This is a genomic window from Caballeronia sp. ATUFL_F1_KS39 (genome assembly GCF_023630985.1).
In the GTDB taxonomy this organism is placed as follows: Bacteria; Pseudomonadota; Gammaproteobacteria; order Burkholderiales; family Burkholderiaceae; genus Caballeronia; species Caballeronia zhejiangensis.
This window is the reverse complement of the sequence record NZ_JALQDZ010000022.1, coordinates 55,786-101,809: the sequence shown is the minus strand read 5'-3', so window position 1 is coordinate 101,809 and position 46,024 is coordinate 55,786. Positions and strand designations below refer to the sequence as shown.

Sequence of the window (46,024 nt, the reverse complement as noted above, 5' to 3'; positions counted from 1 at the left end):
AAAGGTAAATTCGAGCGGACCAAGCCGCACGTGAACGTGGGCACGATCGGTCACGTTGACCACGGCAAGACCACGCTGACGGCAGCGATCACGACGGTTCTCACGCAGAAGTTCGGCGGCGAAGCGAAGGCGTACGACCAGATCGACGCAGCGCCGGAAGAAAAGGCACGCGGTATTACCATCAACACCGCGCACGTCGAGTACGAAACGGCTAACCGCCACTACGCACACGTCGACTGCCCGGGCCACGCCGACTACGTGAAGAACATGATCACGGGCGCCGCGCAGATGGACGGCGCAATCCTGGTGTGTTCGGCTGCTGACGGCCCGATGCCGCAAACGCGTGAGCACATCCTGCTGGCCCGTCAGGTTGGCGTGCCGTACATCATCGTGTTCCTGAACAAGTGCGACATGGTGGACGACGCCGAGCTGCTCGAGCTCGTCGAAATGGAAGTGCGCGAACTGCTGTCGAAGTACGACTTCCCGGGCGACGACACCCCGATCATCAAGGGTTCGGCCAAGCTGGCGCTGGAAGGCGACAAGGGCGAGCTGGGCGAAGTGGCGATCATGAACCTGGCCGACGCGCTGGATTCGTACATCCCGACGCCGGAGCGTGCAGTTGACGGCGCGTTCCTGATGCCGGTGGAAGACGTGTTCTCGATCTCGGGTCGCGGCACGGTGGTGACGGGTCGCGTCGAGCGCGGCATCGTCAAGGTCGGCGAGGAAATCGAAATCGTCGGTATCAAGCCGACGGTGAAGACGACCTGCACGGGCGTGGAAATGTTCCGCAAGCTGCTCGACCAAGGTCAGGCAGGCGACAACGTCGGTATCCTGCTGCGCGGCACGAAGCGTGAAGACGTGGAGCGCGGCCAGGTTCTGGCCAAGCCGGGTTCGATCACGCCGCACACGCACTTCACGGCTGAAGTGTACGTGCTGAGCAAGGACGAAGGCGGCCGTCACACGCCGTTCTTCAACAACTACCGTCCGCAGTTCTACTTCCGTACGACGGACGTGACGGGCTCGATCGAGCTGCCGAAGGACAAGGAAATGGTGATGCCGGGCGACAACGTGTCGATCACGGTCAAGCTGATCGCTCCGATCGCCATGGAAGAAGGTCTGCGCTTCGCAATCCGCGAAGGCGGCCGTACCGTCGGCGCCGGTGTCGTGGCGAAGATTATCGAGTAAGAGCCAGAAATCTTCTCGGTAGTTAGTGGTTTCGGGGTCGGCAATGTCCGTCGACCCCAAATGGTTTAGGGGTATAGCTCAACTGGCAGAGCGTCGGTCTCCAAAACCGAAGGTTGGGGGTTCGATTCCCTCTGCCCCTGCCAAAATTCTCGCGCCAAGTGGCGCTGTTTAAGGTGTTATGGCGAATCCTTCCGTCGAAACTGTAAATACTTCCGGCGACAAGTTGATGTTGGTGGCGGGCGTATTGTTGGTCTTGGCCGGGTTCGTTGGATTCTTCTGGCTCTCGGGCCAAGAATGGTACGTCCGCGGCGCAGCGCTTGCTGTTGGTGTCATCGCGGGTGTCGCAGTCGGTCTGCTCTCTGCGCCGGGCAAGGGTTTCATCGCTTTTGCCAAAGACTCGTACAAGGAAGTCCGCAAGGTTGTCTGGCCGACTCGCAAAGAGGCCACGCAAACGACCCTGGTGGTCTTCGCGTTTGTTCTGATCATGGCCATCTTCCTTTGGCTTAGCGATAAGTCGATCGAATGGGTGATTTTCTCGGCGATTCTGGGTTGGAAATGATATGAGCGATACTCCGACATCCCCGAGTGGAAAGCGTTGGTATGTGGTGCACGCCTACTCCGGCATGGAGAAGAGCGTGCAACGTGCGCTTCAGGAGCGCATCGAGCGCGCAGGCATGCAAGATCAATTCGGTCAGATTCTTGTCCCGACCGAAGAAGTTGTTGAAGTAAAAGGCGGCCACAAATCGGTCACCGAGCGTCGTTTCTTCCCGGGCTACGTCCTGGTCGAAATGGAAATGACGGACGAAACGTGGCATCTGGTCAAGAACACGGCCAAAGTAACCGGTTTCGTTGGTGGTGCGCGCAATCGCCCGAGTCCCATCTCGCCACGTGAAGTCGAAAAGATCATGTCGCAGATGCAGGAAGGCGTCGAGAAGCCGCGGCCGAAGACGCTCTTCGAAGTCGGCGAGATGGTCCGCGTGAAGGAAGGTCCGTTCACCGACTTCAATGGCAACGTCGAAGAAGTGAATTACGAAAAGTCCCGAGTGCGTGTTTCTGTCACGATTTTCGGGCGTTCGACGCCGGTCGAACTCGAGTTCGGTCAGGTCGAGAAGCTTTAATCGAATACATCGCGCGTGGCTTTCGGGCCATCGCGCGATTCGCGCTTACGGTCCGCGTCATGACCGTTGAGGAGCGTCAGTAGTCGGCAACGTCGAACGCGCGCTATCACTCACCGAACGCTCACGCGTTCAGCAGAGGTTTTCAACATGGCAAAGAAAATCATCGGCTTTATCAAGCTGCAGATTCCTGCAGGTAAAGCCAACCCGTCGCCGCCGGTCGGTCCGGCACTGGGCCAGCGTGGCCTGAACATCATGGAGTTCTGCAAGGCGTTCAACGCGCAGACTCAGGGTATGGAGCCGGGTCTGCCGGTGCCGGTCGTCATTACGGCATTCGCGGACAAGAGCTTCACCTTCATCATGAAGACGCCGCCGGCTACCGTTCTGATCAAGAAGGCGGCCGCAGTGCAGAAGGGTTCGAGCAAGCCGCACACCGACAAGGTCGGCAACATCACCCGCGCTCAAGCGGAAGAAATCGCGAAGACCAAGATGCCGGATCTTACGGCAGCTGATCTGGATGCAGCCGTGCGTACGATCGCCGGCAGCGCGCGTTCGATGGGCATCACTGTGGAGGGCGTGTAAATGGCTAAGCTTTCTAAGCGCCTTCAGGCATTTGCGAACAAGGTTGATCGTCAGAAGCTGTACGCGATCGACGACGCGCTGGCTCTCGTGAAGGAATGCGCGAGCGCCAAGTTCGACGAGTCGATCGACGTTGCAGTGCAGCTCGGCATCGACGCGAAGAAGTCGGATCAGGTGGTTCGCGGCTCCGTGGTTCTGCCGGCTGGTACCGGCAAGTCGGTTCGCGTCGCAGTGTTCGCGCAAGGCGACAAGGCTGAACAGGCTCGCGCAGCTGGCGCAGACGTGGTCGGCATGGAAGACCTGGCCGAGCAAGTCAAGGCCGGCAATCTGAATTTCGACGTCGTGATCGCTTCGCCGGACACGATGCGTGTCGTCGGTACGCTGGGTCAGATCCTCGGTCCGCGTGGTCTGATGCCGAACCCGAAGGTCGGTACGGTTACGCCGGACGTCGCTCAAGCGGTCAAGAACGCGAAGGCGGGTCAGGTTCAGTTCCGCGTCGACAAGGCCGGTATCATCCACGGCACGATCGGTCGCGCATCGTTCGAGCCGGCATCGCTGCGTCAGAACCTGTCGGCGCTGATCGAAGCGCTGCAAAAGGCGAAGCCGGCGACCAGCAAGGGCGTGTACCTGCGCAAGATCGCTGTGTCGAGCACGATGGGTGTCGGCGTTCGCGTGGATCAAGCCACGCTGGCGCAACAGTAAGAATTTCGAGCGCGGTCAGATGACCGCGCTTCATATGGGCTTTGGGCGGTTGCAAGATTGCAGTTTCGATTGAGCAACCGGTTGTCAAAGACCGTTGGTGGCGGTGCAGCAGGCAGGCATTGCCTTAATTCAAGCCAACGCAGATGGCGAACCCGAAACAGTTTTGCAGTGGTTGAAGTCGGTTATCGAGCGTCGTGAGACGTCTCACCAATCGATCGAAATACTCCTAACAGTCGGACGCCGTTGTTGAACGTGGTGCATGAGGGTAGTTCGCCCGAGTGCATCGAATCTGGAGGTTTAACCGTGCCACTGAACAAAGAAGATAAGCAGGCAGTCGTCGCTGAAGTCGCCGCGCAAGTCGCGAAGGCTCAGACGATGGTGCTCGCTGAGTATCGTGGGATCACGGTTGGCGATCTGACCAAGCTGCGCGCGAAAGCGCGTGAGCAACAGGTGTATCTGCGCGTGTTGAAGAACACGCTGGCGCGTCGCGCCGTCGAAGGTACGCCGTTCGCTCCGCTGGCTGAGCAGATGACCGGTCCTCTGATCTACGGCATCTCGGAAGATGCCATTGCCGCTGCGAAGGTCGTCAACGACTTCGGCAAGAGCAATGACAAGTTGATCATCAAGGCTGGTTCCTACGAAGGCAACGTGATGGACAAGGCAGGCGTGCAAGCGCTGGCCAACATCCCGAGCCGCGAAGAACTGCTCTCCAAGTTGCTGTTCGTCATGCAGGCACCTGTTTCCGGCTTTGCGCGCGCTCTGGCCGCGCTGGCTGAAAAGAAGCAGGGCGAAGCTGCGTAACGACCGCGCTTGGGCGCTAGTCGCTTAAGTTAGGCAAAGCTAGATCGCTAGCTCGATCCGAATTCAATCTAGGAGTATTTCACATGGCAATCGCAAAAGAAGACATCCTCGAAGCCGTTGGCTCGATGTCGGTGCTGGAACTGAACGAGCTGGTCAAGGCGTTCGAAGAGAAGTTTGGCGTGTCGGCTGCTGCTGTCGCAGTTGCTGGCCCCGCAGGTGCCGGTGGCGCCGCTGCTGCTGCTGAAGAGCAGACGGAGTTCACCGTGAACCTGCTCGAAGCAGGCGCGAACAAGGTTTCCGTCATTAAGGCTGTTCGTGAACTGACGGGTCTCGGCCTGAAGGAAGCGAAGGATCTGGTTGACGGCGCACCGAAGCCCATCAAGGAAGCGGTGCCCAAGGCTGCTGCTGAAGAAGCCAAGAAGAAGCTGGAAGACGCTGGCGCGAAGGCTGAAATCAAGTAAGTTTCATTGCGCTATGCGAAGGCTGGCGGTTTTTCACCGCCGGCCTTTTTGTGCTTTGTGGGGACGCAGTTTGTATGCTGGTCAGCAAGCATAAACGTCTCCACAGAAGCCAAAGATAACGGTCGGGGCGGCAGAATTTTCCGATTGTTCTCTTTGTCTTCTGAAGCGACTGCAGAAGGCAAGTTTGGTCGGGTAGCGGGAAACACAGGCATCCGCTGCCGTCAGCCAGCGGTTGGTAGCGGCCAACCACCAAGCTTCTAGATTCGCGCGTCCTCCCCGGACAGTTGCGCGGGTCTCAGTCGGTGAACACCGGGCTGTGGCATCGAGGTATCCCGCCTCGGTAACGCCCGCCGTGATTCGGAGATCGTATGCAATATTCCTTCACCGAGAAGAAGCGTATTCGCAAGAGTTTCGCGAAGCGCCCCATCGTTCACCAAGTTCCCTTTTTGCTGGCGACCCAGCTTGAATCATTCCAGACGTTTCTGCAAGCGGACACGTCTTCCTCGCAGCGCAAGTCCGAAGGCTTGCAGGCTGCGTTCAGCTCTGTTTTCCCGATCGTCTCGCACAACGGTTTCGCGCGTCTCGAGTTCGTCAGCTACATGCTGTCGCCGCCCGCGTTCAACATCAAGGAATGCCAGCAGCGCGGTCTGACGTACTGCTCGGCGCTGCGCGCGAAAGTGCGCCTGGTTCTGCTCGACAAGGAATCGCCGAGCAAGCCGGTCGTCAAGGAAGTGAAGGAGCAGGAAGTGTACATGGGCGAAATTCCGCTCATGACGCCGACGGGTTCGTTCGTCATCAACGGTACCGAGCGCGTGATCGTGTCGCAGCTCCACCGTTCGCCTGGCGTGTTCTTCGAGCACGACAAGGGCAAGACGCACAGCTCCGGCAAGCTGCTGTTCTCGGCTCGTATCATTCCCTATCGTGGCTCGTGGCTCGACTTCGAATTCGATCCGAAGGACGTGCTGTACTTCCGCGTCGACCGTCGCCGCAAGATGCCGGTCACGATCCTGCTGAAGGCTATCGGCATGTCGCCGGAGCAGATCCTCGCGAACTTCTTCGTGTTCGACAACTTCGCGCTGATGAGCGAAGGCGCGCAAATGGAATTCGTGCCTGAGCGTCTGCGCGGCGAAGTCGCGCGCTTCGACATCCAGGATCGCGATGGCAACGTCATCGTCACGAAGGACAAGCGGATCAACGCGAAGCACATTCGCGACCTCGAAAACGCCAAGACGAAGTTCATCTCGGTGCCGGAGGAATACCTGCTCGGCCGCGTACTGGCGAAGAACGTGATTGACCCCGAAACGGGCGAAGTGATCGCGAACGCCAACGAAGAAATCACGGAAACGGTTCTCGAGAAGCTGCGCGAAGCGAAGGTCAAGGACATCCAGACGCTCTACACGAACGATCTGGATCAGGGTCCGTACATTTCGTCGACGCTGCGTATCGACGAAACCGCCGACAAGATGGCCGCGCGCATCGCGATCTACCGCATGATGCGCCCGGGCGAGCCGCCGACCGAAGAAGCGGTCGAGGCGCTGTTCAACCGTCTGTTCTACAGCGAAGACGCGTACGACCTGTCGAAGGTCGGCCGCATGAAGTTCAACCGCCGCGTCGGCCGTGACGAAATCATCGGACCGATGACGCTGCAGGACGACGACATCCTCGCGACCATCAAGATCCTCGTCGAGCTGCGTAACGGCAAGGGCGAAGTGGACGATATCGACCACCTCGGCAATCGTCGCGTGCGTTGCGTCGGCGAGCTCGCGGAGAACCAGTTCCGCGCGGGTCTCGTGCGCGTCGAACGGGCTGTGAAGGAACGCCTCGGCCAGGCCGAAAGCGAAAACCTGATGCCGCACGACCTGATCAACTCGAAGCCGATTTCGTCGGCGATTCGCGAGTTCTTCGGTTCGTCGCAGCTCTCGCAGTTCATGGACCAGACCAACCCGCTGTCGGAAATCACGCACAAGCGTCGCGTTTCCGCACTGGGCCCGGGCGGTCTGACGCGCGAGCGCGCGGGCTTCGAAGTCCGCGACGTGCATCCGACGCACTATGGCCGTGTGTGCCCGATCGAAACGCCGGAAGGTCCGAACATCGGTCTGATCAACTCGCTCGCTCTGTACGCGCACCTCAACGAGTACGGATTCCTCGAAACGCCGTACCGCAAGGTCGTGGACAGCAAGGTGACGGATCAGATCGACTATCTGTCGGCGATCGAAGAAGGCCGCTACGTGATCGCGCAGGCGAATGCCGCCGTGAGCGAAGACGGCACGCTGACCGACGAACTCGTGTCGTCGCGTGAAGCGGGCGAAACGCTGATGGTCACGCCGGACCGCATCCAGTACATGGACGTCGCGCCGTCGCAGATCGTGTCGGTGGCTGCATCGCTGATCCCGTTCCTCGAGCACGACGACGCGAACCGCGCGTTGATGGGTTCGAACATGCAGCGTCAGGCCGTGCCTTGCCTGCGTCCGGAAAAGCCGGTCGTCGGTACGGGCATCGAGCGCACGGTCGCGGTCGACTCGGGCACGACGGTTCAGGCGCTGCGCGGTGGCGTGGTGGATTACGTCGACGCGGGCCGTATCGTGATTCGCGTGAACGACGATGAAGCCGTCGCCGGCGACGTCGGCGTGGACATCTACAACCTGATCAAGTACACGCGTTCGAACCAGAACACGAACATCAACCAGCGTCCGATCGCGAAGGTCGGCGACAAGGTTGCGCGCGGCGACGTGCTGGCTGACGGTGCATCGACGGATTTGGGCGAGCTCGCGCTCGGCCAGAACATGCTGGTCGCGTTCATGCCGTGGAACGGCTACAACTTCGAAGACTCGATTCTGATCTCGGAGAAGGTCGTTGCGGACGATCGCTATACGTCGATCCACATCGAAGAACTGAATGTCGTTGCGCGCGACACGAAGCTCGGACCGGAAGAAATCACGCGCGATATCTCGAACCTCGCGGAAGTGCAGCTTGGCCGTCTCGATGAGTCGGGCATCGTGTACATCGGCGCGGAAGTCGAGGCGGGCGACGTGCTGGTCGGCAAGGTCACGCCGAAGGGCGAAACCCAACTGACGCCGGAAGAAAAGCTGCTGCGCGCGATCTTCGGCGAGAAGGCATCGGACGTGAAGGATACGTCGCTGCGCGTGCCCTCGGGCATGAGCGGTACGGTCATCGACGTGCAAGTGTTCACGCGCGAAGGCATCACGCGTGACAAGCGCGCGCAACAGATCATCGACGACGAACTGAAGCGTTATCGCCTCGATTTGAACGACCAGCTGCGCATCGTGGAAGGCGACGCGTTCTCGCGTCTCGCCCGCATGCTGAACGGCAAGGTCGCGAATGGCGGTCCGAAGAAGCTCGCGAAGGGCACGAAGATCGACCTCGCGTACCTCGAAGATCTCGATCACTACCACTGGTTCGACATCCGCCTCGCGGACGAAGAAGCCGCGGCACAGCTGGAAGCGATCAAGGACTCGATCGAGCAGAAGCGTCACCAGTTCGATCTCGCGTTCGAAGAGAAGCGCAAGAAGCTCACGCAAGGCGACGAACTGCCGCCGGGCGTGCTGAAGATGGTCAAGGTGTATCTCGCCGTGAAGCGTCGCCTGCAGCCTGGCGACAAGATGGCGGGTCGTCACGGTAACAAGGGTGTCGTGTCGAAGATCGTGCCGATCGAAGACATGCCGTACATGGCCGATGGCCGTCCGGCCGACGTCGTGCTGAACCCGCTCGGCGTGCCGTCGCGGATGAACGTGGGTCAGATTCTCGAAGTGCACCTCGGCTGGGCCGCGAAGGGTCTCGGCTGGCGCATCGGCGAGATGATGCAGCGTCAGGCGAAGATCGAAGAAATGCGTCAGTTCCTCACGCAGATCTATAACGAGTCGGGCCGTCAGGAAGAGCTGGACAAGTTCTCCGACGACGAGATCCTCGAACTCGCTAAGAACCTGCGCGAAGGTGTGCCGTTCGCGACGCCGGTGTTCGACGGCGCGACGGAACACGAAATGACGCGTGCGCTCGATCTGGCGTTCCCGGACGACATCGCCACGAATCTCGGCATGACGCCGTCGAAGAACCAGGTCACGCTGTACGACGGCCGCACCGGCGAAGCATTCGAGCGCACGGTCACGGTCGGCTACATGCACTACCTGAAGCTGCACCACTTGGTCGACGACAAGATGCACGCACGTTCGACCGGTCCGTACTCGCTCGTCACGCAGCAGCCGCTGGGTGGTAAGGCGCAGTTCGGTGGTCAGCGCTTCGGTGAGATGGAAGTGTGGGCACTCGAGGCGTATGGCGCGTCGTATGTGCTGCAAGAAATGCTGACGGTCAAGTCGGACGACGTGACGGGCCGGACGAAGGTTTATGAGAACCTCGTCAAGGGCGATCACGTCATCGACGCGGGCATGCCGGAATCCTTCAACGTGTTGGTGAAGGAAATCCGCTCGCTCGGTATTGATATCGATCTGGACCGCAACTAATCGGACTACGGAGAGAAAGCAATGAAAGCTCTGCTCGATCTATTCAAGCAAGTCCAACAAGAAGAAGTTTTTGATGCGATCAAGATCGGCCTCGCGTCGCCCGACAAGATTCGTTCTTGGTCGTTCGGCGAAGTGAAGAAGCCGGAGACCATCAATTACCGCACGTTCAAGCCGGAGCGGGATGGTCTGTTCTGCGCGAAGATTTTTGGTCCGATCAAGGACTACGAATGCCTGTGCGGCAAGTACAAGCGCCTGAAGCATCGCGGCGTGATCTGCGAGAAGTGCGGCGTCGAAGTGACGCTGGCCAAGGTGCGCCGCGAACGGATGGGCCACATCGAACTGGCCTCGCCGGTCGCGCACATCTGGTTCCTGAAGTCGCTGCCGTCGCGTCTGGGCATGGTGCTCGACATGACGCTGCGCGACATCGAGCGCGTGCTGTACTTCGAAGCATATGTGGTGATCGATCCGGGCATGACGCCGCTGAAAGCGCGGCAGATCATGACCGAAGAGGATTACTACAACAAGGTCGAAGAGTACGGTGACGAGTTCCGTGCCGAAATGGGCGCGGAAGGCGTGCGCGAACTGCTGCGCGCGATCAACATCGACGAACAGGTCGAGACGCTGCGCACGGAACTGAAGAACACCGGTTCCGAAGCGAAGATCAAGAAGTACGCGAAGCGCCTGAAAGTGCTCGAGGCTTTCCAGCGTTCGGGCATCAAGCCTGACTGGATGGTGCTCGACGTGCTGCCGGTGCTGCCGCCGGAACTGCGTCCGCTCGTGCCGCTGGACGGCGGCCGTTTCGCGACGTCGGACCTGAACGACCTGTATCGCCGCGTCATCAACCGTAACAACCGGTTGAAGCGTCTGCTCGAACTGAAGGCGCCTGAAATCATCGTCCGCAACGAAAAGCGGATGCTGCAGGAAGCCGTCGATTCGCTGCTCGACAACGGCCGTCGCGGCAAGGCGATGACCGGCGCGAACAAGCGTCCGCTGAAGTCGCTCGCTGACATGATCAAGGGTAAGGGCGGTCGTTTCCGTCAGAACCTGCTCGGTAAGCGTGTGGACTATTCGGGCCGTTCGGTGATCGTGGTCGGCCCGACGCTCAAGCTGCATCAGTGCGGTCTGCCGAAGCTGATGGCGCTCGAACTGTTCAAGCCGTTCATCTTCAACAAGCTGGAAGTGATGGGCGTCGCGACGACCATCAAGGCCGCGAAGAAGGAAGTCGAGAACCAGACGCCGGTCGTGTGGGACATTCTCGAAGAAGTCATTCGCGAGCATCCGGTGATGCTGAACCGCGCGCCTACTCTTCACCGTCTCGGCATTCAGGCTTTCGAGCCGGTGCTGATCGAAGGGAAGGCGATCCAGCTGCATCCGCTCGTTTGCGCGGCGTTCAACGCCGACTTCGACGGCGACCAGATGGCCGTGCACGTTCCGCTGTCGCTCGAAGCGCAGATGGAAGCGCGCACGCTGATGCTGGCGTCGAACAACGTCCTGTTCCCGGCCAACGGCGATCCGTCGATCGTGCCGTCGCAGGATATCGTGCTGGGCCTGTACTACGCGTCGCGCGAAGCGATCAACGGCAAGGGCGAAGGCATGACGTTCACGGGCGTGTCGGAAGTGATCCGCGCGTACGAGAACAAGGAAGTCGAACTGGCATCGCGCGTCAACGTGCGTATCACCGAAATGGTGGCGAACGAAGACCAGAGTGAAGGTGCGCCGAAGTTCGTGCCGAAGATCTCGCTGTACGCGACGACCGTCGGCCGTTCGATCCTGTCGGAGATTCTGCCGCCGGGCCTGCCGTTCACGGTGCTGAACAAGCCGCTGAAGAAGAAGCAGATTTCGCAGCTGATCAACACGGCGTTCCGCAAGTGCGGTCTGCGCGAAACGGTGATCTTCGCCGACCAGCTGATGCAAATGGGCTTCCGTCTCGCAACGCGCGCCGGTATCTCGATTTGCGTCGACGACATGCTCGTGCCGCCGCAGAAGGAAACCATCGTCGGCGACGCCGCGAAGAAGGTGAAGGAATACGACCGTCAGTACATGTCGGGTCTCGTCACCGCGCAGGAACGCTACAACAACGTGGTCGACATCTGGTCGGCAACGTCGGAAGCGGTCGGCAAGGCGATGATGGAGCAGCTCGCAACGGAGCCGGTGGTCGATCGCGACGGCAACGAAACGAAGCAGGAGTCGTTCAACTCCATCTACATGATGGCCGACTCGGGCGCGCGTGGTTCCGCGGTGCAGATTCGTCAGCTCGCCGGTATGCGCGGCCTGATGGCGAAGCCGGACGGCTCGATCATCGAGACGCCGATTACCGCGAACTTCCGCGAAGGCCTGAACGTGTTGCAGTACTTCATCTCGACGCACGGCGCTCGTAAGGGTCTGGCGGACACGGCGTTGAAGACCGCGAACTCGGGTTACCTGACGCGTCGTCTCGTCGACGTGACGCAGGATCTGGTCGTCGTCGAAGACGATTGCGGCACGTCGAACGGCGTGGCGATGAAGGCGTTGGTGGAAGGCGGTGAAGTCGTCGAAGCGCTGCGTGACCGTATTCTCGGTCGCGTCGCGGTGGCGGACGTCGTCAATCCGGAAACGCAGGAAACGATCTACGCTTCGGGCGATCTGCTCGACGAAGATGCCGTGGAGGAAATCGAGCGCCTCGGCATCGACGAAGTGCGCGTGCGCACGCCGCTCACCTGCGAGACGCGTTATGGCCTGTGCGCCGCATGCTACGGCCGCGACCTGGGCCGCGGTTCGCGCGTGAACGTCGGTGAGGCAGTCGGTGTGATCGCTGCTCAGTCGATCGGCGAGCCGGGCACGCAGCTGACGATGCGTACGTTCCACATCGGTGGTGCGGCATCGCGTGCGGCGGTGGCTTCGACGGTGGAAGCGAAGAGCAACGGTACGCTGCGCTTCACGGCCACGATGCGTTACGTCACCAACGCGAAGGGCGAGCAGGTCGTCATTTCGCGTTCCGGCGAGGCGATCATTGCGGACGACTTCGGTCGCGAGCGTGAGCGTCACAAGATTCCGTACGGCGCAACGCTGCTGCAACTCGACGGCGCTGCGATCAAGGCCGGTACGCAACTGGCTCAATGGGATCCGCTGACGCGTCCGATCATCACCGAGTGGGGCGGTACGGTGAAGTTCGAGAACGTCGAGGAAGGCGTGACGGTCGCGAAGCAGATCGACGACGTGACCGGTCTTTCGACCCTGGTCGTGATCGACGCGAAGCGCCGTGGCTCGCAGGCTGGCAAGAGCGTGCGTCCGCAGGTGAAGCTGCTCGACGCGAACGGCGAGGAAGTGAAGATCCCGAACACCGAGCATTCGGTGCAGATCGGCTTCCAGGTCGGCGCACTGATCACCGTGAAGGATGGTCAGCAGGTGCAGGTCGGTGAAGTGCTGGCGCGTATCCCGGTTGAAGCGCAGAAGACGCGTGACATTACCGGTGGTCTGCCGCGCGTGGCCGAACTGTTCGAAGCGCGCTCGCCGAAGGACGCCGGCATTCTGGCGGAAGTCACGGGCACGACGTCGTTCGGCAAGGACACGAAGGGCAAGCAGCGTCTCGTCATCACGGACCTCGAGGGCAATCAGCACGAGTTCCTGATCGCGAAGGAAAAGCAGGTGCTGGTGCACGACGGTCAGGTCGTCAACAAGGGCGAAATGATCGTCGACGGTCCTGCCGATCCGCACGACATCCTGCGTCTGCAGGGTATCGAGGCGTTGTCGCGCTACATCGTGGACGAAGTGCAGGACGTGTACCGTCTGCAGGGCGTGAAGATCAACGACAAGCACATCGAAGTGATCGTGCGTCAGATGCTGCGCCGCGTGCAGATCGTCGACAACGGCGATACGCGTTTCATTCCTGGCGAACAAGTCGAGCGTTCGGACATGCTCGACGAGAACGACAAGATGATCGCGGAAGACAAGCGTCCGGCGACGTACGACAACGTGCTGCTCGGTATCACGAAGGCATCGCTGTCGACCGATTCGTTCATCTCGGCGGCGTCGTTCCAGGAAACGACCCGCGTGCTGACCGAAGCGGCGATCATGGGCAAGCGCGACGATCTGCGTGGCCTGAAGGAAAACGTGATCGTCGGCCGTCTGATTCCGGCCGGTACGGGTCTCGCGTTCCACAAGGCGCGCAAGGCGAAGGAATCGTCGGATCGCGAGCGTTTCGACCAGATCGCGGCCGAAGAGGCTTTCGACTTCGGTACGCCGGAAACGCCGGCGGCGGAGCAGCAGCCGCACACCAACGAGTAAGCGTCTCTCGCTAGTAGCATCGATGAACCGCTCAGCTTCGGCTGGGCGGTTTTTTTTCGTCTGCACGTTTCGCTGCCGGCATCGTCCGAATGGCTAACGCCGGTTTCACGCGCTAATGCGTTGGTAGAATTCGTTATCTCCCACGTCGCAGTGCGCGCTTTTCCACATGTCCCGGTCGCTCGAAATACTCAACGAAATCTTCGGCTATCCCGCATTTCGCGGACAACAGGCGGAGATCGTCGAGCATGTCGCGAACGGCGGCGATTCCCTCGTGCTGATGCCCACCGGCGGCGGCAAGTCGCTGTGCTATCAGATACCGTCGCTGGTACGGCGCGAGGCGGGTTTCGGGGCGGGCATCGTCGTGTCGCCTCTCATCGCGTTGATGCAGGATCAGGTCGCCGCGCTGACCGAGGTGGGCGTGCGCGCCGCGTATCTCAATTCCACGTTGTCCGGCGCCGAAGCAGCCGCGACCGAGCGCGCCCTGCGCAACGGCGAGATCGACTTGCTGTATGTCGCGCCTGAACGCCTGATGACACCGCGCTTTCTCGATCTCCTCGACAGCGCGCCGGTCGGTCTTTTCGCGATCGACGAGGCACATTGCGTTTCGCAATGGGGGCACGATTTCCGCCCTGAATACATTCAGCTTTCCGTGCTGCACGAGCGGTTTCCCGATGTGCCGCGCATCGCGCTCACCGCGACCGCCGATGCGATCACGCGCGACGAAATCGTGCATCGCCTCGCGCTCGACGACGCGCGCATCTTCGTTTCGAGCTTCGATCGGCCGAACATTCGTTATCGGATCGTCGAGAAGGACAATGCGCGCTCGCAGCTGCTCGATTTCATCCGCGCGGAGCATACGAACAAGGACGGCACCACCGATGCGGGCGTCGTCTATTGCCTGTCGCGCCGCAAAGTCGAGGAAACCGCGGACTGGCTGAAGGGCCAGGGCATCCGCGCGTTGCCGTATCACGCGGGCATGGAGTTCGCGACGCGCCAGAAGCATCAGGAGATGTTCCAGCGCGAGGAAGGCATCGTCATGTGCGCGACCATCGCGTTCGGCATGGGCATCGACAAGCCGGACGTGCGCTTCGTCGCGCATCTGGATTTGCCGAAGAGCGTCGAGGGCTACTACCAGGAAACCGGACGCGCGGGCCGCGACGGCTTGCCGGCGAACGCGTGGATGGCTTACGGATTGGGCGACGTCGTGCAGCAGCGGAAGATGATCGACGAATCCGACGCCGACGACGCCCACAAGCGGGTGCAGACCGGCAAGCTCGATGCACTGCTTGGACTTTGCGAGGCGGCCACGTGCCGCCGCGTGCGTTTGCTCGCGTACTTCGGCGAGACGAGCACGCCGTGCGGCAATTGCGATACGTGCATCGAGCCGCCCGCGTCCTTCGATGCCACTCGCGAGGCGCAGATGGCGCTGTCGTGCGTGTATCGCGCACAGCGGGCGAGCGGATTCCATTTCGGTGCCGGGCACCTGATCGACATTCTGCGCGGCACGCGCAGCGAAAAGGTCCTGCAACGCGGCCACGAGAAAATTTCGACGTTTGGCGTCGGCGCGGCGCTGTCCGAGCCCGAGTGGCGCGCAGTGTTCCGGCAATTGGTGGCGTTCGGCTATCTCGCAGTCGATCACGACGGCTTCGGCGCGCTCGTTCTGACGGATGCCAGCAAGCCGGTACTCAAGGGCGAAGAGCGCGTCACGCTGCGCAAATACGTGAAGCCGACGCGCGCGCGGCAGTCGTCGAGCCGCACGGGCGAACGCGCGGATCCGACCGCTGGCATGTCACCGCGCGAGAAGTCGCGCTGGGAGCGCTTGCGGACCTGGCGCGCGGAAACCGCAAAGAGCGACGGCGTGCCCGCCTACGTCATCTTCCACGACGCGACGCTCGCCGAAATCGCGCGCAGCGACCCCGATACGATCGACGACTTGCGCCATATTCCCGGCATCGGCGTGCGCAAACTGGAGCGTTTCGGCGACGAACTGCTCGACGTCGTCGGTTCGGATTGAGATTCGTCGCTCGAAAATCCATCGAAATCGTCGCAACGTATTGACCCAATTGCGATTTTCAGAATATCATGCTTGGTTCTCGTCATCGGTCCGTCTTCGGATCTGGCCTAGTGCCGGATGCGAAGCGCGGGAATCGTCGGCGAGATTGCTAAACACGCAATTCTTTTCGCTTTGCCCGATCGAATTGCGTGGATTTTGTTCATTTTTAGGATTAGACAATGCCAACCATCAATCAACTGGTTCGCAAAGGCCGCGCGTCGGAAACGACGAAGAGCAAGTCGCCGGCCCTGCAGGACTGCCCGCAGCGTCGCGGCGTGTGCACCCGCGTGTACACGACGACGCCGAAGAAGCCGAACTCGGCACTCCGTAAGGTCGCCAAGGTTCGCCTGACCAATGGCTTCGAAGTCATTTCGTACATCGGCGGTGAAGGCCACAACCTGCAAGAGCACTCGGTCGTGCTGATCCGCGGCGGCCGTGTGAAGGACTTGCCGGGCGTGCGTTACCACATGGTTCGCGGCTCGCTGGATACCCAGGGCGTCAAGGACCGTAAGCAAGCTCGCTCGAAGTACGGTGCGAAGCGCGCTAAGGCTGGCAAGTAAGTCGCCGGTCGGAAGTAACGAATCAAGGTCGCCGCAAGGCGGTAAAGGCGGTGGTGCCGGAAGTGCCGGTGCTATCGAGTAAGTGGTCACCCGGCCAAGCTGGTTTAGTCGAATAGATGGATCGGGTTAGTTGGTGGCCGCGGAGCGGGGAATCGCTCCAACTGAAAAAGTAAAGGAAGAATCATGCCGCGTCGTCGCGAAGTCCCCAAGCGGGAAGTGTTGCCGGATCCGAAGTTCGGCAACGTAGATGTAGCCAAGTTCATGAACGTGCTGATGCTCTCCGGCAAGAAGTCGGTTGCCGAGCGTATCGTGTACGGCGCTTTTGAACAGATCCAGACCAAGGGTGGCAAGGACCCGCTGGAAGTGTTCACGGTTGCGCTCAACAACGTGAAGCCGGTGGTCGAAGTGAAGAGCCGTCGCGTTGGTGGTGCGAACTATCAGGTTCCGGTCGAAGTGCGTCCCTCGCGTCGTATGGCATTGGCGATGCGTTGGTTGCGTGAAGCCGCGAAGAAGCGCAGCGAAAAGTCGATGGCCCTGCGTCTCGCAGGTGAACTGCAGGAAGCGGCTGAAGGCCGTGGTGGCGCAATGAAGAAGCGCGACGAAGTTCACCGCATGGCAGAAGCCAACAAGGCATTCTCGCACTTCCGTTTCTAAGCTCCCGCTCACCGGGCAAACGGAAAATCAGGGCGGGTGCGCTAGTTTTGGCGCCTCGCCCGTTTGTGTTAGGACGCGGCCGGTATTTCGCCGGCGCGTCGACCGAAAAAGGATCCAAAGTGGCTCGCAAGACACCTATCGAGCGCTACCGCAATATCGGTATTAGCGCTCACATCGACGCCGGCAAGACGACGACGACCGAGCGCATCCTGTTCTACACGGGCGTGAACCACAAGATCGGTGAAGTTCACGACGGCGCAGCAACGATGGACTGGATGGAGCAGGAGCAGGAGCGCGGCATCACCATCACGTCGGCTGCTACCACGGCCTTCTGGAAGGGCATGGGCGGCAACTACCCCGAGCACCGCATCAACATCATCGACACGCCGGGACACGTCGACTTCACGATCGAAGTGGAACGCTCGATGCGCGTTCTCGACGGCGCGTGCATGGTCTACTGCGCAGTGGGCGGCGTGCAGCCGCAGTCGGAAACCGTGTGGCGCCAGGCGAACAAGTACAAGGTTCCCCGTCTCGCGTTCGTCAACAAGATGGACCGTACCGGCGCGAACTTCTTCAAGGTCTATGACCAACTGAAGAACCGCCTGAAGGCGAACCCGGTTCCCGTCGTCGTGCCGATCGGCGCTGAAGAAAACTTCAAGGGCGTCGTCGACCTCCTGAAGATGAAAGCGATCATTTGGGACGAAGCATCGCAAGGCACGAAGTTCGACTACGTCGACATCCCGGCCGAACTCGTTGACACGTGCAACGAGTGGCGCGAGAAGATGATCGAGTCGGCTGCGGAAGCCAGCGAAGAGCTGATGGAAAAGTACCTCGGCGGCGAAGAGCTGAGCGAAGCGGAGATCGTCAAGGCGATCCGCGACCGGACCATCGCGTGCGAAATCCAGCCGATGCTGTGCGGCACCGCGTTCAAGAACAAGGGCGTGCAGCGCATGCTCGACGCCGTGATCGACTTCCTGCCGTCGCCGGTCGACATTCCCCCGGTTACGGGCGAACTCGAAAGCGGTGAAAAGGCCGAGCGTCGCGCAGCCGACGACGAGAAGTTCTCGTCGCTGGCGTTCAAGATCATGACGGACCCGTTCGTCGGTCAGCTGATCTTCTTCCGCGTGTACTCGGGCGTCGTGAATTCGGGTGACACCGTGCTGAACGCGACCAAGGACAAGAAGGAACGTCTGGGCCGTATTCTGCAGATGCACGCGAACCAGCGCGAAGAAATCAAGGAAGTTCGCGCGGGCGACATCGCCGCGGCCGTCGGCCTGAAGGAAGCGACCACGGGCGACACGCTGTGCGATCCGCAGCACCCGATCGTTCTGGAACGCATGATTTTCCCGGAACCGGTGATTTCGCAGGCAGTCGAGCCGAAGACGAAGGCTGACCAGGAAAAGATGGGCCTGGCGCTGAACCGTCTCGCGCAGGAAGACCCGTCGTTCCGCGTCCAGACGGACGAAGAATCGGGCCAGACCATCATTTCGGGCATGGGCGAGCTCCACCTCGAAATTCTGGTCGACCGCATGAAGCGCGAATTCAACGTGGAAGCGACCGTCGGCAAGCCGCAGGTTGCATACCGCGAAACGATCCGCACGACGGCGGCAGACGTCGACGGCAAGTTCGTCAAGCAGTCGGGTGGTCGCGGCCAGTACGGTCACGCGGTCATCACGCTCGAGCCGAACGAGCAGGGCAAGGGCTACGAGTTCCTGGACGAGATCAAGGGCGGTGTGATTCCGCGCGAATACATCCCGGCAGTGGACAAGGGCATCCAGGAAACGCTGAAGTCGGGCGTGCTGGCTGGCTTCCCGGTTGTGGACGTGAAGGTTCACCTGACGTTCGGTTCGTACCACGACGTCGACTCGAACGAAAACGCGTTCCGCATGGCCGGTTCGATGGCCTTCAAGGAAGCAATGCGCAAGGCAAGCCCGGTCATCCTCGAACCGATGATGGCTGTGGAAGTCGAAACGCCTGAAGACTACATGGGCAACGTGATGGGCGATTTGTCGGGCCGTCGCGGTATCGTCCAGGGCATGGAAGACATGGTTGGCGGCGGCAAGATCGTCCGCGCCGAAGTGCCGCTGTCGGAAATGTTCGGCTACTCGACCTCGCTGCGTTCGCTGACGCAAGGCCGTGCAACGTACACGATGGAATTCAAGCACTATGCTGAAGCTCCGCGTAACGTCGCCGACGCGATCATCAACGCCAAGGGTAAGTAATTCCCGCAAGTAATTCGGCGCAAGCCACAAGCTTTAAACCGATAACCAAACTTTTGAACGAAGGTAATCATGGCAAAAGGTAAATTCGAGCGGACCAAGCCGCACGTGAACGTGGGCACGATCGGTCACGTTGACCACGGCAAGACCACGCTGACGGCAGCGATCACGACGGTTCTCACGCAGAAGTTCGGCGGCGAAGCGAAGGCGTACGACCAGATCGACGCAGCGCCGGAAGAAAAGGCGCGCGGTATTACCATCAACACCGCGCACGTCGAGTACGAAACGGCTAACCGCCACTACGCACACGTCGACTGCCCGGGCCACGCCGACTACGTGAAGAACATGATCACGGGCGCCGCGCAGATGGACGGCGCAATCCTGGTGTGTTCGGCTGCTGACGGCCCGATGCCGCAAACGCGTGAGCACATCCTGCTGGCCCGTCAGGTTGGCGTGCCGTACATCATCGTGTTCCTGAACAAGTGCGACATGGTGGACGACGCCGAGCTGCTCGAGCTCGTCGAAATGGAAGTGCGCGAACTGCTGTCGAAGTACGACTTCCCGGGCGACGACACCCCGATCATCAAGGGTTCGGCCAAGCTGGCGCTGGAAGGCGACAAGGGCGAGCTGGGCGAAGTGGCGATCATGAACCTGGCCGACGCGCTGGATTCGTACATCCCGACGCCGGAGCGTGCAGTTGACGGCGCGTTCCTGATGCCGGTGGAAGACGTGTTCTCGATCTCGGGTCGCGGCACGGTGGTGACGGGTCGCGTCGAGCGCGGCATCGTCAAGGTCGGCGAGGAAATCGAAATCGTCGGTATCAAGCCGACGGTGAAGACGACCTGCACGGGCGTGGAAATGTTCCGCAAGCTGCTCGACCAAGGTCAGGCAGGCGACAACGTCGGTATCCTGCTGCGCGGCACGAAGCGTGAAGACGTGGAGCGCGGCCAGGTTCTGGCCAAGCCGGGTTCGATCACGCCGCACACGCACTTCACGGCTGAAGTGTACGTGCTGAGCAAGGACGAAGGCGGCCGTCACACGCCGTTCTTCAACAACTACCGTCCGCAGTTCTACTTCCGTACGACGGACGTGACGGGCTCAATCGAGCTGCCGAAGGACAAGGAAATGGTGATGCCGGGCGACAACGTGTCGATCACGGTCAAGCTGATCGCTCCGATCGCCATGGAAGAAGGTCTGCGCTTCGCAATCCGCGAAGGCGGCCGTACCGTCGGCGCCGGTGTCGTGGCGAAGATTATCGAGTAAGATATCGGGCTAGCTCGATTGAACTCGAAGTAAAGCAGTAGCAGTATCGACCGGGACCGGGCGTTCGCTCTCCGCGAGCGCTCGGTCCCACGCTCTTTTGCCAATGTGCGGTGCAATACCGCCTCGCTCTTTTCAAGGAATCGTCATGCAGAACCAGAAAATCCGCATTCGTCTGAAGGCTTTCGACTATCGCCTGATCGATCAATCGGCAGCCGAGATCGTCGACACGGCGAAGCGGACTGGCGCGATCGTTCGTGGCCCGGTGCCGCTGCCGACGCGTATTCAGCGTTTTGACATCCTGCGTTCGCCGCACGTCAACAAGACGTCGCGCGACCAGCTCGAAATCCGTACCCACCAGCGCCTGATGGACATCGTCGATCCGACGGACAAGACCGTCGACGCGCTGATGAAGCTCGACCTGCCGGCAGGCGTCGACGTCGAAATCAAGCTGCAGTAAGTCCAAAAGCTCCGCTGGCGTGCCAGACTGAGCTAAGTCTTTGATTGCTTGCAGGATTCGAAAAGCCTTGTTATACTCCAAGGCTTTTCGCGCCTATGCGCATGCAAAGGCGCAAGAAAGTGGTGCAAGAATAGCCGACCCAGTTTCTCGTAACGAAGCCGGCATTTGTAAATCAGCCCCGACCAATCGCAGTTGGGAATGGAGAAAACGATGAGCCTTGGACTCGTAGGTCGCAAGGTTGGCATGACCCGTATCTTCACGCCTGAGGGGGATTCGATCCCCGTCACCGTGCTGGACGTGTCGGACAACCGCGTGACGCAGATCAAGACCGTTGAAACGGATGGTTATACCGCCGTTCAGGTTGCATTCGGTACTCGCCGCGCATCGCGCGTGACGAAGCCGTTGGCGGGCCACCTCGCCAAAGCCGGCGTTCAAGCCGGTGAAATCCTCAAGGAATTCCATATCGATGCGGCCAAGGCAGGTGAACTGTCGAATGGTGCCGTCGTCGGTACGGATATTTTCGAAGTCGGCCAGAAAGTTGACGTGCAAGGCACGTCGATCGGTAAGGGCTACGCCGGTACGATCAAGCGCTACAACTTCGCTTCGGGCCGCGCATCGCACGGTAACTCGCGTTCGCACAACGTTCCGGGTTCGATCGGTATGGCGCAGGATCCGGGCCGCGTGTTCCCGGGCAAGCGCATGACCGGTCACCTCGGTGACGAGACCGTCACGGTCCAGAATCTCGAAATCGCCCGCATCGACGCTGAGCGCAATCTGCTGCTCGTCCGCGGTGCTGTTCCGGGTGCGAAGGGCGGCAAGGTCTTCGTGACCCCGGCCGTCAAGACGCGTGCTGTGAAAGGAGCGAAATAATGGAACTTAAGCTCCTGAATGCCAATGGTCAGGAAGGCGCTGGCGTGAACGCATCGGACGTCGTGTTCGGTCGCGATTACAACGAAGCCCTGATTCACCAGGTCGTCGTCGCTTATCAGGCGAACGCACGTAGCGGCAACCGCGCGCAGAAGGACCGCGAGCAGGTCAAGCACACCACCAAGAAGCCGTGGCGTCAGAAAGGTACGGGCCGCGCTCGTGCCGGTATGTCGTCGAGCCCGTTGTGGCGCGGCGGTGGTCGTATCTTCCCGAATTCGCCGGAAGAAAACTTCTCGCACAAGGTCAACAAGAAGATGCATCGCGCGGGTCTCCGCTCGATTTTCTCGCAGTTGGCTCGCGAAGGTCGTATCGCCGTGGTCGAAGACTTCGTGCTCGAAGCCCCGAAGACCAAGCTGCTGGCCGAAAAATTCAAGGCAATGGGTCTCGACTCCGTGTTGGTCATCACCGATACGGTCGACGAAAACCTGTACCTCGCGTCGCGCAACCTGGCCCACGTGGCGGTTGTCGAGCCGCGTTACGCCGACCCGCTCTCGCTGATCTACTTCAAGAAGGTTCTGATCACGAAGGCTGCGGTCGCTCAGATCGAGGAGTTGCTGTCATGAGCGAGATTCGCAAAAACGATCATCGTTTGATGCAAGTTCTGCTCGCGCCGGTGATCTCCGAAAAGGCGACGCTGGTTGCCGACAAGAACGAACAAGTCGTGTTCGAAGTCGCGCCGGACGCCACGAAGCAGGAAGTCAAGGCTGCTGTCGAGCTGCTGTTCAAGGTCGAAGTCAATTCCGTCAACGTGCTCGTCACGAAGGGCAAGGCAAAGCGCTTTGGCCGCTTCAATGGCAAGCGCAAGGACGTGAAGAAGGCGTACGTCTGCCTGAAGCCCGGCCAGGAAATCAACTTTGAAGCGGAGGCCAAGTAATCATGGCAATCGTGAAAGTTAAGCCGACCTCGCCGGGTCGCCGCGCGATGGTCAAGATCGTCAACAAGGATCTGCACAAGGGCAAGCCGCACGCAGCGCTGCTCGACACGCAATCCAAGTCGGCGGGCCGTAACAACAACGGCCGTATCACCACGCGTCACCAAGGTGGTGGTCACAAGCAGCACTACCGTATCGTCGATTTCCGTCGCAACAAGGACGGCATTCCGGCAAAGGTCGAACGTCTCGAGTACGACCCGAACCGTAGCGCGAACATCGCGCTGGTTCTGTACGCAGACGGCGAGCGTCGCTACATCATCGCGCCGAAGGGCGTGGCAGTCGGCGCGCAACTGATGTCCGGTTCGGAAGCGCCGATCCGCGCAGGCAACGCTCTGCCGATCCGCAATATCCCGGTCGGTACCACGATCCACTGCATCGAAATGCTGCCGGGCAAGGGCGCGCAGATCGCGCGTTCGGCTGGTACGTCGGCAATGCTGCTGGCGCGCGAAGGCGTCTACGCTCAAGTGCGTCTGCGTTCGGGCGAAATCCGCCGCGTGCACGTCGAGTGCCGCGCAACGATCGGTGAAGTCGGCAACGAAGAGCACAGCCTCCGTCAAATCGGTAAGGCCGGTGCGAACCGCTGGCGCGGTATCCGTCCGACGGTGCGTGGTGTTGCAATGAACCCGGTCGATCACCCGCACGGCGGTGGTGAAGGTAAGACGGCTGCAGGTCGCGATCCGGTGAGCCCGTGGGGCACGCCGACGAAGGGTTATCGCACCCGCAGCAACAAGCGCACGACGACGATGATCGTCCAGCGCCGTCACAAGCGTTAAGGAGTAGGCAATGACACGTTCTGCTAAAAAAGGTCCGTTCTGCGACGCTCATTTGCTGAAGAAGGTTGAGGCGGCTGCATCGACGCGTGACAAGAAGCCGATCAAGACCTGGTCGCGTCGTTCGACGATTCTGCCGGACTTCATCGGTCTGACGATCGCTGTTCACAACGGTCGCCAACACGTTCCGGTGTACGTCACGGAAAACATGGTCGGCCACAAGCTTGGCGAGTTCGCACTGACCCGTACGTTCAAGGGTCACGCGGCCGACAAGAAGGCCAAGAAATAAGGGGCAATCAAGATGGAAGTGAAAGCAATTCATCGCGGTGCCCGCATCTCGGCGCAGAAAACGCGCCTTGTGGCTGACCAGATTCGTGGTTTGCCGGTCGACAAGGCGCTGAACGTCCTGACGTTCTCGCCGAAGAAGGCGGCGGGTATCGTCAAGAAGGTCGTGCTGTCTGCGATCGCGAATGCGGAACACAACGAAGGCGCCGACATCGACGAGCTCAAGATCACGAGCATCTACGTCGACAAGGCTGCTTCGCTGAAGCGTTTCACCGCACGCGCAAAGGGTCGTGGTAACCGCATCGAGAAGCAATCCTGTCACATCACTGTGACGGTCGGGAATTAAGGAGCCAACGATGGGACAGAAAATTCATCCGACTGGCTTCCGTTTGGCCGTCAGCCGCAATTGGGCTTCGCGCTGGTATGCGAACAACAACAATTTCGCGGCGATGTTGCAGGAAGACATCGGTGTTCGTGAATACCTGAAGAAGAAGCTGAAGAACGCTTCGGTTGGTCGCGTCGTCATCGAGCGTCCGGCGAAGAACGCGCGCATCACGATTTACAGCTCGCGTCCGGGCGTTGTCATCGGCAAGAAGGGCGAGGACATCGAATCGCTGAAGGCTGAACTGCAGAAGCGCATGGGCGTTCCGGTTCACGTCAACATCGAAGAGATTCGCAAGCCGGAAACGGACGCGCAACTGATCGCCGATTCCATCACGCAGCAGCTCGAGCGCCGGATCATGTTCCGCCGTGCGATGAAGCGCGCGATGCAAAACGCGATGCGTCTTGGTGCACAAGGCATCAAGATCATGAGCGCGGGTCGTCTGAACGGTATCGAAATCGCTCGTACCGAGTGGTATCGCGAAGGTCGCGTGCCCCTCCATACGCTGCGTGCGGATATCGACTACGCGACGTCCGAAGCGAAGACCACGTACGGCATCATCGGCGTGAAGGTGTGGGTCTACAAGGGCGATACCCTGGGCCGCAACGAAGCGCCGGTCGTGGAAGAAGTGGCGGAAGAAAAGCGTCCGCGCCGCAACGCACGTCCGGGTGGCGATCGCCGTCCGCGCCGTGACGGTGAAGGCGCTCCGGGCGGCGCGCGTCGTGGCGCACCCCGTCGCGCTGGCGGTGACGCGAAGACTGGAGAATAACGATGCTGCAACCGAAACGCAGAAAGTATCGCAAAGAGCAGAAAGGTCGTAACACCGGTAAGGCGACGCGCGGCAACGCGGTGTCGTTCGGTGAATACGGTCTGAAGGCTATCGGTCGCGGCCGTTTGACCGCGCGTCAAATCGAAGCGGCGCGTCGTGCAATGACGCGTCACATCAAGCGTGGCGGCCGGATCTGGATCCGTATCTTCCCGGACAAGCCGATTTCTCAAAAGCCGGCCGAAGTGCGTATGGGTAACGGTAAGGGTAACCCTGAGTACTACGTCGCTGAAATTCAACCGGGCAAGATGCTGTACGAAATGGACGGTGTCTCCGAAGAACTGGCGCGCGAAGCGTTCCGTCTGGCGGCAGCCAAGCTGCCGCTCAAGACGAACTTCGTGGTCCGTCAGCTCGGCGCCTAAGGAGTAAATGATGAAGGCAACTGAACTTCGCCAAAAAGACCAGGCCGCGCTCAACAAGGAGCTGTCGGATCTGCTCAAGGCGCAATTTGGCTTGCGTATGCAGCTCGCGACCCAGCAGCTCACGAACACGAGCCAGCTGAAGAAGGTCCGTCGCGACATCGCACGCGTGCGTACCGTCATGACCGAGAAGGCGAACCAGAAATGAACGATAGCGTAAAAACCTCGCTCAAGCGGACGCTGGTCGGCAAGGTCGTCAGCAACAAGATGGACAAGACGGTCACCGTGCTGGTCGAGCACCGCGTGAAGCATCCGATCTACGGCAAGTACGTCGTGCGTTCGAAGAAGTACCACGCGCATGACGACGCGAACACGTACAACGAAGGCGATCTCGTCGAAATCCAGGAAACTCGTCCGATTTCGAAGACGAAGGCCTGGGTTGTGTCGAAGCTGGTAGAAGCGGCTCGCGTGATCTAAAGCTGAAGTTGTAGTGCCGCGATGCTGTAAGTAGTTGTATCGCAGTAAGTTTCGCTTGCAAGACCGGGATTATTTGTTATAATCTCGGTCTTCCCTCTTTGTGGGAGCCCCGTCGCGGGCGAAATTGGTGGGGGAAGCCGGTTCGGGCGCTAGCCTGAGTCGACAGATTCACCGGATTGCGATGGCGGGTTTCGTCTGCCGTTGCTGCCTGTTCTAACCCAAGCAGCCATTTGGCTGACGGGACCAAGACTGACCGGCTGTGCCATGGTGGTGCAATCGGATTAAGTTGGGAAAGATAAACCATGATCCAGACCGAAACTCGGCTTGAAGTGGCCGACAACACGGGTGCGCGTGAAGTCATGTGCATCAAGGTGCTCGGCGGCTCGAAGCGTCGTTACGCAAGCATTGGCGACATCATCAAGGTGACCGTCAAGGAAGCGACGCCGCGCGGACGCGTGAAAAAGGGCGAAATCTACAACGCCGTGGTCGTTCGTACGGCCAAGGGCGTGCGTCGCCAGGATGGCTCGCTCATCAAGTTCGACGGCAATGCCGCCGTTCTGCTGAACACGAAGCTCGAGCCGATCGGCACGCGTATTTTCGGGCCGGTTACGCGTGAACTGCGTAGCGAACGATTCATGAAGATCGTTTCGCTCGCTCCGGAAGTGCTGTAAGGAGTCGCGATGAACAAGATTCGCAAGGGTGACGAAGTCATCGTCACCACCGGCAAGGACAAGGGCAAGCGCGGCACCGTGCTGGCCGTTGCGGACGACCGTGTCACCGTCGAGGGCATCAACCTCGTCAAGAAGCACGTGAAGCCGAACCCGATGAAGGGTACGACGGGCGGTGTGGAAGCCAAAACGATGCCGCTGCATATTTCGAACGTCGCATTGGTCGACGCGAATGGCAAGGCATCGCGTGTGGGCATCAAGGTCGAAGACGGCAAGAAGGTTCGCTTCTTGAAGTCGACCGGCGCCACGCTTAACGCCTGACGCGGAGTTAAAAAATGGCTCGTCTGCAAGAGATTTACAAAGAAAAGGTTGTGCCGGAACTGGTTGAAAAGTTCGGCTACAAGTCGATTATGGAAGTGCCGCGCCTCACCAAGATCACCCTGAATATGGGGCTTGGCGAAGCCGTCGCTGACAAGAAGGTGCTTGAGCACGCCGTTGGTGACCTCACGAAGATCGCGGGCCAAAAGCCCGTCATCACCAAGTCGCGCAAGGCAATCGCTGGTTTCAAGATCCGCGAAGGCTACCCGATTGGCACGATGGTTACCCTGCGTGGCAATGCCATGTACGAATTCCTGGACCGTTTCGTGACGGTTGCGCTGCCTCGCGTGCGCGACTTCCGCGGTGTGTCGGGCAAGGCGTTCGACGGCCGTGGTAACTACAACATCGGTGTGAAAGAGCAAATCATTTTCCCCGAAATCGACTACGACAAGATCGACGCGCTGCGTGGGCTGAACATCAGCATCACGACCACCGCGAAGACCGACGAAGAAGCAAAGGCATTGCTCGCCGGCTTCAAGTTCCCGTTCAGAAACTGAGGTTACCGTGGCTAAACTGGCACTGATCGAACGTGAAAAGAAGCGCGCGCGCCTGGCAGCCAAGTACGCTCCGAAGCGTGCTGAGCTGAAGGCTGTGATCGACGACGCAAGCAAGTCGGACGAAGAGCGTTACCTCGCGCGTCTGGCACTGCAACAACTGCCGCGTAACTCGAACCCCACTCGCAAGCGTAACCGCTGCGCGATCACGGGTCGTCCGCGTGGCACGTTCCGCAAGTTCGGACTCGCACGCGGCAAGATTCGTGAAATCGCTTTCCGCGGCGAAATCCCTGGCCTGACCAAGGCGAGCTGGTAATAGGAGAAACATAAATGAGCATGAGTGATCCTATCGCCGATATGCTGACTCGCATCCGCAATGCGCAGATGGTCGAGAAGGTTTCGGTGACTATGCCCTCGTCGAAAGTCAAGGTTGCGATTGCGCAGGTTTTGAAGGACGAAGGTTATATCGACGACTTCGCAGTCAAGTCGGAAGGTGCGAAGACGGAATTGAACATCGCGTTGAAGTACTACGCTGGCCGTCCGGTTATCGAGCGCCTCGAGCGCGTATCGAAGCCCGGTCTGCGCGTGTACCGCGGTCGCAATGACATCCCGACCGTGATGAACGGCCTGGGCGTTGCAATCGTGTCGACGCCGAAGGGTGTGATGACCGACCGCAAGGCGCGCCAGAACGGCGTCGGTGGCGAAGTCATCTGCTACGTCGCTTAACGCCTAAGGAGAAGAAACATGTCTCGAGTAGGTAAAAGCCCGATCGCGCTGCAAGGCGCGGAAGTGGCCATCAAGAGCGACGTCATCACCGTGAAGGGTCCGCTCGGCACGATCTCGCAACCGGTCAACAAGCTGGTTGCCGTGACGAACGAAGACGGCACGTTGAAGCTGGCTCCGACGGATGAAAGCCGCGAAGCGAACGCGATGTCCGGCACGATGCGCGCCCTCCTGGCGAACATGGTGCAAGGCGTCACCAAGGGTTTCGAGCGCAAGCTGACGCTGGTTGGCGTCGGTTATCGTGCGCAAGCGCAAGGCGACAAGCTGAACCTGTCGCTGGGTTTCTCGCACCCCGTGGTGCACCAGATGCCGGAAGGCGTCAAGGCTGAAACCCCGTCGCAGACCGAAATCGTGATCAAGGGGATCGACAAGCAGAAAGTCGGACAGACCGCAGCAGAAGTGCGCGGCTATCGTCCGCCCGAGCCGTACAAGGGCAAGGGCGTGCGCTATTCCGACGAGGTCGTGATCCTCAAAGAAACGAAGAAGAAGTAAGGGTGCGCAATCATGGATAAGACTCAATCTCGCCTGCGCCGCGCTCGTCAGACGCGTATCAAGATCGCTGAGCTGCAGGTTCCGCGTCTGGCCGTGCATCGCACGAATACGCATATCTACGCGCAAGTGTTCTCGGCATGCGGCACGAAGGTCGTGGCAAGCGCCTCGACGCTGGAAGCTGAAGTGCGCGCTGAACTGGCCGACAAGTCGGGCAAGGGCGGCAACGTCAACGCCGCGACCTTGATCGGCAAGCGTATCGCCGAAAAGGCCAAGGCTGCCGGCATCGAATCCGTCGCCTTTGACCGCTCGGGTTTCCGCTACCACGGCCGCGTGAAGGCGCTGGCTGATGCGGCGCGTGAAGCCGGGCTCAAGTTCTAAGGGAAGAATTCGTCATGGCAAAGATGCAAGCGAAAGTTCAGGCTGACGAACGCGACGACGGCCTGCGCGAAAAGATGATTTCGGTCAACCGCGTGACCAAGGTCGTGAAGGGTGGCCGTATTCTCGGCTTCGCCGCACTGACCGTGGTTGGCGACGGTGACGGCCGAATCGGCATGGGCAAGGGCAAGGCCAAGGAAGTTCCGGTTGCCGTTCAAAAGGCAATGGAGCAGGCCCGCCGCAACATGTTCAAGGTGCCCCTGAAGAACGGCACGCTGCAACACGAAGTGCACGGCAAGCACGGCGCATCGGCGGTTCTCCTCGCTCCGGCGAAGGACGGTACCGGCGTGATCGCTGGCGGCCCGATGCGCGCAGTGTTCGACGTGATGGGCGTTCAAAACGTTGTGGCCAAGAGCCACGGTTCGACGAACCCGTACAACCTCGTTCGTGCGACGCTGGACGGCCTGCGCAAGCAGTCGACCCCGGCAGACATCGCTGCGAAGCGTGGTAAGTCCGTCGAAGACATTCTGGGCTAAGGTGGTCACCATGTCTGAAAAAACTGTCAAGGTTCAGCTCGTCAAGAGCCTGATCGGGACCCGCGAATCGCACCGCGCAACGGTGCGTGGCCTCGGCCTGCGTCGCCTGAACTCGGTTTCCGAGCTGCAGGACACGCCGGCAGTGCGCGGGATGATCAACAAGGTCTCGTACCTCGTTAAGGTCATCGCCTAAGCGCGACCTACGGATCCAAGGAGTTGAACATGGAATTGAATAACCTGAAGCCGGCGGAAGGCGCGAAGCACGCTAAGCGTCGCGTCGGTCGCGGTATCGGTTCGGGCCTCGGCAAGACCGCTGGCCGCGGCCACAAGGGTCAGAAATCGCGTTCGGGCGGCTTTCACAAGGTCGGCTTCGAAGGCGGTCAGATGCCTCTGCAGCGTCGTCTGCCGAAGCGCGGCTTCACCTCGCTGACGAAGGAATTCGTCGGTGAAGTGCGCCTGGCTGATCTCGAGAAGCTGCCGGTCGACGAAATCGATCTGTTGGCGTTGAAGCAAGCGGGTCTGGTCGGCGAGCTCATCAAGAGCGCGAAGATCATCAAGACCGGCGAGATCACGCGCAAGGTCACGGTGAAGGGCCTGACGGCAACGAAGGGCGCCCGTGAGGCAATCGAAGCCGCTGGCGGCTCTTTCGCCGAGTAACGCGCTTTCGCCGTTACTAGCACTAGCATCGGAGAAGGTACTTGGCTAACAGCCCGAGTCTCGCAAAAACCGGTCGAAGCGCGGCGAAATTCGGCGATCTGCGCCGGCGTGCAGTGTTCCTGCTGCTTGCGCTGATCGTCTACCGCATTGGGGCGCATATTCCGGTGCCCGGCATCGATCCGGATCAACTGGCGAAGCTGTTCCAGAGCCAGTCGGGCGGCATCCTTGGCATGTTCAACATGTTCTCGGGTGGCGCACTGTCGCGGTTCACGATCTTTGCGCTGGGCATCATGCCCTACATTTCGGCGTCGATCATCATGCAGTTGCTGTCGATCGTGTCGCCGCAGATGGAGGCGCTGAAGAAGGAAGGGCAGGCGGGACAACGTAAGATCACGCAGTACACGCGTATCTTCACGGTGGTTCTGGCGACCTTCCAGGCGTTCGGTATCGCGGTCGCGCTGGAAAACCAGCCGGCTCTGGTGCTGGACCCCGGCATGGTGTTCCGGCTGACGACGGTCGTCACGCTCGTGACGGGCACGATGTTCCTGATGTGGCTCGGTGAGCAGATCACGGAGCGTGGTCTCGGCAACGGCATCTCGATCATCATCTTCGGTGGTATCGCAGCGGGTTTCCCGAACGCGATCGGTGGTCTGTTCGAACTGGTTCGCACCGGTTCGATGAGCATCATCTCGGCGATCATCATCGTGGTCTTGATCGCGGCGGTCACGTATCTGGTCGTGTTCATCGAACGCGGTCAGCGCAAGATCCTCGTGAACTATGCGAAGCGCCAGGTCGGTAACAAGATTTACGGCGGACAGTCGTCTCATCTGCCGCTGAAGTTGAACATGTCGGGTGTGATTCCGCCGATCTTCGCGTCGTCGATCATCCTCTTCCCGGCAACCATCCTGAACTGGTTCAGTTCGGGTACGCGCACCAACTGGTTCGCGAACACGCTGCACAACGTGGCCGAGGCGCTGAAGCCCGGTCAACCGGTGTACGTGCTGCTGTATGCGTTGGCGATCGTCTTCTTCTGCTTCTTCTACACCGCATTGGTGTTCAACAGCCGGGAGACCGCCGACAACTTGAAGAAGAGCGGTGCTTTCGTTCCGGGTATCCGTCCGGGCGATCAGACTGCACGATATATCGACCGCATCCTCACGCGTCTTACGCTGGCTGGTGCGATCTACATCGTATTCGTGTGCCTGCTGCCTGAGTTTCTGGTGTTGCGCTGGAACGTGCCGTTTTATTTTGGTGGAACGTCGCTGCTGATCATTGTCGTCGTCACGATGGACTTCATGGCTCAGGTGCAGTCGTACGTTATGTCGCAACAATATGAATCGCTGCTCAAGAAGGCAAACTTCAAGGGTGGCAACGTCCCGATGCGTTAATAAGGACTATGGCCAAAGACGATGTTATCCAGATGCAGGGTGAGGTCATCGAAAACCTTCCCAACGCTACTTTCCGGGTGAAATTGGAAAATGGCCATGTCGTCCTGGGACATATTTCCGGAAAGATGCGGATGCACTACATCCGCATCCTGCCGGGCGACAAGGTTACGGTTGAATTGACGCCTTACGATCTGTCTCGTGCACGGATCGTGTTCCGGGCGAAGTGATTTGAAAAAAGGGTAATATCATGAAAGTGATGGCATCGGTTAAGCGCATTTGCCGCAATTGCAAGATCATCAAGCGCAAGGGCGTTGTGCGCGTGATTTGCAGCTCTGATCCGCGCCACAAACAGCGTCAAGGCTGAACGCCGCGCTTTTGCTTGCGCTTTTTGTTTGAGGAAAAACAATGGCTCGTATCGCAGGGGTTAACATCCCGAATCACCAGCATACCGAGATCGGCCTGACGGCAATCTTCGGCATCGGCCGCACGCGTTCGCGTGGCATCTGCACCGCTGCTGGCGTGGAATTTTCGAAGAAGGTCAAAGACCTTACCGACGCAGACCTCGAAAAGCTGCGTGACGAAGTGGGCAAGTTCATCGTCGAAGGCGACCTGCGCCGTGAAGTGACGATGAACATCAAGCGCCTGATGGACTTGGGTTGCTACCGCGGCATGCGCCACCGCAAGGGCCTGCCCCTGCGTGGCCAGCGTACGCGCACGAATGCCCGTACGCGCAAGGGTCCGCGTCGTGCAGCGCAATCGCTGAAGAAGTAAGCGGAACTGACAGTTACAGGAAAACGTAATGGCTAAGGCTTCGAACAACTCCGCGGCGCAACGCGTTCGCAAGAAGGTCAAGAAGAACGTCGCCGAGGGCGTGGTTCACGTTCACGCGTCGTTCAACAACACCATTATCACGATCACCGACCGTCAAGGTAACGCGCTGGCATGGGCGACCTCGGGTGGTCAGGGCTTCAAGGGCTCGCGTAAGTCGACGCCCTTCGCAGCTCAGGTCGCAGCCGAATCGGCTGGTCGCGTGGCAATGGAATACGGCGTGAAGAACCTCGAAGTGCGGATCAAGGGCCCCGGTCCTGGCCGCGAATCGGCGGTGCGCGCGTTGCATGGTCTTGGCATCAAGATCACCGCGATCTCCGACGTGACGCCGGTCCCGCACAACGGCTGCCGTCCGCCGAAGCGCCGTCGTATCTAATACGTCGACGCAACCGCATGTTGCCTGTCGATGCGCGAGTATCGGCGGGTTTCGTGCGTTAGTAAGTTTTGACTAAGCCCACCGTTCGGCCCAAAGGGTTCGGACTAGCGCAGACTGAAGTTCAACGGAAGTTTGCGTGATCAATATTTAAGGATGCAACGTGGCACGCTATACCGGTCCCAAAGCAAAGCTGTCCCGCCGTGAAGGCACTGATCTGTTCCTGAAGAGCGCACGCCGCTCCCTCGCCGACAAGTGCAAGCTCGACAGCAAGCCCGGCCAGCACGGCCGCACCTCGGGCGCGCGTACGTCCGACTACGGTACCCAGTTGCGCGAAAAGCAGAAAGTGAAGCGTATCTACGGTGTGCTGGAGCGTCAGTTCCGCCGCTACTTCGCTGAAGCCGACCGCCGCAAGGGCCCGACGGGCGAAAACCTGCTGCAATTGCTCGAGTCGCGTCTCGACAACGTCGTGTATCGCATGGGCTTCGGCTCGACGCGCGCTGAAGCACGTCAGCTCGTGAGCCACAAGGCGATCATGGTGAACGGCCAAGTCGCGAACATCCCGTCGCTGCAAGTGAAGTCGGGCGACGTCGTGTCCGTGCGCGAGCAGTCGCGCAAGCAGGCTCGTATCGTCGAAGCTCTCTCGCTGGCGCAGCAAGGCGGCATGCCGAGCTGGGTGTCGGTCGACGAGAAGAAGTTCGAAGGCACGTTCAAGTCGATGCCCGAGCGTAGCGACATCGCCGGCGACATCAACGAAAGCCTGATCGTCGAATTGTATTCGCGTTAATCGCGGCGGTAATGGATGGACAGCCGGGGAGCCTGATTGCTCGTGGCAAGAGGTGGCCTCGGCTGTTTATTTTCAGGTTGTCACCGGTCAGCCTTATCGGTGTAACGAGCCGAGGGTATTGAAAAGGAAAACCTATGCAAACCAGTTTGTTGAAGCCCAAGATCATTGCAGTTGAATCGCTTGGTGAGAACCATGCGAAAGTGGTTATGGAGCCGTTCGAACGCGGCTATGGCCACACCTTGGGTAACGCGCTTCGGCGCGTGCTGCTGTCGTCGATGATCGGCTACGCGCCGACCGAAGTGACGATCGCAGGCGTCGTGCACGAATACTCGACGCTCGATGGTGTGCAAGAGGATGTGGTCAACCTGCTGTTGAACCTGAAGGGTGTCGTCTTCAAGCTGCACAACCGGGACGAAGTCACGGTGACGCTGCGCAAGGAAGGCGAAGGCGTTGTCACGGCCGGCGATATCGAACTCGCGCACGACTGCGAGGTCATCAATCCGGAACACGTGATCGCTCACCTGTCGAAGGGCGGCAAGCTCGACGTTCAGATCAAGATCGAAAAGGGCCGCGGCTACGTGCCGGGCAACGTGCGTCGCTATGGCGAAGAGTCGGCCAAGATCATCGGCCGCATCGTGCTGGACGCGTCGTTCTCGCCGGTTCGCCGCGTGAGCTACGCCGTCGAAAGCGCACGTGTCGAACAGCGCACCGACCTCGACAAGCTCGTGATGAACATCGAGACCAACGGCGTGATTTCGCCGGAAGAAGCGATCCGCCAGTCGGCTCGCATTCTGGTCGATCAGTTGTCGGTGTTCGCCGCACTGGAAGGCACGGAAGCGGCAGCAGAAGCACCGTCGCGCGCACCGCAGATCGACCCGATCTTGCTGCGTCCGGTGGACGATCTTGAACTCACGGTTCGCTCGGCGAACTGCCTGAAGGCCGAGAACATCTACTACATCGGCGACCTGATCCAGCGCACGGAAAACGAGCTGCTGAAGACGCCGAACCTCGGCCGCAAGTCGCTGAACGAAATCAAGGAAGTGCTGGCGTCGCGCGGTCTGACGCTTGGTATGAAGCTCGAAAACTGGCCGCCGGCCGGGTTGGACAAGTAATACCAAACGCAGTCGCGTAACTTGGCAAAGACGCGGATTTTGCTTTAAAATCCGCGTCTTGCTTTTACCTGACCGGCCCGTGCACGCAAATTAGGGTGCAATAGAAGAGCTGGATCAAAACTCGTTAAAGGAACTGAAATGCGTCATAAGCATGGTCTGCGGAAACTGAACCGCACGAGCAGCCATCGTCTGGCAATGCTCCGCAATATGTCGAACTCGCTGATCGAGCACGAAGTCATCAAGACGACGCTGCCGAAGGCCAAGGAACTGCGCAAGGTCGTCGAGCCCCTCATCACGCTGGGCAAGAAGCCGTCGCTCGCGAACCGTCGTCTGGCGTTCAACCGCCTGCGCGATCGTGATTCCGTCGCGAAGCTGTTCGACGTCCTCGGCCCGCGCTACGCGAACCGCCCGGGCGGCTACCTGAGCATCCTGAAGTTCGGTTTCCGCGTCGGCGATAACGCCCCGATGGCGCTGGTCCAACTGATGGATCGCCCGGAAGTCGAAGAGACGGAAGAAGTGCAAGAAGCGGAATAAATCCCGTTTTCGGTTGTTACCAGAAAGGCCAGGCTTAGAGCTTGGCCTTTTTGCTTTCTGGCTGCGACATTTCAGCGCGCCGAGGCGTAAAAGTGAGTGTCAGCCGCCGATGCTACGATACGCAATTAACCTCTCGGAGCACGCCGAGTGAACGTCCCCGTCGTTTTGATGCTGTCCACGCTGCCCGACGCCGCCGCAGCCGATGCGCTCGCGCAAGCGGCGCTGGACGCGCGGCTCGCGGCGTGCGTGACGAATCTCGGCGCCGTGTCGTCGCAATATCACTGGAAGGGCGTGCTGGAGTCGTCGCAGGAAGTGCAGTTGTTGTTCAAGACGAGCGTCGCGCGCAGCGCAGAATTGCAGCGCTTCGTCGAGGCTCGACATCCATATGAAACGCCCGAAATCCTCGTCTGGCAGGTCGATGCATCGCCGGGATACGGCCAGTGGGTCAACGCAGAAACGCAGCGTCCTCTTCATGTTTGAGTTTTCTCGCCTTGTCACGCGGCGACTTTTCGGCGCGTTTCTCTTCCTGGCGGCGTTCGCGCTGCTGTCGGGCGCCGCGCGCGCAGCCGACGATTTCCTCGAGCCCGACGTCGCGTTCAAATTCAGCGCATCCGAAAAGCCGGGCGAAGTGGACGTGCGCTACAAGATCGCCGACGGCTACTACATGTACCGTGAGCGTTTCGCGTTCGCGGTGAAGAGCGGCGACGCGACCATCGGCGCGGCGCAACTTCCGGCGGGCAAAGTTCATTTCGATCAGACGTTCAACAAGGACGTCGAGACGTATCGCGGCGAACTGATCATCCGTATTCCGGTGACGAAAGCGAACGGGCCGTTCGAGCTCGCGGTGACGTCGCAGGGTTGCGCGGATGGCGGCATCTGCTATCCGCCGATGGAGAAGGCCTATCGTGTGCGCGGCGACGCGCTCCAGCCCGCGGGCGCGGCACCGACCGCGACGACGAGCGCAAACACCGGCGACACTTGGTTCGAGCGCGCGACCAGCGCCGACTACGCGCAATCGATGCTCGAGGGCGGCGGATTCTTCACAGTCGTCGGACTCTATTTCCTTGCCGGCATGGTACTGAGCCTCCTGCCATGCTCGTATCCGATGATCCCGATTCTGTCCGCGATCATCGTCGGCGAAGGCGCGCGTGTGACGCGTTCGCGCGGATTCGCATTGTCGGTTTCGTACGTGATCGGCATGGCGCTCGTCTATACCGCGCTCGGCGTCGCTGCCGCGTTGATCGGACAAAGCCTCGGCGCGTGGCTGCAGAACCCGTGGGTGCTCGGCGCGTTCGGCCTGCTGCTCGCGGCGTTCGCCATCGCGTTGATCTCGGGCGTCGATATCGCGCTGCCCGCGCGCTGGCAAGCGGGCGTCAACGAAGCATCGCAGAAGCGCAGCGGCGGCAAGTTCGCGGCAGTCGCGGCGATGGGCGCGCTGTCCGCGCTCGTGGTCGGCGCGTGCATGACTGCGCCACTTTTCGCGGTGCTCGCGTTCATCGCGCACACCGGCAACGCTGCGCTCGGCGGCGCCGCGCTCTTCGCAATGGGCATCGGACTGGGCGTGCCGCTGCTCGTCATCGGGCTCGGCGCGGGTTCGGTTCTGCCGCGCGCCGGTGCGTGGATGGACGGCGTGAAGGTCTTCTTCGGCGTCGTGCTGCTCGCGGCCGCGCTGTGGATCGTCTGGCCGGTCATCGGCGGCGTTGCGCAGATGCTGCTCGCGGCGCTATGGCTGCTGATCGCGGCGGCATCGCTCGGATTGTTCTCGTCGGGCGCGGCGGCGCCTGTCGGTGTGTGGAAGCGGCTCGGGCGCGGGCTCGGAGCGGCATTCGCGATCTGGGCGGCGACGCTGCTCGTCGGATTGGCGGCGGGTTCGACAGATCCGCTGCGCCCGCTCGCCGTGCTGGCTTCCCGCAGCGAGCCGTCGGCGAATGCGCGATCGCAGGGCCTGATCTTCGCGCCGGTGCGTTCATCGGCGGAACTGGACTCGGCGGTCAAAGCGGCGGCGCGTCCCGCGATGCTCGATTTCTACGCGGACTGGTGCGTGTCGTGCAAGGAAATGGAGAAGCTGACTTTCTCCGACGCCCGTGTGCAAGCGCGCCTCGCGCAACTGAATCTTCTGCGCGCGGACGTGACCGCCAACAACACGAACGATCAAATTCTCCTCAAGCGCTTCAAGCTTTTCGGGCCGCCGGGAATCATCTTCTTCGATGCGCAGGGCAACGAAGTCGCGCGCGTGGTCGGGTATGAATCGGCGGATACGTTTCTGAAGAGTCTCGATAAACTGAACGGATAAAAAAAGGGCGATGCACTCGCATCGCCCTTTTGGCGCTTACACGGAAGCGCGAATGATCCGCGCCGCATCCAGCGCGAAGTACGTCAGCACGCCGTCCGCGCCCGCGCGCTTGAACGCGAGCAGCGCTTCCATCATGACCTTGTCGTGATCGATCCAGCCGTTCTGCGCGGCCGCCTTGATCATCGCGTACTCGCCGCTCACCTGATACGCGTACGTCGGGAAGCGGAACTCGTCCTTCACGCGCCGCACGATGTCGAGGTACGGCATGCCCGGCTTGACCATCACCATGTCCGCGCCTTCCTCGATGTCCATGCGCACTTCGCGCATCGCTTCGTCGGAGTTGGCCGGGTCCATCTGATACGTCATCTTGTTGCTCTTGCCGAGATTCGCTGCGGAACCGACGGCGTCACGGAACGGGCCGTAGAATGCCGACGCGTACTTCGCCGCATACGCCATGATGCGCGTGTGGATGTGGCTTTCGCTTTCGAGCATCTCGCGGATCGCGCCGATGCGCCCGTCCATCATGTCCGACGGCGCGACGATATCCACGCCCGCTTCAGCTTGGGTGCGCGCCTGCTCGACGAGAATTTCGCTCGTTTCGTCGTTCTTCACGTAGCCTTCTTCGTCGAGCACGCCGTCCTGGCCGTGGCTCGTGTACGGATCGAGCGCGACGTCGGTCAGCACGCCGAGCATCGGGAAGTTCTTCTTCAGCTCGCGCACGGCGCGCGGAATGAGACCGTCCGGATTCGTGGCTTCGCGGCCATCGGGCGTCTTGATCGACGGTTCGATCGCCGGGAACAGCGACAGCACCGGCACGCCAAGTTCGACGCATTGCTCGGCGACTTTCATCAGCAAATCGACGGACGTGCGCTCGACGCCGGGCATCGACGGCACGGCCTGCCGCACATTCGTACCTTCGACGATGAACACGGGATAGATGAGGTCGTTCGTCGTGAGGATGTTTTCGCGCATCAGACGGCGCGAGAAGTCATCGCGGCGCATCCGGCGCGGGCGATGGTGAGGATAGAAGCTCATATTTCGACTCGAATTTGGGTGGTCTTCAGGGGAGGTCGAAAACGTGTTCCGAGACGCCTAAACCCTTGCCGAACAAGCACTTGGCTGCGTCTGAAACCGCTTTGAGACAATGGTATATCATACCGATCGAGCGAGGCGCTTGCCGCCGGACTCCCCGCTTCTCCTCCCTGAGCGGGTGCCTGTCGTTATTCGATTAGGCTATTAACCCGCCGTTATGCGGCGGGTTTTTTTATGCCGGCGCGCACGCGCCGCGCTCACTCGGCTGCGTCTTCTGACGCGTTTTCGCCGGCTTCTTCCGGTATCAGCCAGCTTTCGATCTGTTCGTGAGCCTCGTCGATGCCCGTCCGTTTGAGCGCCGAAAAGAGCTGCGCCGTAAGTTCGCCGCGATAGCCCGCGTCTTTATATTCGGCGAAGGATTTCTTGGTCGCACGCAGGGCGTTCGTCATCTCCTGTCGCGTCAATTTGTCGCATTTGGTGAGCAGCGCGTGAATCGGTTTTCCGGTCGGCGCGAACCAGTCGATCATGATGCGATCGAGGTCGGTGAGCGGCCGGCGCGAATCCATCATCAGGATCATGCCGCACAGTTGCGCGCGGCTTTGCAGGTACGTCGAAAGCAGCCGCTGCCAATGTTCCTTCGCGGCGCCCGGCACTTCGGCGTAACCGTATCCGGGAAGGTCGACGAGATAGCCGACCGGCGCGGCTTCCGGACCGACGGAGAAGTAATTGATATGCTGCGTGCGCCCCGGCGTTTTACTCGCGAAAGCAAGCCGCTTCTGATTGCAGAGGATATTGATCGCCGTCGATTTACCCGCGTTCGAGCGCCCCGCAAATGCGATTTCGGGTTGCGGCGTCGGCGGCAGATCGCGCAGATGGTTGACGGTCGTGAAGAAGCGGGATTGATGAAGCAGGAATGACATGGGCGGGTCCAATCGAAAGCGCTGCGAAAACCGAAGCCTTGAGAACCCGGCAAATACTGGGCATGCCCCGACTGGCGTCTTTGCGTATAGCGGGTTATTGTACAATACGACGGATTTTTAAAGATCAGCGGGCACGCAAGACCCAAGCCGCAGGCGGCACCCACAAGGAGCGAGACAGTTTTCAGAGGCGTACTTTTGGGCCTCTTCGTTCAGCGAGTTCGGGTATCTTGCGGCGATGATCGGTCGCCGTCGTTTTTTGCAGAACCTCACATTCTCACAAGACGAAAAACAGGGTACGCGAATGAACCGACTGTACAGGTCTCTGGTGGTGATTCGGGCAGCGGCGGCTTTCGGTGCAGGTTTGAGTGGTCTGGCGGTATCGACGTCAGTGAGTGCGGCGGAGCCCGCGCAACCGGCCAAGCCGGATGTGACGCGAGGCCAGGCTATCGCGACTCAGGTGTGCGCGGCGTGTCACGCGGCAGACGGCAACAGCGCCGGCGCGGCATTTCCGCGGCTCGCGGGGCAGCACGCCGAGTACATCGTCAAGCAGTTGAAGGATTACAAGACGCAGCCGGGTGCAAAGGCACCGGCGCGCAACAATCCGATCATGGCGGGCATCGCGGGCGCGCTATCGGATCAGGACATGGTGAACGTCGCGGCGTACTTCGCGTCGCAGAAGGCAAAGCCCAATTACGCGCGCGACAAGAACGACGTCGCGTTGGGCCAGAAGATCTACCGCGGCGGCATCGCGGACAAGGGCGTGCCGGCGTGTGCGGCGTGCCACGGCGCGACGGGCATGGGCATTCCGGTGCAGTATCCGCGGCTGTCGTGGCAGTGGGGCGATTACACAGTGGCGCAGTTGAACGCCTTCGCATCGGGACAACGCAACAACAGCGAGCCGATGCACCAGATTTCCTCGCGCCTGAACGAAGCGGAGATGAAGGCGGTCGCCGACTACATCGCCGGTTTGCATTGAACGCATAGCAGTCAGCGTCCAGCGGTTCTCCATGCAGAGACGGAGAATCGCCCATACTACGAAGCCGGTCCCGGACTATCCGAGAAGACCGGCGCGAAAACAAGAAAAGGGTGGGACGTCGGTCGACAAAGACCGCCAGCGTCTCCACCCTTTTTTGCTGTCCAGCCGGAGTTTGAATGAGCGTCACCACATCGGGTTTGCAGTCGAAGTCGAGCCGTCGGGCCATCAGGCATTTCGTCGAACTCGTCAGTTCGATGCGCTTCGCCATCGCATTGCTGGTCATTCTGGCGATCGCGAGCATCATCGGCACGGTGCTTACGCAGGACGATCCGTATCCCAACTACGTCAATCAGTTCGGCCCGTTCTGGGCGGACATCTTCCGTGGCTTGAGCATCTACACCGTGTACAGCGCATGGTGGTTCATGCTGATCCTGATTTTCCTCGTGATCTCGGTGTCGCTGTGCGTGATCCGAAACAGCCCGAAGATGATCGCGGACATCAAGAGCTGGAAGGATCGCGTGCACGAAGGCGGGCTGCGCGCGTTCCATCACAAGGGCGAGTTCACGGTCACGGCCGATCGCGCGCAGACCGCCGCGACGCTCGAACGCCTGTCCGCGAAGATGGGCTACCGCTTCAAGACGCGCGAGACCGACAACGGCGCGACGCTCATCACCGCCAAGCGCGGCGCGATGACCAAGATCGGCTATATCTCGGCGCATCTGGCGATCGTCGTGATCTGTATCGGCGGTCTGCTGGACAGCAATCTGCCCATCAAGCTGCAGATGTGGATGTTCAACAAGACGCCGATCAACAGCAACGCCGTCATCAACGACATTCCGCGCGAGCATCGTCTTTCAACGTCGAATCCGACTTTCCGCGGCTACGCATGGGTGCCCGAAGGGCAGTTCGTCGGCACGGCGATACTGAATCAGCAAGACGGCTCGATCATTCAGGACCTGCCGTTCTCGATTCAGCTCAATAAGTTCATCGTCGATTACTACTCGACCGGCATGCCGAAGCTCTTCGCGAGCGATATCGTCGTCATCGATCACAAGACAGGCAAGCGCATTCCGGCGCGCATCGAAGTGAACAAGCCGTTCACGTATGACGGCATTTCGATCTATCAATCGAGCTTTCAGGACGGCGGCTCGAAACTCGAAATGACCGCCTGGCCGATGACCGGCGGCAGCGCGAAGACCGCGCCGTTCAGCGGGACGATCGGCGGCACGGCGCCCATCGGCGCGCAGTTCGCGGGCGCGCAGGGCGAGACGGTCGAGTTCACGGATTTCCGCGCGATCAACGTCGAGAACATGACCGACGGCAGCGGCGCGCCCGACGCGCGCGGCGTCGGCAAGAAGGAAACGCTGCGCGATGCATTCGACGAGCGCCTCGGCTCAGGCGCCAAAACGTCGAGACCGACGGATCTGCGCAATATCGGCCCGTCGGTGCAATACAAGGTGCGCGGCACGGACGGCCAGGCGCGCGAATACAGCAACTACATGGTGCCCGTGGACGTGAGCGGCCAGCGTATGTTCCTCGCGGGCATGCGCCTGAGCCCGAACGATCCGTTCCGCTATCTGCGCATTCCCGCCGACGATCAGGGCACCGTCAAACAGTGGATGGACCTGCGCGCCGCGCTCGCGACGCCGGCGACGCGCGCCGAAGCCGCGCATCGTTTCGCGTTGCGTTCGGTGCCGCAGGAAAACGGTGAACTGCAGAAACATCTGGAGGAAAGCGCCGTCCGCGTGCTGAATCTTTTCGCAGGCGCCGATGAAACCGGCAAGGCGACGACGAATCCGCAGATGATTGGCGGTTTCCAGAGCATCGCGATGTTTATCGACAAATCGGTGCCGAAGGGCGAGCAGGAGAAAGCCGCCGGCCTGCTGATGAGGATGCTCGAAGGCGCGATGTGGGACGTATGGCAGATTTCCCGAGAGCAAAACGGCCAGCCCGCGGCTAAAGTGGACGATAAGAACGCCGCGTTCGTGCAATCGTCCATCAACGCGCTTTCCGACAGCTTTCTGTACGGTTCGCCGGTCTTTCTGCAACTGGACAACTTCAGGCAAGTGCAAGCTTCGGTATTCCAGTTGACGCGCGCGCCGGGTAAAAATCTGGTGTATCTTGGCAGCCTTCTGCTGGTCGTCGGCATTTTCGCGATGTTTTACGTGCGCGAACGCCGGCTCTGGTTCTGGCTCAAAGATACGGGCCAGGGCGGCGCGAGCGTGCTGATGGCGATGTCCACCGCCCGCCGCACGTTCGATTTCGAGAAAGAGTTCGTGCGTACGCGCGCGCAGATCGCAGCGGCGCTCGGCGTGAAGCCGGAAGTACCGGCCGATCCGTCCCCGGCGCAAAACGCGCACCGGCATTCGCAAACCGAGACCCCGAACTCGGAAGTTTCAACACGGTAAGATCATGGACCTCACACAGACTTCCTCCCACGCCTCCGCCAAGACGGAACGTCCGGCATCGGGGCTTCCCGATGTCGCCGAGTTCGACGATCGTCCGTTCCTGCGCAGGCTCACGCTGATCGACTGGCTCTTCGCCCTCGCGATGGTCGCGGGCGCGGGTTTCGCGCTGAACCGCTATCACGCGTACATGGACGTGTACGACACGGCCGTGCTGGTCGGCGCCGTGCCGACGTTCGTCGTGCTCGGCTGGCGCTGGAAACCGGTACGCCTGCTGATCGCGTTGATCGCGGTGTTGTCGCTTTTCTCGATCCAGCTCTATCAGCACGACCTCGCTCGCGCCGACACGAACTTCTTCCTCAAGTACTTCCTGTCGAGCCAGTCCGCGATCTTGTGGATGAGCGCGCTCTTCATCCTCGCGACGCTCTTCTACTGGATCGGCCTTGCGACGCGCTCGCAGACGGGCGGCGCGATCGGCTCGCGCATGACGTGGGTCGCGGTGCTGATGGGCTTCACCGGCCTGATGGTGCGCTGGTACGAGTCCTACATGATCGGCTCGGACGTCGGCCATATTCCGATTTCGAATCTGTACGAAGTCTTCGTGTTGTTCTGCCTCATCACGTCGCTGTTTTATCTCTACTACGAGCAGCATTACTCGACGCGCGCGATGGGCGCGTTCGTGCTGCTCGTCATCAGCGCGGCGGTCGGTTTCCTGATGTGGTATTCGATCGCGCGCGATGCACAGCAGATTCAGCCGCTCGTCCCCGCGCTGCAAAGCTGGTGGATGAAGATCCACGTTCCGGCGAACTTCATCGGCTATGGCAGCTTCGCGCTCTCGGCGATGGTCTCCGTCGCGTATCTCGCGAAGCAGCGCGGTTTCATGGCGGACCGCCTTCCGTCGCTCGAAGTGCTCGACGACGTGATGTACAAGTCGATTGCCGTCGGCTTCGCGTTCTTCACCATCGCGACGATCCTCGGCGCGCTGTGGGCGGCGGAAGCGTGGGGCGGCTACTGGAGCTGGGATCCGAAGGAAACCTGGGCGCTGATCGTCTGGCTGAACTACGCCGCGTGGCTGCACATGCGCCTGATGAAAGGCCTGCGCGGCGCCGCCGCCGCATGGTGGGCGCTGACGGGCCTGATCGTCACGACCTTCGCGTTCCTCGGCGTCAACATGTTCCTTTCGGGCTTGCATAGTTACGGCAAGCTCTGATCGGCAGCGTCGAATCGAAAAAGACCGCCATGCGTGACGAGCGCTGGCGGTTTTTTTTCGTTTTGCGGTGGAATACTGGCATCCAATCTGCTGTTTTCTCCGTACAAGAATGAACGGAAGGAGTCACGCTTCATGTGGATCAAACAAGGCCGTAATCTGTACGGCGATGACATTGCGAGTCACGAAATCACGCCGCGCGACGTGTTCGAGAATCGCCGGCGCACGCTTCGTTCGCTCGGCGCGCTCGCCGCGACAGGACTCGCCGGCGCGAGCGGCCTCGCCCACGCGACGCTGACATCGCCCGACGCCAAAGGCCAGAAGCTGGCCGCGACGACCAACCCGAAGTTCGTCGCGCTCGACAAGCCGACGCCGTTCAAGGACATCACGAGCTACAACAACTTCTACGAGTTCGGCACCGACAAGGACGATCCCGCCGCCCACGCCGGCACGCTGCGTCCGCGGCCGTGGAAAGTGTCCGTCGAGGGCGCGATCAAGAATCCGAAGGTCTACGACATCGACGACATTCTCAAGCTCGCGCCGCTCGAGGAACGCGTGTACCGGCTGCGCTGCGTCGAAGGCTGGTCGATGGTGATTCCGTGGATCGGCGTGTCGTTGTCGGAGCTCATCAAGCGCGCCGGGCCGACGGGCAACGCGAAGTACGTGCAGTTCATCACGCTGGCCGATCCGTCGCAGATGCCGGGACTTTCGACGCCGATCCTCGAATGGCCGTATTCCGAAGGTCTGCGCATGGACGAGGCGATGAATCCGCTCACGCTGCTGACCGTCGGCTTGTACGGCGAAGTGCTGCCGAACCAGAACGGCGCGCCGGTGCGTGTCGTCGTGCCGTGGAAGTACGGTTTCAAGAGCGCGAAATCGCTGGTGAAAATCCGCTTTGTCGAGAAACAGCCGCCAACGAGCTGGAATCTCTACGCGCCGAGCGAATACGGCTTCTTTTCGAACGTGAATCCGAATGTCGATCATCCGCGCTGGAGTCAGGCGACGGAGCGGCGCATCGGCGAGGACGGTTTCTTTCAGCCGAAACGCAAGACGCTCATGTTCAACGGCTACGGCGATCAGGTCGCGTCGATGTATGCCGGCATGGATCTGAAGAAGAACTTCTGAACGATGTCGTCCGCTTCCCAGATCAAAAGCGCGCGCGTCGCGACGGGACCGCGATGGATCGTTCCGGTCAAGATCGTCGTGTTCGTCGCGATGCTGTTTCCGCTCGCACGTCTCGTGCTGCTCGGCGCGACGGGCGGCCTGGGCGCGAATCCGATCGAATTCATCACGCGCTCGACCGGCCTCTGGACGCTCGTGTATCTGTGCATCACGCTCGCGATCACGCCCGTGCGCCGCCTGACGGGCGTGACGGCGCTCGCGCGCTTTCGCCGGATGATCGGTCTCTTCGCGTTCTTCTTCGCCGTACTGCACTTCACGACGTACATCTGGTTCGACAAATGGTTCGATGTCGCCGCGATGCTGAAGGACATCGGCAAGCGGCCGTTCATCACGGTCGGTTTCGCGGCGTTCGTGCTGCTGATTCCGCTCGCGGTCACATCGCCGAAAGCGATGGTGCGCAAGCTCGGCCGTCGCTGGCAGACCTTGCATCGCGCGATCTATCTGATCGCCGCGCTCGCGATCCTGCATTTCTGGTGGATGAAGGCGGGCAAACACGATCTCGAACTGCCGAAGATCTACGGCTCGATCGTGATCGTGCTGCTCGGCTGGCGCGTGATCGCCTGGCTCAAAGCGCGACGCGCATAAAAAAAGCGATGCTTGTCAGGGCATCGCTTTTTCGTTCGAAGCGCGGCGCTTCAGTCCGGCAGAATCGATTCGCCGGCGAACAGCTGCTTCACTTCCTCACGCTCGCGCACGAGCCGCGCGCGTTCCCCATCGACCATGATTTCGGCGGCGCGCGGACGCGTGTTGTAGTTTGAGCTCATCACGAAGCCGTACGCGCCCGCCGAGCAGATCGCGAGCAGATCGCCGGGCGCGATGGACAGCTCGCGATCGCGTCCGAGCCAGTCGCCGCTTTCGCA

Annotated in this window: 53 protein-coding genes and 1 tRNA gene (1 of these 54 cut by a window edge); 51 read left to right on the top strand and 3 right to left on the bottom strand. The window is 60.5% G+C overall.

Going from position 1 to position 46,024, the window contains the following annotated elements; genetic code table 11:
* The 46 genes from tuf (NCR93_RS12775) to dsbD form a co-directional block, all read left to right on the top strand.
* On the top strand, positions 1-1,185 hold a 1,185-nt coding region (gene tuf / locus NCR93_RS12775; protein WP_250435275.1), incomplete at its 5' end, for an elongation factor Tu.
* Positions 1,186-1,252: 67 nt separating this feature from the next.
* Positions 1,253-1,328: transfer RNA gene (locus NCR93_RS12770), tRNA-Trp, on the top strand.
* Positions 1,329-1,363: 35 nt separating this feature from the next.
* Positions 1,364-1,744, top strand: coding sequence for a preprotein translocase subunit SecE (gene secE, locus NCR93_RS12765; protein ID WP_008343790.1), 381 nt, complete (start codon positions 1,364-1,366; stop codon positions 1,742-1,744).
* 1 nt (position 1,745) lies between these two features.
* The gene (nusG, locus tag NCR93_RS12760; RefSeq protein ID WP_014192489.1) at positions 1,746-2,303 is read left to right on the top strand and encodes a transcription termination/antitermination protein NusG; all 558 of its coding nucleotides are present in this window, start codon (positions 1,746-1,748) and stop codon (positions 2,301-2,303) included.
* A 147-nt stretch (positions 2,304-2,450) separates the two neighbouring features.
* Positions 2,451-2,882 (top strand): 50S ribosomal protein L11, encoded by a 432-nt coding sequence (gene rplK, locus NCR93_RS12755; protein WP_008343796.1) that lies wholly within the window; start codon positions 2,451-2,453, stop codon positions 2,880-2,882.
* A complete protein-coding gene (gene rplA, locus NCR93_RS12750) occupies positions 2,883-3,581 on the top strand; it encodes a 50S ribosomal protein L1 (protein ID WP_008343797.1) in 699 nt (232 codons plus the stop codon).
* A 303-nt stretch (positions 3,582-3,884) separates the two neighbouring features.
* Complete coding sequence (gene rplJ / locus NCR93_RS12745; RefSeq protein ID WP_034473109.1) at positions 3,885-4,382, top strand: 50S ribosomal protein L10; 498 nt, start codon at positions 3,885-3,887, stop codon at positions 4,380-4,382.
* An 83-nt stretch (positions 4,383-4,465) separates the two neighbouring features.
* The gene (rplL, locus tag NCR93_RS12740; RefSeq protein ID WP_008343803.1) at positions 4,466-4,843 is read left to right on the top strand and encodes a 50S ribosomal protein L7/L12; all 378 of its coding nucleotides are present in this window, start codon (positions 4,466-4,468) and stop codon (positions 4,841-4,843) included.
* A gap of 368 nt (positions 4,844-5,211) precedes the next feature.
* Positions 5,212-9,318: a DNA-directed RNA polymerase subunit beta gene (rpoB, locus tag NCR93_RS12735; protein WP_008343804.1), complete on the top strand. Its 4,107-nt coding sequence runs from the start codon at positions 5,212-5,214 to the stop codon at positions 9,316-9,318.
* A gap of 21 nt (positions 9,319-9,339) precedes the next feature.
* Positions 9,340-13,581: a DNA-directed RNA polymerase subunit beta' gene (gene rpoC, locus NCR93_RS12730; protein WP_008343805.1), complete on the top strand. Its 4,242-nt coding sequence runs from the start codon at positions 9,340-9,342 to the stop codon at positions 13,579-13,581.
* Positions 13,582-13,747: 166 nt separating this feature from the next.
* The gene (gene recQ / locus NCR93_RS12725; RefSeq protein ID WP_250532237.1) at positions 13,748-15,595 is read left to right on the top strand and encodes a DNA helicase RecQ; all 1,848 of its coding nucleotides are present in this window, start codon (positions 13,748-13,750) and stop codon (positions 15,593-15,595) included.
* Between the two features lie 218 nt (positions 15,596-15,813).
* Complete coding sequence (gene rpsL, locus NCR93_RS12720) at positions 15,814-16,194, top strand: 30S ribosomal protein S12 (protein WP_006998493.1); 381 nt, start codon at positions 15,814-15,816, stop codon at positions 16,192-16,194.
* Positions 16,195-16,377: 183 nt separating this feature from the next.
* Positions 16,378-16,848: a 30S ribosomal protein S7 gene (gene rpsG / locus NCR93_RS12715; RefSeq protein WP_008343817.1), complete on the top strand. Its 471-nt coding sequence runs from the start codon at positions 16,378-16,380 to the stop codon at positions 16,846-16,848.
* Positions 16,849-16,967: 119 nt separating this feature from the next.
* Positions 16,968-19,070 (top strand): elongation factor G, encoded by a 2,103-nt coding sequence (fusA, locus tag NCR93_RS12710; protein WP_008343818.1) that lies wholly within the window; start codon positions 16,968-16,970, stop codon positions 19,068-19,070.
* A gap of 69 nt (positions 19,071-19,139) precedes the next feature.
* The gene (tuf, locus tag NCR93_RS12705; RefSeq protein ID WP_008343820.1) at positions 19,140-20,330 is read left to right on the top strand and encodes an elongation factor Tu; all 1,191 of its coding nucleotides are present in this window, start codon (positions 19,140-19,142) and stop codon (positions 20,328-20,330) included.
* Between the two features lie 145 nt (positions 20,331-20,475).
* Entirely contained in the window at positions 20,476-20,787 is a 312-nt protein-coding gene (gene rpsJ, locus NCR93_RS12700; RefSeq protein WP_006998489.1) for a 30S ribosomal protein S10, read from the top strand.
* A 210-nt stretch (positions 20,788-20,997) separates the two neighbouring features.
* Positions 20,998-21,657, top strand: coding sequence for a 50S ribosomal protein L3 (gene rplC / locus NCR93_RS12695; protein ID WP_008343843.1), 660 nt, complete (start codon positions 20,998-21,000; stop codon positions 21,655-21,657).
* Positions 21,657-22,277, top strand: a complete 621-nt coding sequence (gene rplD, locus NCR93_RS12690) for a 50S ribosomal protein L4 (protein ID WP_008343845.1) — start codon at positions 21,657-21,659, stop codon at positions 22,275-22,277. The genes rplC and rplD overlap by 1 nt, the downstream gene beginning before the upstream one ends.
* Positions 22,274-22,588 (top strand): 50S ribosomal protein L23, encoded by a 315-nt coding sequence (gene rplW / locus NCR93_RS12685; RefSeq protein ID WP_008343846.1) that lies wholly within the window; start codon positions 22,274-22,276, stop codon positions 22,586-22,588. Before rplD ends, rplW begins: the two co-directional genes overlap by 4 nt.
* 2 nt (positions 22,589-22,590) lie before the next feature.
* Positions 22,591-23,418 carry a 50S ribosomal protein L2 gene (rplB, locus tag NCR93_RS12680; protein ID WP_008343849.1) on the top strand — a complete coding sequence of 276 codons (828 nt, stop codon included), beginning with the start codon at positions 22,591-22,593 and terminating at the stop codon, positions 23,416-23,418.
* 10 nt (positions 23,419-23,428) lie between these two features.
* A complete protein-coding gene (gene rpsS, locus NCR93_RS12675; RefSeq protein ID WP_008343850.1) occupies positions 23,429-23,704 on the top strand; it encodes a 30S ribosomal protein S19 in 276 nt (91 codons plus the stop codon).
* A gap of 12 nt (positions 23,705-23,716) precedes the next feature.
* Positions 23,717-24,046 (top strand): 50S ribosomal protein L22, encoded by a 330-nt coding sequence (rplV, locus tag NCR93_RS12670; protein ID WP_007730533.1) that lies wholly within the window; start codon positions 23,717-23,719, stop codon positions 24,044-24,046.
* Positions 24,047-24,056: 10 nt separating this feature from the next.
* On the top strand, positions 24,057-24,851 hold the full coding sequence (gene rpsC, locus NCR93_RS12665) for a 30S ribosomal protein S3 (protein WP_008343851.1): 795 nt from the start codon (positions 24,057-24,059) through the stop codon (positions 24,849-24,851).
* 2 nt (positions 24,852-24,853) lie between these two features.
* Positions 24,854-25,270 (top strand): 50S ribosomal protein L16, encoded by a 417-nt coding sequence (gene rplP, locus NCR93_RS12660; RefSeq protein WP_008343852.1) that lies wholly within the window; start codon positions 24,854-24,856, stop codon positions 25,268-25,270.
* A gap of 10 nt (positions 25,271-25,280) precedes the next feature.
* Positions 25,281-25,475: a 50S ribosomal protein L29 gene (rpmC, locus tag NCR93_RS12655; protein WP_008343853.1), complete on the top strand. Its 195-nt coding sequence runs from the start codon at positions 25,281-25,283 to the stop codon at positions 25,473-25,475.
* Positions 25,472-25,744, top strand: a complete 273-nt coding sequence (rpsQ, locus tag NCR93_RS12650) for a 30S ribosomal protein S17 (protein WP_008343854.1) — start codon at positions 25,472-25,474, stop codon at positions 25,742-25,744. Before rpmC ends, rpsQ begins: the two co-directional genes overlap by 4 nt.
* Before the next feature lie 302 nt (positions 25,745-26,046).
* Positions 26,047-26,415: a 50S ribosomal protein L14 gene (gene rplN / locus NCR93_RS12645; RefSeq protein WP_006998478.1), complete on the top strand. Its 369-nt coding sequence runs from the start codon at positions 26,047-26,049 to the stop codon at positions 26,413-26,415.
* A gap of 9 nt (positions 26,416-26,424) precedes the next feature.
* A complete protein-coding gene (gene rplX, locus NCR93_RS12640) occupies positions 26,425-26,733 on the top strand; it encodes a 50S ribosomal protein L24 (RefSeq protein ID WP_008343860.1) in 309 nt (102 codons plus the stop codon).
* A gap of 14 nt (positions 26,734-26,747) precedes the next feature.
* Entirely contained in the window at positions 26,748-27,287 is a 540-nt protein-coding gene (gene rplE, locus NCR93_RS12635) for a 50S ribosomal protein L5 (RefSeq protein WP_008343862.1), read from the top strand.
* A gap of 7 nt (positions 27,288-27,294) precedes the next feature.
* Complete coding sequence (rpsN, locus tag NCR93_RS12630; RefSeq protein WP_008343864.1) at positions 27,295-27,600, top strand: 30S ribosomal protein S14; 306 nt, start codon at positions 27,295-27,297, stop codon at positions 27,598-27,600.
* Between the two features lie 14 nt (positions 27,601-27,614).
* The gene (gene rpsH, locus NCR93_RS12625) at positions 27,615-28,010 is read left to right on the top strand and encodes a 30S ribosomal protein S8 (protein WP_008343866.1); all 396 of its coding nucleotides are present in this window, start codon (positions 27,615-27,617) and stop codon (positions 28,008-28,010) included.
* 18 nt (positions 28,011-28,028) lie between these two features.
* A complete protein-coding gene (gene rplF, locus NCR93_RS12620; protein ID WP_008343868.1) occupies positions 28,029-28,559 on the top strand; it encodes a 50S ribosomal protein L6 in 531 nt (176 codons plus the stop codon).
* Positions 28,560-28,571: 12 nt separating this feature from the next.
* The gene (gene rplR / locus NCR93_RS12615; RefSeq protein ID WP_008343872.1) at positions 28,572-28,937 is read left to right on the top strand and encodes a 50S ribosomal protein L18; all 366 of its coding nucleotides are present in this window, start codon (positions 28,572-28,574) and stop codon (positions 28,935-28,937) included.
* 14 nt (positions 28,938-28,951) lie between these two features.
* Positions 28,952-29,470: a 30S ribosomal protein S5 gene (gene rpsE / locus NCR93_RS12610; RefSeq protein WP_008343875.1), complete on the top strand. Its 519-nt coding sequence runs from the start codon at positions 28,952-28,954 to the stop codon at positions 29,468-29,470.
* A gap of 10 nt (positions 29,471-29,480) precedes the next feature.
* Positions 29,481-29,663 carry a 50S ribosomal protein L30 gene (gene rpmD / locus NCR93_RS12605; protein WP_006400644.1) on the top strand — a complete coding sequence of 61 codons (183 nt, stop codon included), beginning with the start codon at positions 29,481-29,483 and terminating at the stop codon, positions 29,661-29,663.
* 29 nt (positions 29,664-29,692) lie between these two features.
* On the top strand, positions 29,693-30,127 hold the full coding sequence (rplO, locus tag NCR93_RS12600; protein ID WP_008343934.1) for a 50S ribosomal protein L15: 435 nt from the start codon (positions 29,693-29,695) through the stop codon (positions 30,125-30,127).
* Between the two features lie 41 nt (positions 30,128-30,168).
* Positions 30,169-31,515: a preprotein translocase subunit SecY gene (secY, locus tag NCR93_RS12595; protein WP_008343935.1), complete on the top strand. Its 1,347-nt coding sequence runs from the start codon at positions 30,169-30,171 to the stop codon at positions 31,513-31,515.
* 8 nt (positions 31,516-31,523) lie between these two features.
* Positions 31,524-31,742: a translation initiation factor IF-1 gene (infA, locus tag NCR93_RS12590; protein WP_004521905.1), complete on the top strand. Its 219-nt coding sequence runs from the start codon at positions 31,524-31,526 to the stop codon at positions 31,740-31,742.
* Between the two features lie 20 nt (positions 31,743-31,762).
* Positions 31,763-31,879 carry a 50S ribosomal protein L36 gene (rpmJ, locus tag NCR93_RS12585; RefSeq protein ID WP_004199844.1) on the top strand — a complete coding sequence of 39 codons (117 nt, stop codon included), beginning with the start codon at positions 31,763-31,765 and terminating at the stop codon, positions 31,877-31,879.
* A gap of 41 nt (positions 31,880-31,920) precedes the next feature.
* Complete coding sequence (gene rpsM, locus NCR93_RS12580) at positions 31,921-32,286, top strand: 30S ribosomal protein S13 (protein WP_008344037.1); 366 nt, start codon at positions 31,921-31,923, stop codon at positions 32,284-32,286.
* A 28-nt stretch (positions 32,287-32,314) separates the two neighbouring features.
* Positions 32,315-32,719 (top strand): 30S ribosomal protein S11, encoded by a 405-nt coding sequence (gene rpsK, locus NCR93_RS12575; RefSeq protein ID WP_006052224.1) that lies wholly within the window; start codon positions 32,315-32,317, stop codon positions 32,717-32,719.
* A 160-nt stretch (positions 32,720-32,879) separates the two neighbouring features.
* A complete protein-coding gene (gene rpsD, locus NCR93_RS12570; protein ID WP_008344042.1) occupies positions 32,880-33,503 on the top strand; it encodes a 30S ribosomal protein S4 in 624 nt (207 codons plus the stop codon).
* A 134-nt stretch (positions 33,504-33,637) separates the two neighbouring features.
* Positions 33,638-34,615, top strand: a complete 978-nt coding sequence (locus NCR93_RS12565) for a DNA-directed RNA polymerase subunit alpha (protein WP_008344045.1) — start codon at positions 33,638-33,640, stop codon at positions 34,613-34,615.
* Positions 34,616-34,753: 138 nt separating this feature from the next.
* The gene (gene rplQ / locus NCR93_RS12560; RefSeq protein WP_008344047.1) at positions 34,754-35,149 is read left to right on the top strand and encodes a 50S ribosomal protein L17; all 396 of its coding nucleotides are present in this window, start codon (positions 34,754-34,756) and stop codon (positions 35,147-35,149) included.
* Between the two features lie 147 nt (positions 35,150-35,296).
* On the top strand, positions 35,297-35,629 hold the full coding sequence (gene cutA, locus NCR93_RS12555) for a divalent-cation tolerance protein CutA (RefSeq protein WP_008344049.1): 333 nt from the start codon (positions 35,297-35,299) through the stop codon (positions 35,627-35,629).
* Positions 35,622-37,442 (top strand): protein-disulfide reductase DsbD, encoded by a 1,821-nt coding sequence (gene dsbD / locus NCR93_RS12550; protein WP_008344051.1) that lies wholly within the window; start codon positions 35,622-35,624, stop codon positions 37,440-37,442. Before cutA ends, dsbD begins: the two co-directional genes overlap by 8 nt.
* A gap of 36 nt (positions 37,443-37,478) precedes the next feature.
* On the opposite strand, the gene hemB is transcribed toward dsbD, so the two are convergent.
* The gene (hemB, locus tag NCR93_RS12545) at positions 37,479-38,477 is read right to left on the bottom strand and encodes a porphobilinogen synthase (RefSeq protein WP_008344053.1); all 999 of its coding nucleotides are present in this window, start codon (positions 38,475-38,477) and stop codon (positions 37,479-37,481) included.
* Between the two features lie 254 nt (positions 38,478-38,731).
* A complete protein-coding gene (yihA, locus tag NCR93_RS12540) occupies positions 38,732-39,394 on the bottom strand; it encodes a ribosome biogenesis GTP-binding protein YihA/YsxC (protein WP_008344055.1) in 663 nt (220 codons plus the stop codon).
* 301 nt (positions 39,395-39,695) lie between these two features.
* Between yihA and NCR93_RS12535 the strand changes: the two genes are divergently transcribed.
* The 5 genes from NCR93_RS12535 to msrQ all read left to right on the top strand — a co-directional run bounded on the left by NCR93_RS12535 (position 39,696) and on the right by msrQ (position 45,749).
* Entirely contained in the window at positions 39,696-40,370 is a 675-nt protein-coding gene (locus tag NCR93_RS12535) for a c-type cytochrome (protein WP_033536975.1), read from the top strand.
* Positions 40,371-40,546: 176 nt separating this feature from the next.
* Positions 40,547-42,778 (top strand): cytochrome c biogenesis protein ResB, encoded by a 2,232-nt coding sequence (locus tag NCR93_RS12530; RefSeq protein WP_034473112.1) that lies wholly within the window; start codon positions 40,547-40,549, stop codon positions 42,776-42,778.
* A gap of 4 nt (positions 42,779-42,782) precedes the next feature.
* On the top strand, positions 42,783-43,985 hold the full coding sequence (gene ccsB / locus NCR93_RS12525) for a c-type cytochrome biogenesis protein CcsB (RefSeq protein ID WP_008344060.1): 1,203 nt from the start codon (positions 42,783-42,785) through the stop codon (positions 43,983-43,985).
* Between the two features lie 132 nt (positions 43,986-44,117).
* A complete protein-coding gene (msrP, locus tag NCR93_RS12520; RefSeq protein ID WP_008344063.1) occupies positions 44,118-45,107 on the top strand; it encodes a protein-methionine-sulfoxide reductase catalytic subunit MsrP in 990 nt (329 codons plus the stop codon).
* 3 nt (positions 45,108-45,110) lie between these two features.
* Positions 45,111-45,749: a protein-methionine-sulfoxide reductase heme-binding subunit MsrQ gene (msrQ, locus tag NCR93_RS12515; RefSeq protein ID WP_008344065.1), complete on the top strand. Its 639-nt coding sequence runs from the start codon at positions 45,111-45,113 to the stop codon at positions 45,747-45,749.
* Positions 45,750-45,799: 50 nt separating this feature from the next.
* On the opposite strand, the gene lysA is transcribed toward msrQ, so the two are convergent.
* Positions 45,800-46,024: the 3' portion of a diaminopimelate decarboxylase gene (gene lysA, locus NCR93_RS12510; RefSeq protein WP_008344066.1), read on the bottom strand. The gene runs 1,038 nt beyond the window's last position; the window shows 225 of its 1,263 coding nt (coding positions 1,039-1,263); its start codon lies off the right edge, out of view; its stop codon occupies positions 45,800-45,802.

Coding starts and splice junctions, on each gene's coding strand:
- rplB (WP_008343849.1), top strand. CDS start 22,591: ATGGCAATCGTGAAAGTTAAGCCGACCTCGCCGGGTCGCCGCGCGATG.
- rplE (WP_008343862.1), top strand. CDS start 26,748: ATGGCTCGTCTGCAAGAGATTTACAAAGAAAAGGTTGTGCCGGAACTG.
- rpsS (WP_008343850.1), top strand. CDS start 23,429: ATGACACGTTCTGCTAAAAAAGGTCCGTTCTGCGACGCTCATTTGCTG.
- rplV (WP_007730533.1), top strand. CDS start 23,717: ATGGAAGTGAAAGCAATTCATCGCGGTGCCCGCATCTCGGCGCAGAAA.
- rpsJ (WP_006998489.1), top strand. CDS start 20,476: ATGCAGAACCAGAAAATCCGCATTCGTCTGAAGGCTTTCGACTATCGC.
- hemB (WP_008344053.1), bottom strand. CDS start 38,477: ATGAGCTTCTATCCTCACCATCGCCCGCGCCGGATGCGCCGCGATGAC.
- rpsG (WP_008343817.1), top strand. CDS start 16,378: ATGCCGCGTCGTCGCGAAGTCCCCAAGCGGGAAGTGTTGCCGGATCCG.
- rplR (WP_008343872.1), top strand. CDS start 28,572: ATGGATAAGACTCAATCTCGCCTGCGCCGCGCTCGTCAGACGCGTATC.
- rplW (WP_008343846.1), top strand. CDS start 22,274: ATGAGCGAGATTCGCAAAAACGATCATCGTTTGATGCAAGTTCTGCTC.
- ccsB (WP_008344060.1), top strand. CDS start 42,783: ATGGACCTCACACAGACTTCCTCCCACGCCTCCGCCAAGACGGAACGT.
- rplC (WP_008343843.1), top strand. CDS start 20,998: ATGAGCCTTGGACTCGTAGGTCGCAAGGTTGGCATGACCCGTATCTTC.
- rpmD (WP_006400644.1), top strand. CDS start 29,481: ATGTCTGAAAAAACTGTCAAGGTTCAGCTCGTCAAGAGCCTGATCGGG.
- rpsL (WP_006998493.1), top strand. CDS start 15,814: ATGCCAACCATCAATCAACTGGTTCGCAAAGGCCGCGCGTCGGAAACG.
- rplX (WP_008343860.1), top strand. CDS start 26,425: ATGAACAAGATTCGCAAGGGTGACGAAGTCATCGTCACCACCGGCAAG.
- rplA (WP_008343797.1), top strand. CDS start 2,883: ATGGCTAAGCTTTCTAAGCGCCTTCAGGCATTTGCGAACAAGGTTGAT.
- rpsK (WP_006052224.1), top strand. CDS start 32,315: ATGGCTAAGGCTTCGAACAACTCCGCGGCGCAACGCGTTCGCAAGAAG.
- rplL (WP_008343803.1), top strand. CDS start 4,466: ATGGCAATCGCAAAAGAAGACATCCTCGAAGCCGTTGGCTCGATGTCG.
- msrP (WP_008344063.1), top strand. CDS start 44,118: ATGTGGATCAAACAAGGCCGTAATCTGTACGGCGATGACATTGCGAGT.
- rpsE (WP_008343875.1), top strand. CDS start 28,952: ATGGCAAAGATGCAAGCGAAAGTTCAGGCTGACGAACGCGACGACGGC.
- rpmJ (WP_004199844.1), top strand. CDS start 31,763: ATGAAAGTGATGGCATCGGTTAAGCGCATTTGCCGCAATTGCAAGATC.
- rplO (WP_008343934.1), top strand. CDS start 29,693: ATGGAATTGAATAACCTGAAGCCGGCGGAAGGCGCGAAGCACGCTAAG.
- rplK (WP_008343796.1), top strand. CDS start 2,451: ATGGCAAAGAAAATCATCGGCTTTATCAAGCTGCAGATTCCTGCAGGT.
- rplP (WP_008343852.1), top strand. CDS start 24,854: ATGCTGCAACCGAAACGCAGAAAGTATCGCAAAGAGCAGAAAGGTCGT.
- nusG (WP_014192489.1), top strand. CDS start 1,746: ATGAGCGATACTCCGACATCCCCGAGTGGAAAGCGTTGGTATGTGGTG.
- NCR93_RS12535 (WP_033536975.1), top strand. CDS start 39,696: ATGAACCGACTGTACAGGTCTCTGGTGGTGATTCGGGCAGCGGCGGCT.
- rpsC (WP_008343851.1), top strand. CDS start 24,057: ATGGGACAGAAAATTCATCCGACTGGCTTCCGTTTGGCCGTCAGCCGC.
- rpsH (WP_008343866.1), top strand. CDS start 27,615: ATGAGCATGAGTGATCCTATCGCCGATATGCTGACTCGCATCCGCAAT.
- rplD (WP_008343845.1), top strand. CDS start 21,657: ATGGAACTTAAGCTCCTGAATGCCAATGGTCAGGAAGGCGCTGGCGTG.
- infA (WP_004521905.1), top strand. CDS start 31,524: ATGGCCAAAGACGATGTTATCCAGATGCAGGGTGAGGTCATCGAAAAC.
- yihA (WP_008344055.1), bottom strand. CDS start 39,394: ATGTCATTCCTGCTTCATCAATCCCGCTTCTTCACGACCGTCAACCAT.
- rplN (WP_006998478.1), top strand. CDS start 26,047: ATGATCCAGACCGAAACTCGGCTTGAAGTGGCCGACAACACGGGTGCG.
- rplF (WP_008343868.1), top strand. CDS start 28,029: ATGTCTCGAGTAGGTAAAAGCCCGATCGCGCTGCAAGGCGCGGAAGTG.
- secE (WP_008343790.1), top strand. CDS start 1,364: ATGGCGAATCCTTCCGTCGAAACTGTAAATACTTCCGGCGACAAGTTG.
- NCR93_RS12530 (WP_034473112.1), top strand. CDS start 40,547: ATGAGCGTCACCACATCGGGTTTGCAGTCGAAGTCGAGCCGTCGGGCC.
- dsbD (WP_008344051.1), top strand. CDS start 35,622: ATGTTTGAGTTTTCTCGCCTTGTCACGCGGCGACTTTTCGGCGCGTTT.
- rpsQ (WP_008343854.1), top strand. CDS start 25,472: ATGAACGATAGCGTAAAAACCTCGCTCAAGCGGACGCTGGTCGGCAAG.
- rplQ (WP_008344047.1), top strand. CDS start 34,754: ATGCGTCATAAGCATGGTCTGCGGAAACTGAACCGCACGAGCAGCCAT.
- NCR93_RS12565 (WP_008344045.1), top strand. CDS start 33,638: ATGCAAACCAGTTTGTTGAAGCCCAAGATCATTGCAGTTGAATCGCTT.
- recQ (WP_250532237.1), top strand. CDS start 13,748: ATGTCCCGGTCGCTCGAAATACTCAACGAAATCTTCGGCTATCCCGCA.
- rpmC (WP_008343853.1), top strand. CDS start 25,281: ATGAAGGCAACTGAACTTCGCCAAAAAGACCAGGCCGCGCTCAACAAG.
- tuf (WP_008343820.1), top strand. CDS start 19,140: ATGGCAAAAGGTAAATTCGAGCGGACCAAGCCGCACGTGAACGTGGGC.
- rpsM (WP_008344037.1), top strand. CDS start 31,921: ATGGCTCGTATCGCAGGGGTTAACATCCCGAATCACCAGCATACCGAG.
- msrQ (WP_008344065.1), top strand. CDS start 45,111: ATGTCGTCCGCTTCCCAGATCAAAAGCGCGCGCGTCGCGACGGGACCG.
- rpoB (WP_008343804.1), top strand. CDS start 5,212: ATGCAATATTCCTTCACCGAGAAGAAGCGTATTCGCAAGAGTTTCGCG.
- rpoC (WP_008343805.1), top strand. CDS start 9,340: ATGAAAGCTCTGCTCGATCTATTCAAGCAAGTCCAACAAGAAGAAGTT.